Below are 56,437 nucleotides of genomic sequence, written 5' to 3'. Positions count from 1 at the left end.
CACCGTCAAGTTCAGCCCCACCTCGCCCCCCGAATACAACTCCGCGCTGAACGCCCGCCTGACCGCTGGCACCGCAGGCGACCTGGTGACCTGCCGTCCGTTCGACGTCTCGCTGGACCTCTACAAGAAGGGCCACCTGGACAAGCTCAACGGCAATGCCGCACTGAAGAACTTCCCCGAGTCCGCCCAGGTTGCCTGGCAGACCGATGACGGCAAGGACACCTACTGCGTGCCCATGGCCTCCGTGATCCACGGCTTCTTCTACAACAAGAAGGTGTTCTCCGAGCTGGGCCTGACCGTGCCGGTAACCGAAGCCGACTTCTTTGCCGCGTTGGACAAGATCAAGACGGCTGGCAAGGTGGCCCCCATTGCGATGGGTACTGCCGACCAGTGGGAAACCCACCAGATCGTCTACACCGGCATCGGCCCGAACTACTGGAAGGGCGAGGAAGGCCGCAAGGCGCTGATCGCCGGCAAGAAGAAGTTCACCGACCCCGAATTCGTGAAGACTTGGGACGTGATGGCCAAGTGGGCCAACTACCTGCCCAAGGGCTACCAGGCCCAGACCTATGGCGACTCGCAGAACCTGTTTGGCAGCGGCCGCGCAGCGATCTATCCCGCCGGCTCCTGGGACATCTCGTACTTTGAAGGCAACAGCAAAGTGGAATTCGGCGCCTTCAAGCCCCCCGTGGCCAAGGCGGGCGACCCCTGCTACATCTCGGACCACACCGACATTGCCATGGGTATCAACAGCAAGAGCAAGAACAAGGCGGACGCCCAGGTCTTCCTGAACTGGTTGGCCAGCAAGGAGTTCGCCGATCTTTACACCAACAAGGTGACCGGCTTCTTCTCGCTGTCCAACCACGCCATCGACGTGAAGAACCCCGTGGCCAAGGAAATGATCGGCTGGCGCAACCAGTGCAAGAGCACCATCCGCCTGAACGCCCAGATCATGAGCCGTGGCACGCCGAGTATGGAAAACGAGTTCTGGAACGTGAACTCGCAAGTCATGAACGGAAAGATGGCACCCAAGGACGCCGCTGCGCAAATCCAGACCGGTTTTTCCAAGTGGTACACGCCTGGCAAGTAGTGCCTGAGCGTTGCTGACAAGGGTGTGGGCCACGGGCCTGCACCCTTGTGCCGCATTGCATCGTTTTGTTCTTCCGGTTTCCGTTTCCGACCAACAAGGTCTCCCATGAAATTAGGCTTCTCCTGGCGGGTGATGGTGTTCATTGCACCAGCCCTGCTGATCTACGCCACCTTCAGCGCGCTGCCGCTGATCGATACCCTGCGTCTGGGGCTGTACAGCGCCGACGACACCGGCGCCCGCAGCTTTGCCGGGCTGGCCAACTACATCACCATCCTGAGCGATCCGCAGTGGTCGGCCAGCTTCTGGAATGCGATGTGGAACAACCTCAAGTTTTTCTGCATCCACATGGCGGTACAGAACCCCGTGGGCCTGCTGCTGGCTGCCTTGCTGTCGTTGCGCAATGTGCGCTTCGCTGCCACCTACCGCACCGTCTTCTTCCTGCCCACGTTGCTGTCGGTGGTGATCATCGGTTTTGTCTGGCAGCTCATCCTCTCTCCGCTGTGGGGCGTGTCCGAACGCCTGCTGTCCTTCGTGGGACTGGGCGACTGGTTTGCGCCCTGGCTGGGGCTGGAGACCACTGCGCTTACCACCGTATCCCTGATGTCGGTGTGGCAGTACATCGGCGTGCCCATGATGCTGATCTACGCCGCGCTGATCGCCATTCCCGAAGACATCATCGAAGCCGCCGTGGTGGAAGGCGCCTCGCCCTGGCGCATCTTCTGGCAGATCCGTTTGCCGCTGATCTTGCCCACGCTGGGCCTGGTGACCATCCTCACTTTCGTGGCCAACTTCAATGCCTTTGACCTGATCTACACCGTCAAGGGCGCCGTGGCCGGGCCCAACTACAGCACCGACATCCTGGGCACGCTGTTCTACCGCACCTTCTTTGGCTACCAGTCGCAGGTGGCCAGCCCGACCATGGGGGCGGCCGTGGCCACCATCATGTTCCTGGTGATTCTGGTGGGCGTGGCCATTTACTTCCTCGCGGTGCAGCGCAAGCTGCACCGCTTTGCCATGTGAGGTTGCCGATGGCAAACACATCCCGCTCCAAACCTCTGCCTTTCGCGCCTAGCCGCGTGTTTGTGCATTTCACGCTCATCACCTATCTGCTGCTGGCGCTCCTGCCCATCCTGCTGGTGTTCATGAACTCCTTCAAGAGCCGTGACGCCATCTTCAACGACCCGCTGGCCTGGCCCACGTCCGAGACCTTCTCGCTGATCGGCTACACCAAGGTGCTGGGCCGCTCCGATGTGCTCATGTACTTCGGCAACAGCTTCATCGTCACCATCGCCTCGCTGTTTTTCATCCTGCTGTTCGGGGCCATGGCAGCCTGGGGCCTGTCGGAGTACCGGTTCAAGGGCAACCGCTGGCTCAAGTTTTTCTTTGCCTTCGGCATCATGGTGCCCATCCGCCTGGGTACGGTGTCCATCCTGCAGCTCATGGTGGAGCTGAACCTCGTCAACACGCTGACTGCGCTGGTGCTGGTCTACGTGGCCCAAGGCCTGCCGCTGGCCATCATGATCCTGTCCGAATTCATGGGCCAGGTGCCCAGCGAGCTCAAGGACGCAGCGCGTTGCGATGGCATCGACGAGTTCCGCATCTTCTTCCAGGTCGTGGTGCCGCTGATCCGCCCGGCGATTGCCACGGTGGCCGTGTTCACCATGGTGCCGATCTGGAACGACCTGTGGTTCCCGCTGATCCTCGCGCCGTCCGACAAGACGCAGACCATCACGCTGGGCATCCAGCAGTTTGTGGGCCAGTACGCCACCGACTGGAATGCCGTGCTGGCCTCGCTCTCGCTGGCCATCGTGCCCGTGGTCACCCTTTATGCCCTGTTCTCCCGTCAACTGATTCGCGGCATCACCGCGGGCGCCGTCAAGTAAAAAGTACACCACCATGGCAAGCGTTTCCCTTAAAAACTTTTCCAAGAGCTACGGCAGCAACGACCCGGTGCTGCACAACATCAACCTGGAGATCGAGCACGGCGAACTGGTCGTGCTGGTCGGCCCCAGCGGCTGCGGCAAGTCCACGCTCTTGCGTGTGCTCTGCGGCCTGGAAGACATCAGCAGCGGCGAGCTGCGCATTGGCGACGACCTGGTCAACGACCTGCCACCCGCCGAGCGCGGCATTGCGATGGTGTTCCAGAGCTATGCGCTGTACCCGCACATGACGGTGTACCGCAACATGTCCTTTGGTCTGAAGATCCACGGCGCCAGCAAGGCCGACATCGACAAAAAAGTGCGCGACGCCGCCAAAGTACTGCACATCGACCACCTGCTGGAACGCCTGCCGCGCGAGTTGTCAGGCGGGCAGCGCCAGCGTGTGGCGATTGGCCGCGCCATCGTGCGCGAGCCGCGCCTGTTTTTGTTCGACGAACCTCTCTCCAACCTGGACGCCGCGTTGCGCGCCAAGACGCGCATCGAACTGGCGCGCCTGCATCGTGACCTGGGTGCCACCATGGTCTACGTGACGCACGACCAGGTGGAAGCCATGACCCTGGGCGACAAGATCGTGGTGCTCAGCGAAGGCCATGTGCAGCAGGCCGGCACGCCGCTGGCGCTGTACCAGCAGCCGGCCAACCGCTTTGTGGCCACCTTCATCGGCTCGCCCACCATCAACCTGCTGCCGGCCCGCGTGATCGAGGTGTCCGACGCCGGCGCACGCTTGCAGCTGGGCAATGGCAGCAAGGTGTTGGCCACGGTGGATGCCACGCAGCTGCAGGTGGGCGAAACGGTGGAAGTGGGCTTGCGTCCCGAACACTGCGAAGTGCTGCCCGCAGGCGTGGCTCCCGGACCGGATGACACCGCGCTGGACGCCGAAATCACGCTGGTGGAGCACCTGGGCGAATCCAACCTGCTGTACCTCAAGATGGACGATGGCCAGGAACTCATCGTGCGTGGCGACGGCAATGCCGAGGTGCGTCTGGGCGATTCGGTCATCGTGCGCGCAGCGCCTGCAGCGCTGTACCTCTTCAAGGCCGATGGCACCGCCTGCACACGCCTAAACCCGGGCAATATGCGCTCGGCCCACGCCCGATGAACGTCCGCTGGAATTTCGACACACTGCCCGCCCACATCCACTACGCCATTGGTGTGGACGGTGGTGGCACCAGCACGCGGGCGCGTGTGGTGCACCGCAGTGGTGTACTGGTGGGTGAAGGCAAGGCGGGCGCCTCGGGGCTGATGCAAGGCATTCCGCAGGCCTGGCGCCATATTGCACAGGCCATTGCCAATGCCGTGGACGGACGCCTGCAAGCCGGCTGGCCTGCGCCTGACACGGCCAACACCGCACTGGGCCTGGGCCTGGCTGGCGCCAACAATGCGGACTGGAACGCCGAGTGCCTCGCAGCGAACCCCGGCTACACGCACCTGGTGCTGGAGTCCGATGCATTGATTGCCCTGCTGGGTGCCCACCGCGGGGCACCCGGCGCGCTGGTCATCATGGGCACGGGAGCTATTGGCCTGGCGCTGCATGCGGATGGCCAGCGCACGACCACCGGTGGCTGGGGCTTCCCATGCGGCGATGAAGGCAGCGGTGCTGATTTGGGGCTGCAGGCCGTTAACCTCACTCAGCGCGCTGTGGACGGGCGCCACCCCCATACGCCGCTCACGCGCGATGTGTACGCGACGCTGGGGGGCACCCCCGAAGCCCTGCTGGCTTGGTGTGGCACGGCGCGCCAGTTTGAGTACGCCACCCTGGCGCCCAAGGTGTTTGCGCATGCCGAGCAGGACGTGGAAGCAGTCCACATGCTGGCGCGCGCCGCGCAAAGCCTGCAGTCTCTTGCCACCGCGCTGGACGCCACGCACGCCCTGCCGCTGGCGGTGGCCGGCAGCATTGCCCAGCGCCTCTTGCCCCGGCTGTCCCACGCCATGGTGCGGCGCGTGGTGCCTGCCCAGGGCGACGCCATGGACGGCGCGCTTGCCCTGTGTTTTCAGTAAAGGATGGATTGTGAGTACTTTGATGTTGGAAGAGGCCCTGGCCTCGTCGCGCCAGGTGGCGCAACAGCTGGCCGCAGACGAAGACCGCTACGCGGCCCTGGGCGCTGCGCTGCGCGCGCTGCCGCCCCAAGGCGCGGTGACGATTGCGCGTGGCAGTTCGGACCACGCGGCCGCCTACTTTGCCTATCTGGTCATGTCGCGCACCGGGCAGTTGGTCACGTCGTTGCCCATGTCCTTGCTGACGCTGTACAAGGCGCCTCTGGCCAAGCAGCGCCTGCTGGCCGTGTCCATTTCTCAGTCGGGCCGCAGCCCGGACCTGATCGAGCCCATGCAGCTATTTGAGTCCGCAGGTGCCACCACGGTGGCGCTGGTGAACGACACCAGCTCGCCCTTGGCCGAGGCGGTGGATTGGGCCATGCCCCTGCACGCCGGTCCCGAGAAGAGCGTGGCCGCGACCAAGAGTTTCATCTGCGGCCTGGTGGCCGGTGCGCGCCTGGCCGCGCACTGGGGCGCCCATGCCGACCTGCTGCTGGGCCTGCAGGCCTTGCCCGCTGCGCTGGACGACGCCTGCAAGCAGGACTGGAGCAGCGCGGTGGAGCCGCTGCGCACCGCCAGCAAGCTCATGGTGATTGGCCGTGGTCCCGGTCTGGCGATTGCGCAGGAGGCCGCACTTAAATTCAAGGAGACCTGTGCCATCCAAGCCGAGGCCTTCAGCGGTGCCGAGGTCAAACACGGCCCGATGGCGCTGGTGGACCAGAACTACCCCATGCTGGTGTTTGCGCTGCGCGGCCCCGCGCAGCAAAGCCTCATCGACTTGGCGGCTGAGATGCGCGGCCGTGGCGCCCAGGTGCTGCTGGCCGCACCCGCCGATGTGCCGGGCCGTGACCTGACGCTGGCCACGGCTCCCCAAGAAGACCTGGACCCCATCACGGCCATCCAGAGCTTTTACCTGCTGGTGGAGGCCGTGGCGCGCGCGCGCGGCGCCAACCCTGACCAGCCCCGCCACCTCTCCAAGGTCACCACCACCCGATAAACTGGGTGGATGAAGGTTCAGACTCTGTTGTTCGAAGGCGCGCCGGCGTTGCGCCTGCAAGGCCCGTCGGGCGATACGGTGACCGTGCTCCTGCGCGGGGCGCAAGTGATTTCCTGGGTCGATGCCCAGGGCGTTGAGCGGCTCTACCGCAGCCCCACCTCGCCCCCCACCGGGCCGCAGGCGGTGCGCGGCGGGGTGCCCGTGATCTTTCCGCAGTTTGCAGCGCGTGGCCCCCTCATGCGCCACGGCTGGGCCCGCATGCGGGAGTGGACGCTACTCCCCGCGGACGCCCAGGAACCGGAGGTCGGTATTTCCCTGCAGTTGCACAACGCGGTGGGCGATGACCCGCAGTGGCCCCATGCCTGCGTCTGCACGCTCACCGTGGGCCTGTTGCCCCAGGGGCTGCGCATGTCACTGGCGGTGGAGAACACCGGCAGCACACCCTTCACCTTCCACGCAGCCTTGCACAGCTACTTTGCGGTGCCGGATGTGACGCAGGCCAGTGTGCACGGCGTATTGCCCGGGGGGGCGATCCTGCCGCTGCGCGAGCCGATCGACCAGCTCTTTGAGGCTGTGGCCGGACCGGTGGAGCTGCACAGCCCCTTGGGGCTGCTGCGGTTGGTGCGGTCCGGGTTTGACGATGTGGTGGTTTGGAATCCGGGCCCGGATGCCGTGCTGGCCGACCTGCCCGCGGGCGGCTACCGCGACTTCGTCTGCGTGGAACCCGCAGCCGTGACCCAGCCGGTGCGGCTGGATGCCCGTGCCCGCTGGGAGGGTGTCATGCGGGTTTCCTACAATCGCGCCCACACTTCCCTGGATCTCTGACTACCATGGCCGCCAACAAGACCCCTTCCTCCGCCAAGCGCTCGCTGCGCCCCCTGCCCAATTTCATCTTCGCCAGCCGCTGGCTGCAGCTGCCGCTGTACCTGGGCCTGATTGCGGCGCAGGGTGTGTACGTTTTCCACTTCTGGGTGGAGCTGGTGCACCTGCTGGAGGCCGCGTTTGGCAGCCAGACCGCGCTGCAGGCGTTGGTGACCAGCATTGGCTATAAGTCCGACATCGCCGTGCCAGCGCTGAACGAGACCATCATCATGCTGGTGGTGCTGGCGCTGATTGACGTGGTGATGATCTCCAACCTGCTGATCATGGTGATCGTGGGCGGTTACGAGACCTTTGTGAGCCGCATGGACCTGGACGGTCACCCCGACCAGCCCGAGTGGCTGAGCCATGTAAACGCCTCGGTGCTCAAGGTCAAGCTGGCAACCGCCATCATCGGCATCAGCTCCATCCACCTGCTCAAGACCTTCATCAACGCGGCCAACTACGACGTCAAGGTGCTGATGTGGCAGACCATCATCCACGTGGTATTCCTGCTCAGCGCATTGGCCATTGCCTACACCGACAAGCTGCTGAGCAGCAGCCACTCCGCAGAGCACTGATCAGTTCAGCGGCAGGTGGTCGGCATCCGGCCGCTGAGCCGGATCGACGTGCGTCATGAGGTTGAGCACGCGGTGGCGCTGCAGCACGGCAGCGCGGGCCGCCACGGCAATGTTATGGCCCTCTTCCACGCTGAGCTTGGCATCCACTTCGATGTGGGCATCGGCCACTACCATGTCGCCCATCTTGCGCGTGCGCACATCGTGCACGCCCGCCACGCCCGGTGTGGCCAGCAGCGTGGCGCGTATGGCCTGCACCTCGGCCTCGTCCAGACCGCGGTCCATCAGGTCGTGCAGCGCGTCCCAGCCAAATTCCCAGCCCATCTTGCCCACCATCAGGCCGACGATGAGCGCGGCGATCGGGTCCAGCAGCGGAAAGCCAAGCAGATTCCCGATAAGACCCAGACCCACGACGAGGGATGAGGCGGCGTCCGAGCGGGCATGCCAGGCGTTAGCCACCAGCATGCTGGATTTGACGGACTTGGCCACGCGCAGCATGTAGCGGAACAGCAGCTCCTTGGACACCAGGGCGGCACCCGCCACCCACAGGGCGATGGGGTGTACCACGGCAATGGAGTCGGGGTCCTGCAGTTTGCCCAGCGCAGACCAGACCATGCCCACGCCCACGGCGAGTAACAGCATGCCCAGCGCCAGCGAGGCAGCGGTTTCGAAGCGCTGGTGGCCGTAGGGGTGGTCTTGGTCCGCCTCTTTTTGGCTCTGGTGGTTGGCCACCAGCACCACGAAGTCCGCCACCAGGTCCGACAGTGAGTGGATGCCATCCGCGATCAGCGCCTGGGACTTGGCGAGTACGCCCACCACGATCTGCAGGGTGCTGAGAACCAGGTTCACCGCCACGCTGACCCAGGTGCTGCGCGTGGCTGCAGCCGCGCGCTTGGCGGCGCTGTGAGGGCTGTGCTCGGTATCTTCGCGCTCGATGAAGTTCATACGTGGTTCGCAGTGAAAATCACGGAGTGTGGCATCGCTGGCTTATGGCGCCCTTAGCTCAGGTGCTTGCCGGCAATGCCGGCCAGCTCGAACATCGTGACCTGCGGCTTGCCGAACACTTCCAGCAGCTTGGCATCGGCGTTGATGCTGCGCTTGTCCTTGGCGTCCTGCAGGCCGTTGGCCTTGATGTAGTCCCACAGCTTCTTCATGACCTGCGGGCGGGCAATCGGCTCGGCGCCAATCACGGCGGCCAGCGCGGCACTGGGTTGTTTGCCGCTGGCGGCGGTGGTCTTGCGCGGGGCTTTGGGCTTGACCTCCTTGGTCGCTGCAGCTTTCTTTGTGGGTGCTTTTTTGGCTGCAGCCCCCGTAGATGCTGCGCGAGCAGCTCCTGTTTTGGTAGCGGCAGTTTTGCCGGCGGCCTTGTAGGCCGTCTTGCGCGGCGGGAACTTGCTGGGTGCGAACTCGAAGTTCACCTTGCCGGCCTCGGCGTCCCAGGCCAGCATGGCCTTGAAGGCGCGGCGCGTGCGCATGGAGACAAACTTGTCCAGCAGGTCGGTCTTGCCGGTGGCCAGCAGCTTTTGCATCTGCTCGCGCTCGATGGGCTGCTGCAGGATGATCTGGCCGCTCTTGAAGTCGCAGCTGGGCGTGGGCTGGGCGTGCGTAGGGACGGACTTTTCGCAGACGTAGTTCTTGCCATGTTCGAACACGCTGCCACCGCACTTGGGGCAGGCGCCCAGCGCCGTCTGCGCGCTGAAGTCCACGATCTCGCCGTCCTCTTCGCCGGCCTTGTCGTCGCCGAAGTCGAATTCGAGCTTGTAATTCTTGGCCTCTTCGTCGAACTTGATGACCATCTCGGCCACAAAAGGCCAGCCCGCCTTGGAGCGGAAGCCGTCCAGCGGACCGATGTGCTTGTCGCGCAAGAATTGCTCCACCTCGGCCGGTTCGAACGTGCGGCCGGCGGGGGACTTGCCGAAGGAGAAGCCACAGCCGTCGTCCGTACCCTGCTGGCCGGTGCAGCCGTAGCGACGGTAGTTTTCCTTGACGATGCCGCCGCAGTTGGGGCAGCGCGCGGTGAGCGTGGCGTAGTCGCCAGGGATGGTGTCGCGGTCGTATTCCTTGGCCTTCTTGACCATGCGCTCGGTCATGGCGGCAATCTCGGCCATGAAGGCATCGCGGCCCAGCTTGCCTTGCTCCATTTGCGCCAACTTGTATTCCCATTCGCCGGTCAGCTCGGCCTTGGAGAGCTCTTCCACGCCCAGGCCACGCAACAGCGTCATGAGCTGGAAGGCCTTGGCCGTGGGGATCAGCTCGCGGCCTTCGCGCAGCATGTATTTTTCGGCAATCAGGCCTTCGATGATGCTGGAGCGGGTGGCGGGCGTGCCCAGGCCTTTTTCCTGCATGGCTTCGCGCAGTTCGTCGTCTTCCACGGTCTTGCCGGCGCCTTCCATGGCGCCCAGCAGCGTGGCTTCTGAGTAGCGCGCCGGTGGCTTGGTCTTGAGGCCCTTGGGCTCCACGGGGTCGCCCTTGACTTTTTCGCCGGGGGCCACGGGCACCAGGTTCTGGCCCTTGTCACCGTCCTTGGCATCTTCCACTTCGGCGGCGGCTTCCTTGCCGTAGATGGCCAGCCAGCCCGGCTTGACCAGCACCTTGCCTTCGGTCTTGAAGCTATGGTTTGCAGCTGTGGTGATCCGCGTCGTGACCTGGTATTCGGCACTGGGGAAGAAGATGGCCATGAAGCGGCGCACCACCAGGTCATAGATCTTCTGCTCGGCCTCGCTCAGGCCGCTGGGTGCCTGCAGCGTGGGGATGATGGCAAAGTGGTCCGAGACCTTGGCGTTGTCGAAGACGCGCTTGGTCGGCTTCACATAGTTTCCCTTGACGGCCTGGGCGGCAAAGGGCGCCAGGTGCTTCATGCCGCTGTCGGCCAGCATCTCCAGTGTCTGCTTGACCACGGGCACATAGTCTTCGGGCAGGTTGCGCGAATCGGTACGCGGGTAGGTCAGGGCCTTGTGGCGCTCGTACAGGCTTTGGGCAATGGACAGCGTGGTCTTGGCGCTGAAGCCGAACTTGCCGTTGGCCTCGCGCTGCAGGCTGGTCAGGTCGAACAGCAGGGGGCTGGCCTGCGTGGTGGGTTTGCTCTCTTCCGTCACCGTGGCGGCTTGGCCACGCACGGCGCTGGCAATGGCCTGGGCCTGGTCCAGGCTCCAGACGCGGTCGGCTTTCTTCTCGGCGTCGTCCGCGTCTTTTTTGTGCGTGGGGTTGAACCACTTGGCGGGGTATTCACCGGCCTCAGCTTGGAAGGTGGCATGCACTTCCCAGTAGTCGCGGCTCACGAACTTGCGAATCAGCTCTTCGCGCTCCACCACCACGGACAGGGTGGGCGTCTGCACCCGGCCCACGGTGGTGAGGAAGAAGCCGCCGTCGCGGCTGTTGAAGGCCGTCATGGCGCGCGTGCCATTGATGCCCACCAGCCAGTCGGCTTCGGAGCGGCAGCGGGCAGCGTCGGCCAGCGGCTGCATCTGCGCATTGGTGCGCAGGTTGTCAAAGCCGTCGCGGATGGCCTGGGGTGTCATGGACTGCAGCCACAGGCGGCTCACGGGTTTGCCCAGCGGCTTGGTGCCACCGGCGTACTGCTCGATCAGGCGGAAGATCAGCTCCCCTTCTCGCCCCGCGTCACAGGCGTTGACGAGGGCGCCCACGTCCTTGCGCTTGGCCAGCTTCACCACGGCGTTCAGGCGCGTCTTGGTCTTGTCCACGGGCTTGAGGTCAAAGTGGGGCGGGATCACCGGCAGGTGGGCGAAGCTCCACTTTCCGCGCTTGACGTCGTACTGCTCGGGCGCCTGGATTTCCACCAGATGGCCCACTGCGCTGGAGACGACGTAGTGGTCGCTCTCGAAGTATTCGTCATGCTTTTCGAACTTGCCCGCCGTGGGCGTGAGCGCCCGCACGATGTCCTGGGCGACCGACGGCTTCTCCGCAATAACTAGTGTTTTGGTGACAGCTTCGTTTTTCATCTGACTACAATCCAAATCTCGCGTGCGCGCAGGCGCGCACTTGCACACGCAGGCACGCACACGTGCGCGCCCATACGATTCACCATACCAAATTTTCGATCCGTGGCAAAAAACCCAGTGAATTCCTCCCTCTCCACAGGGAATCGCCGCATTCAGGCCCGGCGCTCGGGTGTGCACGGCAAAGGCGTGTTTGCAGTGCAGGACATTGCCGAAGGTGAAACCATCATTGAATACGTGGGCGAGGTCATCAGCTGGCAGGAGGCGCAGGACCGCCATCCGCACGACCCCAAGGACCCCAACCACACCTTCTACTTCTCGCTGGAAAACGGCGATGTGATCGACGCCCTCTATGGCGGCAACTCCTCACGCTGGATCAACCATTCCTGCGATGGCAACTGCGAGGCCGACGAGGTGGACGGCCGTGTCTTTATCAAGGCCTTGCGCAATATCAAAGCCGGCGAAGAGCTGAACTACGACTATGGCCTCATCATCGACGAGCGCTACACCAAAAAGCTCAAGGCCGAGTACCCCTGTTGGTGCGGCAGCAAGAACTGCCGCGGCACGCTTCTGTCCCCGAAACGATGACAGTGCGCTGGCAGGCGGAGGCCATCTGGGAGGCCGTGAGCCCCCTGTGGCCGACTTTCTCGGTCGAGGTCCTGCCGGAGATTGATTCCACCAACACCGAGCTCATGCGCCGTGCGCGCGCTGGGCAACTGGACCCTATCCTGCTGGTGGCCGAGCGCCAGACCGCCGGCCGGGGCCGGCTGGGGCGGGACTGGAAGAGCGATACCCAGGGCCAGGGCGGCACACTGACTTTCTCGCTGGGCGTTCCCCTGGCGCCCGCCGACTGGTCTGGCCTCTCGCTGGCCGTGGGGCTGGCCGTGGTGCACAGCCTGCACCCGGCCTTGCGCCTCAAATGGCCCAACGACGTCTGGCTGGACGGTCGCAAGTTGGCCGGCATCCTCATCGAGACCGCGGGCGTGGGCGATACGCGCTATGCCGTGATCGGCGTGGGCATCAACCTCAGCCCGCGCGAGGCGACCGATCTGCGTACCCCGCCTGCGGCCTTGCAGGAGCTGCTGCCGGGCGTGCAGGCGCCTGATGTGCTGGGCCAGGTGGTGCCCGTGCTGGTGCGCATGGTGCAGCGGTTTGCCGCGCAGGGGTTCGCGCCGCTGCGCGATGACTTTCACGCGCGTGATCTGCTCAACGGCCAGGAGGTGGTATGCAGCGACGGCACCACCGGAACGGCCCGCGGCGTGGATGCCAGTGGCGCACTGCTGGTGCATACTGCCCGGGGATTGATCACAATTAACAGTGCGGAGGTCAGTGTGCGGCCTGCGCCTGCCGCCTGACCCGACTATGTTGCGTTTGCTTGTCCTGATCTTGCTGTTGGCCAACGGCCTCTTCTTCGCCTGGAGCCAGGGCCTGTTGCGAGCCTATGGCTTTGCGCCGGTGGCCGTGAGCGAGCCGCAGCGCGTGGAGCAGCAGATCAAGCCCGAGGCCATCCAGTTGCTCAACGCCAATGAAATCAAGCGCGTGGAAGCCCAGGTCCAGGCCGACCTTGCTCCCAAGGAATGCCTGCAGGCCGGCCCCTTTGACGACGAGCAGACTGCCGTGCTGCGCAAGGCGCTGGAATCGGGCCTGCCCTCGGGCTCCTGGCAGCTGGAGCAGGGCAAGGTGCCTGCGCACTGGATCATCTACATGGGCAAGTACGCCAGCACCGAGCTGCAGGCCAAGAAGCGCGTCGAGCTGACTGGCATGGGCATCAAGTCCGAGGTGGTGACGGCGCCGGCGCTGGAGATCGGCCTCTCGCTGGGCGGCTTCGAGACCGAGGCGGAGGCCAAGGCCGAGCTGGCCCGCCTGGTGCCCAAGGGCATCCGCACGGCGAAGGTGGTGCAGGAGCGCGAAGAAGGCAGTGCCAGCACACTCAAACTGCCGGCCGTGACCGAGATGCTGCGCAGCAAGATGGGCGAACTCAAGCCCGCGCTGGCCGGCAAGTCCCTCAAGACCTGCACCTGAACCTGGCGCTCAGGCGCTGTCGGGTCGTTGGTGAAAGCGTAGGGTGAAGCTCGCACCCGGCATGGCGGCGCCGGGCTTGGCGTCCTCCACCGAAATGCTGGCGTGGTGCTGGCGCGCAATCTCCAGCACGATGGGCAGGCCCAGGCCTGAGCCGTCGGCTTCATTGCCCAGCGCGCGGTAAAAGGGTTGGAATACCAGCTCGCGCTCGGCCACCGGGATGCCGGGGCCCGAGTCTTCCACCTGCAGCACCAGCGCCTTGCTGAAGGGATCCACCAGCACGCGCGCGGTGATGACGCCGGGCTTCTCGGGGCTGCTGGGGGTGTAGTTGATGGCGTTGTCCACCAGATTGCGCACCATTTCCTTGAGCAGGGTCGGGTTGCCGGGGATGGTGGCGCCGTCGGTGCCGGGCTGCACGCCTTCAAAGCCCAGGTCGATGTGCTTGTCCATGGCGCGCGGCACGCAGTCGCGCACCACGTCCATGGTCAGGCGTGCCAGGTCGCATGGCTGGTGGCTGAGCACGGCGCCGCTGCTCTCGGCGCGTGCCAGCGCCAGCAGCTGGTTCACGGTGTGCGTGGCGCGGATGCTGGAACGGCCAATCTGGCGCAGCGACTGTTTCAGGTCTTCGGCATTGGCGCCTTCGCGCTGGGCCAGGTCGGCCTGCATGCGCAGTCCCGCCAGAGGGGTCTTGAGCTGGTGGGCGGCGTCGGCCAGAAAGCGCTTCTGCGTGGCGATGGAGTCCTTCAGGCGCATCAGCAGGTCGTTCACCGAGGACACCAAGGGCACCACCTCCAGCGGCACGGCTTCCACGTCCAGCGGGCTCAGGTCGTCGGGGCTGCGCGCGCGGATGCGCTCCTCCAGACTGTTGAGTGGCTTGATGGCCTGTACCAGCGCCAGCCAGACCAACAGCACCGCCAGCGGCAGGATGACGAACTGCGGCAGCATCACGCCCTTGACGATCTCGGTGGCCAGTACCGAGCGCTTGTCCATGGTTTCGGCCACCTGCACCAGCGCGGGTCGTCCTTCGGCCAGGTCCAGCCGCACCCAGGTGTAGGCGACCTTGAGGTCGGTACCGCGGTACTCGATGTCGCGCATGCGCACCTCGCCGGGCGTCTGGCGCTCGTCATCGGGCGGCTGGGGCAGGTCTTTCTCGCCGCTCAGGTATTCGCCCTGGCTGCCCAGCACCTGGTAGTACACGGTGTCCACATCGTTCGCGCGCAGCAGTTCGCGCGCGGGCAGGGGCAGGGTGAACTGGGCGCGGTTCTTCTGTACCGTGACGAGCTGGGCCAGCGCGCCCACGTTGTACTCCAGCGCCCGGTCGAAGGGCTTGCCGGCAATGCTCTGCGCCACCAGCCAAGTCAGCACCAGACTAACGGGCCACAGCAGCAGTAGCGGCGTGAGCATCCAGTCCAGGATTTCCCCGAACAAGCTGCGTTGCTCGCGCTGGAAGAGTTTCACGCCAATGTCAGGGCAATTTGCCGCCAGGCCGCCCCAAGGCAAATTAGCCCCCCTGGGGGGCAGCGACCCGCGCAGCGGTGGAGCGTGGGGGTCATACTGTCAAGGGGCAATCTTTTCCAGGCAATAGCCCAGACCGCGCACGGTTGCGATGCGGATGGGGCCCTTCTCGATCTTTTTGCGCAGGCGGTGGATGTAGACCTCGATCGCGTTGTTGCTGACCTCTTCGCCCCATTCGCACAGGCGCTCCACGAGCTGGTCCTTGCTGACCAGGCGTCCTGCGCGTTGCAGCAGCACCTCCAGCAGGCCCAGCTCGCGCGCCGACAGCTCCACCATCTTGCCGTCGATGGTGGCCACGCGGCCGGCCTGGTCGTAGGTCAAGGGGCCGTGCTTGATGCTGGCGGAGGTGGCGCCCATGCCGCGGCGCACCAGGGCGCGCACACGGGCTTCCAGTTCCTGCAGGCTGAAGGGTTTGGCCATGTAGTCGTCGGCGCCATAGTCCAGACCCTTGACGCGCTCGTCCACGCTGTCGGCCGCGGTGAGGATGAGCACGGGCAGCGAGGAGCCGCGCGCGCGCAGCTTCTTCAGCACCTCCAGCCCATGGAGCTTGGGCAGGCCCAGGTCCAGGATCAGCAGGTCGAACTCGGTGTTGGTCATCAGGGCCGCGTCGGCCTCGGTGCCACTGGCCACATGGTCTACCGCCGCGCCGGCGCTGCGCAGGGCGCGCAGCAGGCCATCGGCCAGTACCTGGTCATCTTCGGCAATCAGTATTCGCATGGCGGTCTCCGTGTGGTGTTATTGGCTGCGCCTTTGGTCCATTCTAGGCCGCCACCTTGTCGGCGGACTTACTGGCCGCCCGCCGTCTATTGCCCGCCATAGGCCTCCAGCCCCAGTGTGATGACGGTGGCCACTTCCGGGCTGACGGCCTCATGCAACTCTGCCTCGGCCTGCTGGACGGCATCCTGGTAGGCCGCGAGCCAGGCAAGGCCGGTGGTGGTGAACTGCACGCGCCGGGCGCGTGCGTCGCCAGGGTCTTCGGCCCGCTCCACCATGCCCCAGGCCTCGCACTGGGTCACCAGCGTGCCCATGGCCTGCTTGGTCATGCCGGCGCGCTGTGCCAGGTCGGTCAGACGCGAGCCTTCCACCGCCAGATGCCGCGTGATGTGAATGTGCGCCGCGCCCACCTGCCCGCGTCCGGCCAGGTTGGAGAGGCCCAGCGGCACACCGGGGTGGCGCGCCATGAGCGCCAGCACGCGTGCATCAAAGCGCTCCAGCGCCAGGCGCAGCCAATGCCCCAGGTGGTTCTGGCGCCAGGTGTCGGCGGCGTGCAGGGGGAGATCGGGCATGGCGCAAATAGTAAAGCAAACTGACTAAAAAATGTATTTACGCCACGCAAGAAGCGCGCTTAAACTACTGTTCAAGTATCCAGCCTGTTGTTAAATCCAGATGGCATGCGTCATACCAACCTATTGATTTTCAAGGAGATTTCTCATGGATGCACCCGTCAAGAACCCGAACAACACGAACGGCGCCAACAGCGAAAAAGCCAAGGCCTTGCAGGCCGCGCTGGCCCAGATCGAAAAGCAGTTCGGCAAGGGCACCATCATGCGTCTGGGCGAAGGCGAGGCCATCGAGGACATCCAGGTTGTCTCCACCGGTTCCCTGGGCTTGGACATCGCGCTGGGCGTAGGCGGTCTGCCACGCGGCCGTGTGGTCGAAATCTACGGCCCGGAATCCTCCGGCAAGACCACGCTGACGCTGCAGGTCATCGCCCAGATGCAAAAGCTCGGCGGCACCTGCGCCTTTGTCGACGCCGAACACGCGCTGGACGTGCAGTACGCCCAAAAGCTGGGTGTGAACCTTCCCGACCTGCTGATCTCCCAGCCCGACACCGGTGAACAGGCCCTCGAAATCGTCGACAGCCTGGTGCGCTCCGGCGCGGTCGACCTGATCATCGTGGACTCGGTGGCTGCTTTGACCCCCAAGGCTGAACTGGAAGGCGAAATGGGCGACAGCCTGCCCGGGCTGCAGGCCCGCCTGATGAGTCAGGCGCTGCGCAAACTCACCGCCCACATCAAGAAGACCAACTGCATGGTCATCTTCATCAACCAGATCCGCATGAAGATCGGTGTGATGTTCGGCAGCCCCGAAACCACCACTGGCGGCAACGCGCTGAAGTTCTACGCCTCCGTCCGCCTGGACATCCGCCGCACCGGCACCATCAAGAAGGGCGAAGACGCGATCGGCAACGAAACCAAGGTCAAGGTGGTCAAGAACAAGGTCAGCCCCCCGTTCAAGACGGCGGAGTTCGACATCCTGTTCGGCGAAGGCATCAGCCGCCACGGTGAAATCATCGACATGGGCGTCAATGCCGGTATCCTGGAGAAGTCTGGCGCCTGGTACGCCTACAACGGCGAGAAGATCGGGCAGGGCCGTGACAACGCCCGCGAATTCCTGCGCGAGAACCCCGACCTGTCGGTCGAGATCGAGAACAAGGTGCGTGCCGGTTTGGGCATCCCGCTGCTGCCCGTGGCCGAACCCGAGGCGAAAGCCAAGGGCAAGAAGGCTGACAAGGCCGACAAGAGCGAATAATGCAGAAAATGCCCGCAGAGGCCATGGACAGTGCGCAAACAGCTCCTGAAAAAAGAGCAAAGCCGGCACTCTCCCTGACCGGTCGGGCGCTGCGTCTGCTGAGTTCCCGCGAGCATTCGCGCGCCGAATTGGAGCGCAAGCTGGCCCCCCATGCGGAAGAGCCCGGGGCCCTGGACAAGGTGCTGGACAGCTTGCAGGCCAAGGGCTTCATCAACGAGACGCGGGTGCTGGAGTCGCTGGTACACCGCCGTGCGGGCAAGCTGGGGGCGTCCCGCATCAAGCAGGAGCTGCAAGCCAAGGGCCTGGCGCCCGAGGCGGTGGCCGATGCAGTGGACGCCCTGCGCGCCACCGAGCTGGAGCGCGCCAGCGAGATCTGGCGCAAGAAGTTTGGCCGCCAGCCTGCCGATGCGGCCGAGCGCGGCAAGCAGATGCGCTTTCTGGCCAGCCGCGGCTTCGGCGGCGACACCATCCGCAAGGTGGTGTCGAGTAGTGAAGACGACTAAAGCCTACAGACCCAGCATCAACTGCAAGTTCTGCACGGCCGCGCCGCTCGCACCCTTGCCCAGGTTGTCCAGGCGGGCCACCAGCACTGCATGGGCAAAGCCATCCTTGGCGGCATCATTCGCAAACACGCGCAGTTCCAGCTTGTTGGTGTCGGCCAGCGCGGCCGCATCCAGCTTGAGGTCGGGCGTGACAGGCTCCACAGTCACCCAGGTGCTGCCCGCGTAGTGCTTGGCCAGCGCATCGTGCAGGGCCTGGGCCGTGGGGTGGCCGGGCAGGGTGTCCAGATGCAGGGGCAACTGCACCAGCATGCCCTGCTTGAAGTTGCCCACCGAGGGTACGAACAGCGGGCGGCGAGTCAGGCTCGTGTACTTCATGATTTCTGGGATGTGCTTGTGCTTGAGGCCCAGGGCATAGAGCTCGTAGGGCGCTGCCGAGCCTTGCTCATAGGCTTCGATCATGGTGCGCCCGCCGCCGGAATAGCCGCTGACAGATGGCAAGGCGACGGGGAAGTCCGCCGGTAACAGGCCCGCATCGACCAGCGGGCGGATCAGCGCAATCGCGCCGGTGGCGTAGCAGCCAGGGTTGCTGACGCGGCGGGCGTTGATCACCGCGTCGCGCTGGCCGGCGGCCAGTTCGGGGAAGCCGTAGACCCAGCCGGCGGCCGTACGGTGCGCCGTGGAGGCGTCGATGATGCGCGGGCCGGGGCGGCCGGTTTCCTTTTCCAGTCCGTCGACCATGGCCACGGTTTCCAGCGCAGCGTCGTCATGCAGGCACAGCACCACCAGATCGGCCTGCGCCACCAAGGCGCGCTTGGCCTGCGGGTCCTTGCGCAGGGCGGGGTCAATGCTGATGAGTTCGATGCCGGCCATGCCCTGCAGGCGCTCGCGGATCTGCAGTCCGGTGGTGCCGGCTTCGCCATCAATAAAGATCTTTTTCATGGGGTGTGTCATTCGTCAACAGGGCTGAAAACAGGTGCATTTACCACAGTGGCCTACCCGCGGGCCCGCATGGGCTGCAAGCCACGCACAAGTATTGTGCATTGCACCATGATACAGTTCGAGGTTGATGTGTCCAGTGCCATGCGCCTCGCACTGTCGTTGTGCGGCATGGTGAAAATTGTCCAGTCCAGAGAGAGACGTCATGAAGATTCACGAATACCAAGGCAAGGAAATCTTGCGCCAATTCGGTGTGCCGGTGCCCCGCGGCATCCCCGCTTTCACCGTTCAAGAAGCGGTGGAAGCCGCCCAGAAGCTGGGCGGCCCCGTGTGGGTCGTCAAGGCCCAGATCCACGCCGGTGGCCGTGGCAAGGGCGGCGGCGTGAAGGTGGCCAAGTCCATTGACGACGTGAAGGCTCGCGCCTCTGAAATCCTGGGCATGCAGCTCAAGACGCACCAGACCGGCCCCGAAGGCCAGAAGGTCCGCCGCCTCTACATCGAAGACGGCGCCGACATCAAGAACGAACTGTACGTGTCCCTGGTGACCGACCGTGCCACCCAGAAAGTGGCCTTCATCGCTTCCAGCGAAGGCGGCATGGACATCGAGGAAGTGGCCCACTCCACGCCCGAGAAGATCATCACCGAGTACATCGATCCGCTGACCGGCATCACCGCCGAGCAGTCCAAGAAGATTGCTGCGGCCATCGGCCTGAGCGGCGGTTCCGTGGACCAGGCCGTGGACCTGTTTGCCAAGCTGTACAAGTGCTACATGGACACCGACGCGTCCCTGGTGGAAATCAACCCCCTGAACTGCGATTCCAAGGGCAACCTGATCGCCCTGGACGCCAAGTTCAACTTTGACTCCAACGCCCTGTTCCGCCACCCCGAAATCGTGGCCTACCGCGATCTGGACGAAGAAGATGCGGCCGAAGTGGAGGCTTCCAAGTTCGACCTGGCGTACATCTCCCTGGACGGCAACATCGGCTGCCTGGTGAACGGTGCCGGTCTGGCCATGGCCACCATGGACACCATCAAGCTGTTCGGCGCCGAACCCGCCAACTTCCTGGACGTGGGTGGCGGTGCCACCCCCGAGAAGGTGACCGAAGCCTTCAAGATCATGCTGAAGAACGAGAAGGTCAAGGCCATTCTGGTCAACATCTTCGGCGGCATCATGAAGTGCGACACCATTGCCACCGGCGTGATCACTGCTTGCAAGGCCGTGAACCTGTCCGTGCCGCTGGTGGTGCGCATGAAGGGCACCAACGAAGAGCTGGGCAAGAAGATGCTGGCCGAGTCCGGTCTGCCCATCATCAGCGCCGACACCATGGCCGAAGCCGCCCAAGCCGTCGTCGCAGCCGTCAAGTAAGCCCCGGAGTACACCCCATGTCTATCTTCATCAACAAAGACACCAAAGTCATCACCCAGGGCATTACCGGCAAGACCGGCCAGTTCCACACGGAAAAGTGCCAGGAATACGCAAACGGCAAGAACTGCTTCGTGGCGGGCGTGAACCCCAAGAAGGCCGGCGAGTCCATCTTCAACATCCCGATCTACTCGTCCGTCAAGGAAGCTGCTGGCCAGACCGGCGCGACCGTGTCGGTGATCTATGTACCGCCCGCAGGCGCTGCTGCTGCGATCTGGGAAGCTGTGGAAGCCGATCTGGACCTGGCCATCTGCATTACCGAAGGCATTCCGGTCAAGGACATGCTGGAAGTGCGCAACAAGATGAAGGCCAAGGAAGCTGCCGGCGGCAAGAAGACGCTGCTGCTGGGCCCCAATTGCCCCGGCCTGATCACGCCTGACGAAATCAAAATCGGCATCATGCCCGGTCACATCCACCGCAAGGGTCGTATTGGCGTGGTGTCCCGTTCCGGTACGCTGACCTACGAAGCCGTGGCGCAACTGACCGAAATTGGTCTGGGCCAGTCGTCTGCCGTGGGCATTGGTGGCGATCCCATCAATGGTCTGAAGCATATCGACGTGATGAAGGCCTTCAACGATGATCCCGATACCGACGCGGTCATCATGATTGGCGAAATCGGTGGACCTGATGAAGCCGAAGCTGCCCGTTGGTGCAAGCTCAACATGAAGAAGCCTATCGTGGGGTTCATCGCTGGTGTCACTGCCCCTCCCGGAAAGCGCATGGGCCATGCCGGCGCGCTGATCTCCGGCGGTGCTGACACTGCGGATGCCAAGCTGGCTGTGATGGAAGAGTGCGGCTTCAAGGTCACGCGCAATCCGTCCGAAATGGCCAAGCTGCTCAAGGCCATGCTGTAAAGCTGGAGAGGGGGTCAGCGTTTGACCTACTTACAAGCCGGATGTCCTGCGGGACAATCCGGCTTTCGCATTTCGGGGTGAAGCACCCGTACAAGGATTACCGTGGAAGAATTTCTCACAGCACATTTCTGGATTGCCGTCGGTCAGATCATCATGATCGACATCCTGTTGGGGGGCGACAACGCCGTCGTGATCGCGCTGGCATGTCGCAAGCTGCCCGCAAACCAGCGCCTCAAGGGCATTTTGTGGGGCACGGTCGGTGCCATCGTGCTGCGCGTGGTGCTGATCGCCTTTGCGCTGACGCTGTTGCAGGTGCCCTTCCTCAAGCTGGTGGGCGCTGCCCTGCTGCTGTGGATTGGCGTGAAGCTGCTGGCCCCTGGTGACGAGGACGAGCACTCCAACATCGAAGGCAGCGACAAGCTGTGGGCGGCCGTGAAGACGGTCATCGTGGCCGATCTGGTGATGAGCGTGGACAACGTGATCGCGATTGCCGGTGCCGCCACGGGCGCGGGCAGCAACCACCAGTTGCCCCTGGTCATCTTTGGCCTGCTGGTGAGCATCCCCATCATCATCTGGGGTAGCCAGCTGGTGCTCAAGCTCATGGACCGTTTCCCCATCATCATCACCGTCGGTGGCATGCTGCTGGGCTGGATTGCCGGCACCATGGCACTGAGTGATCCGGCCGTGACTGACTACCTGCCCCAGACACAGGTCTGGAAATACGCAATGGGCGTCGCGGGAGCCCTGTTTGTTTACGGCGTCGGTTTCCTCAGCCGCAAGCGCGCCCTTGCTGCGGAATAAATAGCAGCTCCGCTTATCGCCCAAGCCCTCCGCTCATCAAAAAAGCGGAAGCGGCAAGCGCATACCGCCTTGTGAAGGGGGGTACTGTCTGATACTGTTACAACTTTACAATCCCCTGGGGTCAGGGGATTGTTGTTTGTATGTGGTCAGTGCGCACTGGCCATTCTCTGGGCAAGGGGTGGCGAGTGGCGAAACGTTCTTCAAAAGCACAGAACTTCTGGCGTGCTGACTGGTTTGCAGGCATTGCCGTTGTGCTGGCTGCCGTGTTGCTGCACTTGGGCACGGACTTTGTGGGCACGCTGGAGCGTCGCTTTTACGATTTCGCCAGCACCACCACTTCGCGCCAACCCTCGGACCGTATTGCCGTCATCGCCATCGATGACCAGAGTATCGCTAATATTGGTCGTTGGCCCTGGCCGCGCGATGTGCATGCCAAGCTGATTGACCAACTGGCGGCGGCCAAGGCCAAAACCATCGCCCACACGGCCTTCTTCTTCGAGCCCCAGGTGGACCCCGGCCTGCAGTTCATCCGCAAGATGAAGACGGCGGTCGAAACCCAGGGCGAAGGCGGCGCCAACCCGCAACTGGCCCAGCTGATTGCCGAAGCCGAACAGGCGCTGGACACCGACGCCAAGCTCGCCAGCAGCCTGCAGGCGGCCGGCAATGTGCTGCTGCCTTCGGTGTATTTACTGGGCGAGCCGCAGGGGCGCCCTGACGAGCCACTGCCGGCCTATGCAGCAAAGAGCGCCGTCGACGAAAACGGAAGTTTCTCCATCCTGGCGCAGCGCGGCCAGCAGCCGCTGGAAGCCTTGGGTAAATCGGCCGCCGGTGTGGGCCATCTGAACCAGTTCCCCGATGTGGACGGTGCGGTGCGCCAGGAGCCGCTGCTGGTGAATTACTATGGCAAGGCGATTCCCTCCATGGCCTTGCTCGCGGCAGTGAACAGCCTGAACCTGGGCCCGGCCGATATCCGCCTGAACCCGGGCGAGTCGGTGCAGATCGGCCGCCTCAAGGTCAAAACCGATGAGGTGGCGCTGATGCTGCCCCAGTTCTACAAGGGCCGCGACGGCAAGCCGGCGTTTGCGGTGGATTCCTTCTACGACGTACTGTCGGGCAAGATTCCCGCTAGCAAGTACGCCGACAAGATCGTCATCATCGGCGCCACGGCCGCCGGTGTGGGTGTGCAGTTCCCGGTGCCGGGTTATGCCTCGCTGTCCCCGGCCGAGACGATTGCCCACATCACCTCCAGCATCCTCAGCGAGCACTTCATCGTGCAGCCGACCTGGGGAATCTGGGCCAGTCTGGCGGCGTTTTTGCTGGTGGCGGCCTATATCGTCTGGGCGCTGCCACGCCTGAGCGCGGGCTCGGCAGCCGCGGTGACGCTGGGCGCCTTTGTAGTCCTGCTGGTGCTGGAGTTTGGTTTGCTGGCCGGTGGCGCGACCTGGATCAAGCTGGTGTTCCCCGCGGCGGTGCTGGTGCTGGGCCATCTGGCGCTGACGACCAAGCGCTTCCTCATGACCGAGGCCGGTAAGGTGAAGGCCGACGAGGAGTCGGCCGAGACCAACCGCATGATGGGCCTGGCGCTGCAGGGCCAGGGCCAGCTGGATATGGCGTTCGACCGCTTCCGCCGCGTGCCGCTTAACGACGCCGTGATGGGCAATCTCTACAACCTGGCGCTGGACTTCGAGCGCAAGCGCCAGTTCAACAAGGCCGAGGCCGTCTACGAGCATATGGCGGCTTTCGACCCTGGCTACAAGGACATCAAGACCAAGCTGAGCCGGGCCAAGAACCTGTCGGAGACGGTGATTCTGGGCAGCGGTGGCCACCCCGGCGGCACCATGCTGCTGGATGGTGGCGCTGTCGAGAAGCCCATGTTGGGTCGCTACCAGGTGGAGAAAGAGTTGGGCAAGGGCGCCATGGGCGTGGTCTACCTGGGCAAGGATCCCAAGATTGGCCGTGTGGTGGCGATCAAGACCATGGCTTTGAGTCAGGAGTTTGCCGGCGAAGAGCTGACCGATGCGCGCGAGCGCTTCTTCCGCGAGGCGGAGACGGCCGGGCGCCTGCAGCACCAGAACATTGTGACCATCTTCGACGCAGGCGAGGAGCATGACTTGGCCTATATCGCCATGGAATTTCTCAAGGGCCGCGACCTGGTCGAGTTCTGCAAGGGCGACAACCTGCTGCCGGTGCCCTTGGTGGCCAGCATCGTGGCGCGTGTGGCCGAGGCACTGGCCTATGCGCACAAGCAGATGGTGGTGCACCGTGACATCAAGCCGGCCAACATCATGTACGAGCGCGAGAGTGACACCGTCAAGGTGACCGACTTTGGTATCGCGCGTATCACTGATTCGAGCAAGACCAAGACCGGCCTGGTGCTGGGAACGCCCAGCTTCATGTCGCCCGAGCAACTGGCTGGCAAGAAGGTCGATGGCCGCTCCGACCTGTACTCGCTGGGCGTGATGCTGTTCCAGCTCGTGACCGGCGTGCTGCCCTTCCGTGGGGACTCCATGGCCGAGCTGATGTACAAGATTGCCAACGAGGAGGCGCCGGATATCCGCGTGATTCGCCCCGAGCTGTCCGAGGAGCTGGCGCGTATCGTGGCGCTGATGCTGCACAAGCGCCCCGAGCTGCGTTACCAGGATGGCACCCAGGTGGCACAGGACTTGCGCGCCACATTGGCGGACGGTGCGGAGTTAACCCAGGCCAGCAAGCCCGTGGCTGCGGCCCAGGATTTCACAGCGACCAACCCCAGTGCCGCTGTCTATGAACGTACCCAGGCGCAGAGCGCCCAGCCAGCCGCACCGTCGGCTGCTGCGGATTCCACTGATATCGAAATTTGACCGTGTCCATGATGTACCAGTTTTTTGCGCAAACCGATCCGGGCCGGGCCAGGGACAACAACGAGGATTCGGTGGCGTTTGAGGAAAGCGCCAGATTGGCCGTGCTGGCCGATGGCATGGGTGGTTACAACGCCGGCGAGATTGCCAGTGGCATGGCCACGGCCTTCATCAAGTCCGAACTGAGTCGCTGGTTGCTGGAGGCCGGCTCGGCCGCCCAGGCGAAAGAGGTGCGGCGCGCCATGGAGATTTGCGTGGACAACGCCAATCTGGCGATCTACAACTCGGCCAATTCCAATACGGCCTATGCTGGCATGGGTACGACTCTGGTGGTGGGGGTGTTCCGCGAGGACCGCCTGTTGCTGGGCCATATTGGTGATTCGCGCTGCTACCGCCTGCGTGCCGGGGTGCTGAGCCAGATCACCAAGGACCATTCCTTGCTGCAGGAGCAAATGGACGCCGGCCTTATTTCACCCGAACAGGCTGCCAATTCCTCCATCAAGAACTTGGTGACGCGCGCGCTGGGCGTTGAAGAGACGGTAGCGCTGGATGTCAATGAGCATATTGTCGAGGCCGGTGATCTGTATCTTATGTGCTCAGATGGGCTGTCCGATATGGTTGCTGACGAAGTAATCGCTAGAATCGCAAGCGAGGACGCGGAGCTGGACCAGAAAGCCCAGGCCTTGGTGGCTGAGGCCAATGACAATGGCGGGCGCGACAATATATCGGTGCTGATGGTCTCGGTGAGCGAGGCGGCTGAGCGCAGAGGCTTGTTTGCCAGGCTGCTAGGGAAGTAGAGTACTTAGATTTTCCACAAACCAAATACAGGAAAAGGAGTCGATCATGCCGAAGATGATCGTTTCGATCGATGAGGTCGTGATCAAGGAAGTTCAGCTGACCAAGGACCGCACCACCTTGGGTCGCCGTCCCTATAACGATATCGTGATTGACAACTTGGCCGTGAGCGGCGAGCACGCCGTTTTGCTCATGACCGGTGGCGAGGTGTTTCTGGAAGACCTCAACAGCACCAACGGCACCTATATCAATGGCAAGGCCGTCAAGAAGCAGCAGCTGCAGAATGGCGACGGCATCGAGATCGGCAAGTACAAGATCAAGTTTGTCGGCGACGGCGTGGCCGACAACTTCGACAAGACGATGGTGGTCAAGGCCCGTCCCACCGCGGCGCCGCAAAGTGCCCCCCCTTCGGGTTACCCCACGTCCGCTGGCGACTCCATGGGGCTGGGCGCCTTCCATGCCGCCATCAAGGTGTTGTCGGGCGCCGCTTCGGGCCGTGAAGTACCCCTGACCAAGGTAGTGACCACGATTGGCAAGCCCGGTGTGGCCGTGGCAGCCATCACGCGCCGCCAGCATGGCTATGTGGTGCACCACGTCGAAGGCGCCGGCAACCCGACGCTGAATGGATCACCCATCGGTTCGGAACCTATCTCTCTGAAGAACGGAGATCTGGTGGAGCTTGCTGGAACGCAGATGCAGTTTGTGCAGACCTGAGCGTCTGTTCCGGCAGTCCTGACTGTCATCCTCCACTGCCGCGAGAAGCGGGGCGTCCATGAAATCCATTGTTAAACACTGGCGTCGTATTGCGGTCACGCTGATACCGGTGGTGCTTGCACTGCTGCATGCGGTGGGCGTTGTGCGTATCGGCGTGCTGCAGCGCCTCGATGACATCATTTATGACGCGCGTCTGCAGGCAACTATGCCCAAGACCATGGATGACCGCGTCGTCATCATCGACATTGACGAAAAAAGCTTGGCCGATCTTGGCCGCTGGCCTTGGGGGCGCAACAAGCTGGCTGATTTGGTCAATACCCTGTTTCAGGACCAGCAGATCGCGATCCTGGGCTTTGACGTGGTGTTTGCCGAGGCCGATGAGAGCTCAGGCCTGACCCGGTTGGGCCAGCTTGCTCGCAACGAGCTCAAGGACTACCCGGCCTTTTCCGAACGCCTTAAGCAGCTGCAGCCTGAACTGGATTTCGATGCGATCTTTGCTGCCGCACTGGCGAACCGCCCCGTGGTCATGGGCTATTACCTCAGCAGTGACAAGGATGGCCGCTCCAACGGCGTGCTCCCTGCGCCCGTGCTGCGTCCAGAGGCCCTGCAGGGTCGGCAGATACGTGCCACTTCCTGGACCGGCTATGGCTCCAACATCGAGCAGTTGGCCAAGGCTGCTCCCATGGCCGGCTTCTTCAACTCCATCACCGACGGCGACGGCGTGGTGCGCTCGCTGCCACTGCTGGCGGAGTACAAGGGGGAGTACTACGAATCTATTGCACTCTCCATGTTCCGTGTGATTGCTGGCATGCCCAGCGTGGCGCCAGGCTTCTCCAACGAGCGTTTTCTGGCCAAGAACTACCAGGGCATGGATCGGGTCCTGCTCAAACAGGGCGACAAGGCGCTGGCGATTCCGGTGGACGAGCGCGTCGCTACCCTGGTGCCTTACCGCGGCAAGGGCGGAGTCAATGGCGGTTCCTTCCGTTATATCTCGGCCTCCGATATCGTGAAAAAGAAGCTGCCTGCAGGAAGTCTGAAAGGCAAAGTGGTGCTGCTGGGCACTACAGCGCCAGGCCTGCTGGACTTGCGCGTGACGCCCGTGGGCGAGACCTATCCCGGGGTGGAGACGCACGCCAACATCATCTCGGCATTGTTGGACGGCAATATGCTGGTGCGGCCAGACTATGCGGTGGGCTATGAGGTGGTGATCGTGCTGCTGGCCGGTCTGGTGCTGGCGTTTGGTTTACCCCTGTTGTCTGCGCCGCGCGCGGTGCTGCTCAGTGTGCTGGCGCTGGCCGTCTTGCTGGGCATGAACCTCTGGCTCTATCTGGGCTATGGTCTGGTGCTGCCGCTGGCCTCGGTGCTGGCCATGGTGGTTGCAGCCTTTGGCCTGAACATGAGCTATGGCTATTTCGTTGAAAGCCGCTCTAAGCGCGAGTTGGCCAATCTGTTCGGCACTTACGTGCCGCCCGAATTGGTCGATGAAATGCTCAAAGACCCCGATAGCTACAACATGCAGGCGACCAACCGGGAGCTGACCGTCATGTTCTGCGATATGCGGGGCTTCACCAAGATGTCGGAACAGATGGAACCGACCCAACTGCAGGCGCTGCTGACCGGTGTGTTCAGCCGTCTGACCACCCTAATTCGGGCCAACCGAGGGACCATCGACAAGTATATGGGTGACTGCGTGATGGCTTTCTGGGGTGCGCCCGTGGAGACCTCGGATCACGCGCATCTGGCCGTGAAATCGGCCATGGAAATGGCCAACGCCGTGCGCGAGATCAACGCCGAGCACCGCGCCCAGGGGCTACCGGAAATCGGCATCGGCATCGGCCTGAACACCGGCACTATGTGCGTAGGCGACATGGGTTCCAACATTCGGCGCAGCTACACCGTGATCGGTGACGCCGTGAACCTGGGCTCGCGCCTGGAGGGGCTGTCCAAGGTCTATGGCATAGATATCGTGGTCAGCGAGACTACGCGCAAGCTGGCGCCGGATTTCGCCTGGCAGGAGCTCGACAAGGTGCGCGTCAAGGGCAAGGAGCAGGCCGTCTCCATCCATTGGCCCATGGCGCCGGCCGGGCGCATCAGCAGCGAAGTGGCAGAGGAGGTCAAGACTTGGGCCGCCTTCCTGCGCGTCTATCGGGCGCAGAACTGGGACCAGGCGGATGTGTTCCTGCTCAATTTAATGCGCATGAATGCCAAAAAATACCTTTACCAGCTGTATTCTGAAAGAGTAGCCTCCATGCGCTTGCTCCCCTTCGATCCTGAATGGGACGGCGCCACCAATTTCGAGACCAAATAAGGCCACACGTGAAAGTCCGAGTCCTGGGGTGTTCCGGCGCAATCGCCCGCGATTGCCGGACCACCTCCTTTCTGATCGATGGAGAGGTGCTGATTGACGCCGGTACAGGCGTGGGCGACCTTACCCTTCAGGAAATGGCTCGGATCGACTCCGTCTTTCTGACCCACTCGCATTTGGACCATGTGGCGGCCCTGCCCCTGATGGTGGATGCCGTGGCCTCGCAGCGCAGCCGCCCACTGGACATCTATGCGCTGCACGGCACGATTGCCGCGCTCAAGGCGCATATCTTCAACGACGTTATCTGGCCCGACTTCTCGCGCATCCCCAGTCTGCATTCCCCCTTCGTCCGCTTTATCGAGGTGACGCTGGGGCAGCAGGTGCAACTGGCAGGCAAGACCATTGAAGTGCTTCCTGCCACGCACACGGTGCCCGCAGCCGGGTATGCAGTGCATGCGGGTGGCGGCAACTGGGTGTTCACCGGCGACACCGAGCGCAATCCGGCGCTGTGGCGGCGCATCAATCAGATGCGCGTATCCATGCTCGTAATCGAGACGGCCTTTAGCAACCGGGAAAAGGAATTGGCGCGCAAAAGCTTGCATCTTTCGCCGCAGTCCCTCTCGGAAGAGCTCGACTGTATTCCCAAGGGTGTGCGTTTCCCCATTTTTATCACCCATACCAAGCCCGCCGAAACCGAACTCATCATGGCCGAGATACAACGCTTCGACCAAACGCAGCCCTTCGGCCCGGACGTCACCCATGACATACGCTGGCTGCGCGCGGGACAGGAGTTCGAGATATGAGTACCGTCATTCCGCCAGTTGGCGCGGAACAGGCTTTCTTTGAATCGCAGAAACTGCCCTCGCGCAAGCGTGGCATGACCTTTGAGGCTTTGTTTTACCGGCAGCTGCATCAGGTCACAGCGCGCATCCACGAGACCGAAAACCTCGAGCAGATCATGCTGGAGACCAGCCAAGAAATCTGCAAGTTGCTCAATGCGGACCGTCTGACCTTGTACGCGGTTAGCGAAGACCAAGGCTCGATTGTTTCAAAGATCAAAACTGGTCTCAACAGCAGCCGTGACCTCAAACTACCGATCTCCCCGCAAAGCCTGGCCGGTTATGCCGCCTACAGCAAGGCGCCGCTGAATCTGCCCGATGTATATGACGAGGAGGCACTAAAGCGTATTCATCCCTCGCTCTCCTTCCTTAAGGAGGTGGACAAACGTTCGGGCTACCGCACCAAGCAAATGCTGGTTGCGCCCATCCTGGATGGCAACATCCTGCATGGCGTCTTGCAGGTCATCAACAATAAGAACGACGAACCGTTTGGCGACCTCGAAGTCGATGGCGTGACTGAGCTGTGCAAGACGCTGGCCACGGCGATCCGGCAACGCCTTAAGAAAACCGACGTTGCTGCAAGCGTGAAGAAGGCCAGCAAGTTTGACAGCCTGGTGGCGGATGGTTTGTTGACGGAGCAGGAGCTGCGTACCTGCATTGAAGAGGCGCGTGCCGAAGGGCATTCCATCGAGTCGGCATTGACGTCATCCTTTGGCATCAGCGCCGCCTTGATCGGAGCTGCTTTGGGTAAGTTTTTTGGCGTGGCCTACGAGCCTTTCAACGCGGGCCGCATACGCTCCGAGATGCTGCATGGCGCGCTCAAGAAAGAGTTCATCGCAGAGCAGGGCTGGATTCCGCTGGAAGAGTCCCCCGAAGGGCTGGTCATCATGTGCCTGGATCCGGAGGCGGTCCGTGGGTCACGCGTGGTTCCGCAGGTGTTCCCGCGTGCTAACAAGTTTTCCTACCGTGTCACCACCCAGGCCGAATTCAAGGAAACCGCGACGCAGCTGTTTGGCGCCACGGCCGATGGAAGCACCATCGACCAACTGCTGGCCGATATGGATGGTGCTCCCATAGACGACGGCACCAACGACGAGTCTCTTGAGTCCGCTGCGGCGGACAACGAACTCGTCAAGTTTGTTAACAAGGTCATCATCGACGCCTATAACCAGAAGGTCTCCGACATTCACATCGAGCCCATGCCCGGTAAGCTCAAGACCGGCATCCGCTTTCGCATTGACGGCAGCCTGGTGCCCTATGTGGAAGTCCCGGCGCACTTCCGCCAGGCCATGGTCACGCGCCTTAAGATCATGTGTGACCTTGACATCTCCGAGCGCCGCAAGCCGCAGGACGGAAAAATCAAGTTCAAGAAGTACGGGCCGCTCGATATCGAATTGCGCGTCGCCACCATCCCCTCAGCGGGCGGGGTGGAAGATGTAGTCATGCGGATTTTGGCCGCTGGCGAACCCATACCGCTGGAAAAGCTGGGTCTGACGCCGCACAACAAGGCGCGGTTGGAGTCCACGGTCAGCAAACCCTATGGTCTCTTCTATGTCTGCGGCCCCACCGGCTCCGGTAAGACCACCACGCTGCACTCGATCCTCAAATTCCTTAATACGCCGGACACCAAGATCTGGACTGCCGAGGACCCGGTGGAAATTACCCAGAAGGGATTGCGGCAAGTTCAGATCAACAAAAAGGCCGGGATTGACTTCGCACTGGTCATGCGGGCTTTTCTGCGTGCAGACCCCGACATCATCATGGTGGGTGAATCGCGCGATAAGGAAACCGTGTCTATGGGCGTTGAGGCCTCGCTGACCGGCCACATGGTGTTCTCCACCCTACATACCAACTCCGCGCCTGAGTCCATTACGCGGTTGCTTGACATGGGCATGGATCCTTTCAACTTCGCGGACGCCCTGCTGGGCATCCTCGCCCAGCGTCTCGCCAAGAAGCTCTGCGATTGCAAGCAATCCTATACCCCAGACGCCGAAGAGTTGCGACTATTTGCCGCTGAGTACGCAGAAGAATTGCGTCACTCCCAGGCGTGGAAGGCCGACTACGCCGGTGAGTCTCAGAAAATGGTCGCCCAATGGCAGAAAACCTACGGCGACGGCGGTCAGCTCAAACTCTACAAGGCCGTGGGCTGCGACAAATGCAATGGCTCTGGCTACAAGGGTCGAGTCGGTCTGCATGAACTTATGGTTGCCGATGATGGCGTCAAGAAGCTGATCCAGGAGCGTGCTCGCGTTGCCGAACTGTTCTCAGCCGCAGTAGAAGGTGGCATGCGCACCCTCAAGATGGATGGGATGGAGAAGGTGATGATGGGGCTGACCGACCTCAAGATGGTCAGACAGGTTTGTATTAAGTGACAAAAATGTTCGTTTGACGCTTTTCTGGGTGTGTCAGCCGTACAAAAAGGGCTATGTTCAAGCTTTGCAGCTCTGTTTCTAGCTGGCACGAAGCCTGCTGTATTTGAACCCTCTTATTTTCTGGAGGTTTTATGAAGCGTTCTATTCAAAAGGGTTTTACCCTCATCGAACTGATGATCGTGGTTGCTATCATCGGTATCTTGGCTGCCGTGGCTCTGCCTGCATACCAAGACTACACTGTGCGTGCTCGCGTTTCTGAAGTTATGCTCGCTGCGTCGTCGGGCCGTACTGCCGTTGCTGAAGTGGCTCAAGTTAATGGCTCTATGCCTTTGACGGGTAGCTTCACAATTCAGTCTCAAAACTCTACTTATGTATCAAGCGTTGTTTATGCTCAAACAGACGCTTCCACCGCTACAGTGACTGCGACTGCCAAGGGTGATGCCAAGATTAGCAACTCTACGATTGTTTTGACTGGTGCCTTGTCTAGCAATGGACAGGTTACTTGGACTTGTGCTGGGACTATCGACGCAAAGTATCGTCCAGCAAGCTGCAAATAACTTACCGATTTTAAATGAAGGGCCCTGCGGGGCCCTTTTGTTATTCTGGTAAATCATATATGAAGTCAGACCCGATTGTTCTACCAACGCTATCGTTGGTTTGTTGGGCAGTTTTATTGTCATTGGGTTGGCTCATTCCAAATCATTATTTGCCGTGGACAACATTTCACACCGATGCTTGGGTAGCCGTGAGCCTGTGGATAGGGATGGCCGCGATCCTGTATCGTGCACGTAACTTGGTGCAATGGAACATGCTCGGCATAGTGTCATTCGCTACCGTATTGTTGCCATGGATACAGTGGGTTGCGGGTCAAATATTTTTTTTTGGGCAGGCGTGGATATCTTCGACTTATCTGTTGGGTTTTCTGCTTGCAATGCAACTGGGTCAGCGTTGGGAGGCGATGGTCTCGGGACAATTGCTTCATGTTTTGTTTGGAGCATTTGTAATTGCATCGCTTGCTTCCTTTGGTCTTCAGCTTTACACATGGTTTGACTTATATGGCAAGGAAGTTACCGATCTAGTTTCAATGGGATTGGTTGGCAATCGGTTGTATGCGAACCTTGGACAACCAAACCTACTGGCATCACTATTTTTATGGGGCCTTTTGGGTGCTCTGCTCTTTTATCAAGATCAATTAATACGCGGGTGGGTGGCCATCGCATTGGCGGTCTGTCTGGTCGTTGGATTGACTTTTACGCAATCTCGCACAGGCATGCTTTCACTAACTGTTTTAGTCGTTTTAATATGGTGGTGGCGATCTCGATGGAGATCATCCAATGTCGCGATAGTTGTCATATGCCTCTATGTCGCGTATTTAATGCTGCCAAGATGGTTGAATGAACTCCATCAATTACTCTTTATGGATGGTGGGGCGGCCTATGCGAGGCCAATTCAAGCAACAGATTTGCGTCTGAAGGCTTGGAAAATCTTTGCTGTAGCTATATTGGATCACCCTTGGTTTGGATATGGCTTGAGCGAGATTGCAACGGCGCAGGTAAATGTTTCAACGCAATTTTCCTCCTTGGGCGTAATATTTGGTCAGGCTCATAACCTGTTTCTCGATATATTGCTTTGGATGGGGCTGCCGCTTGGAATTGTCTTGATCGGGGTTGTGATCGGTTGGTTCAAAAATGCTTTGCGCAAAATAACTAACCCCCAAGGATTAATTTGCCTAATGGCCATTATGACAATTGGGATGCACGCCATGCTTGAATTCCCGTTGCATCACGCTTTCTTTTTGCTGCCAACTGGAATCTTAATTGGCGCGGTTAATAATTGCTTAGATAACAAAGGATTGGTGCAAACCAAACCGTGGACATTGGTGGTGCTATGGGTTATTGCGGGATTGGCTTTGATCGTGACGATCGTGGACTATTTACGAAGCGAAGAAAGTTATTACGCATTGAGATTTGAGAAGGCGCGCATTGGTGTTTCCGGCGCGAAACTTGGTGAGCCACCGGATCTGATGGTCTTGACGCAGTTGCGAGCCTGGATTTGGGCTGAGCGTGTGGTGTTGAGCCGCAACATGCCGAAGAAAGATTTGCAGACGTTGGATGCAGTTGCGCAACGCTTTCCTACGGGGTGGACGATCTTCCGAGTCGCAAAGGCATCCGCGATATCGGCTGAGCCGGAAAGGGCGCAGTATTGGATAGATCGCTTGTGCGTCTTTACCGTTGATGGTGAATGTGCTGTATGGCACAAGGTCTGGATGAGCGATCAGCTTACTTTTCCAGAGTTGGCACGGGTAACCTGGCGTCAAGAATCGGATAAGTAAAAAATCTCATCTTCATGCAGATGCGTTTACATTTCGAGTCGGACGGTCTATCTCCAAGAAAGGAGCAAACAAATTTCTCCAAAGTCCTGGTGTTATTGCATTTTTTGTTTGGCGATATCAGTACCAACAGCCTTCAATACTTCAATTGTTGCGGCTCAGAGTGCTCCATTGTTTCCTAGCACCCTCCCCAGCCTCGGCGACGGCGTTACCATCACCCCCGCCGCCGAACGCCGCCTCGGCGACCGCATTGCCCGCGAGCTCTACCGTGACCCTGACTATCTCGACGACGCCATCATTGGCGACTATGTGCAGGGCATCTGGCTGCCACTGATGGCAGCAGCGCGGGCACGCGGGGAGTTGCCGCCAGAGTTGGACACGCAGTACGCGTGGCGCTTGTTGCTGGGGCGGGATCGATCTGTCAATGCCTTTGCGCTGCCAGGGGCCTACTTTGGCGTGCATCTGGGCTTGGTGGGTATCGTTAGTACTCGTGACGAACTCGCGGCGGTGCTGGCGCATGAATTGAGTCACGTGACCCAGCGCCACATTGCCCGGCTGATTACGCGCCAGAGCGAGCAAGCGCCTTGGCTCGTGGGCGCAATGATTCTTGGCGCGCTGGCCGCCAGCAAGAACCCGGGCGGCGCCAACGCGGTGATGATCGGTTCGCAGGCCGTGGCGGCGCAAACGCAGCTCAATTTTTCGCGTGACATGGAGCGGGAAGCCGACCGCGTGGGGTTTGGCATCGCCGGTCAGGCGGGGTTTGCTCCGCAGGGCTTTGTCACCATGTTCGACAAGCTGCAGCAGTCCACCCGGCTCAGTGACTCCGGCGGGTTTCCCTACCTGCGCAGCCATCCCCTGAGTACCGAGCGCATGGCCGATATGCAGGCGCGCATTCCCGCAGGGCAGGCGGCAGCGGCTGTGCCCGCCTCTGCCGAACACAGCCTGATTGCGGCCCGCGCTCGTGTGCTGGCCAACTCTGGGGCCGATTCCCTGCGCCACTGGCAACAGGAGGCCGAGCCCAGCCGTCTGGCGCGGCAGCCAGCGGCCATGCAAGCCGGGGTGCTGTACGCCGCGACACTGGCGTCCACGCGATTGCGTGACTTCGAGCAGTTGGATGGCTTGGCCGCCCGTTTGCGGGATGCGGTGAAGGGTGATGCTGCAGCCCAGCGTCAGGTTCGTTTGCTGTTATCGGAGAGCGCACAGGTGCGCGGCAACGCGGCGCAGGCCTTGGCAGAGCTGGGCCCGCTTGGGGGTAGCCCCAGCCGGGCGGAACTCTTTCTGGCGGTGCAGGCGCAACTGGCTTTGGGGCGGGCTGATGCTGCTGCCTCCAGCCTGCAGGTCTGGGTGGCGGACAACGCCAGTGATGCGCAGGCCTGGCAGCTGCTGGCGCGGGCCGCGGCAGCGCAGGGGCGCACCGTTGCATCCATCCGTGCCGAGGCCGAGGCCAATGTGGCCCAGCTCGATTATCAGGCGGCGCTAAGCAGGCTCAAGGCGGCACAGGACATGGCCCGCACCAATCCGCAGGCGGGAGACCACTTCGAGGCGTCCATTGTGGACACCCGTGTTCGCCAAGTGGAGCAGTTACTTCGGGAACAGGCGCTCGAGCGCTGATTCAATCACCAGGCCCAGCACGGTGTAGATCAGCGAGCCGATCAACGCGGCCGCAAAGCCCTGCACATGGAAGCCGTCCAGCACGCTGGCGGCGGCCCAGAACATCAGGGCGTTGATGACGAAGAGAAACAAACCCAACGTGAGGACCGTGATGGGCAAGGTCAGCACCACGAGCAGCGGACGCACAATGGTGTTGAGCAGCCCGATCACAAACGCAGCGATCAGGGCGGCGATGAAGCTTTTCACTTCCACGCCGCTGTACAGGTGGGCCACAGCCAGCAAGGCTGCAGCACTCAAAAGCCATTTGACGAGTAGTTTCATGCGGCACAGCATAGCACCGGCCTGCTGCAAGCCCCTGAAAAACAAGGGTTGAACGCGGGTGCAGCTTGCCCGAACGCGGGCGGCCTGCGACACTGCGGCTTCCTCAAAAGGGGAGTAGCGACCTTGGGCCCCCACCGGCGTCAAGCGCACGTGTTTCGTCAGTACGTTGCCGCGTGAGCGGCAGCCGGAGCACGTAGAGAAGCCTACGGCTCTCTCCCGCAAGACCTTTTGAAACGTGTACACCCGTTTTGAAAAGGTCTTTTCCATGCAAACCATTGCACCGCTGTGGCTATGGGCCGCGTTTGTCGGCATCGTTCTCGTATCACTCTTTGTGGATTTTGTCGTGCTCAAGAAGCAGGGCGCCCATGAGATTGGTGTTAAGGAAGCGCTGAACTGGTCGCTGGTCTGGATCGCGCTGAGCTTTCTGTTCAACGCCCTGTTCTGGTGGGCCGTCAAGGACGGCACCGGCTCGGCAGAGCTGGCCAACACCAAATCGCTGGAGTTCCTCACCGGCTACCTCATCGAAAAATCGCTGGCGGTGGACAACATCTTTGTCTTCCTGCTGGTGTTTACCTACTTTGCGGTCCCCACGGCGTACCAGAAGCGGGTGCTGATGATCGGCATCATTGGCGCCATTGTGTTGCGCACGGTGATGATCCTGGTGGGCGGCTGGTTGCTGGCCGAATTCCACTGGATTCTCTATGTGTTCGGCGCCTTCCTGGTGCTGACGGGCGTGAAGATGTGGTGGGCCGCGGGTCAGGAGCCCAGCCTGGACGACAACCCCGCGCTGAAGCTGCTGCGCCGCGTGTTGCCTGTGAGCCGGCAGTATGACGGCGAGAGGTTCTGGACCGTGGAAGACGGCAAGCGCATTGCCACGCCGCTGTTCATGGTGATCTGCCTAGTGGCGCTGACCGACGTGATCTTTGCGGTGGACTCCATCCCTGCGATCTTCGCCATCACCACCGACCCCTTCATCGTGTTGACCAGCAATGTGTTCGCCATTCTGGGTCTGCGCGCCATGTACTTCCTGCTCGCGGCCGTGGCCAACAAGTTCCACCTGCTCAACTACGGCCTGGCGGTGATTCTGGTGTTCATCGGCACCAAGATGTGCCTGATCGACATCTACAAGATCCCGGTGGGCGTGTCGCTGGGCGTGGTGGTGGGGATTCTGGCCGCCACCATGCTGCTGAGTCTGCGCACGGCCAGCCCTGATACCCAGCGCTGAACAGGGTGGGGCGCCGCGGTATATGATGCGCCTCCCCCAATTCCACCTGCGCGCCCGCGTGCGTTTTCTTCTTGGCCGGCATCCACATCACCGACATCGAGTCCGCCATCAACTACTGGCGTGCCCGCGAGCCCTCGCCCGACGGCGTGGCGCTACCTGCGCCCACCCGGGCGCTGGCGGAGGTGTATGCCTTGCTGGTGTACTACCACGAGACCGAGGCGGACGAGGCCTCCATGCCACCCAAGGCGCGGGCCGCCTGGCTGGCCTGGTACGAAACAACGCCGGATACACCCTGCATCGCCATCTGCTCCACGAGCCAGGGGGATGCGCTGTGCAAGGGCTGCGGGCGTACGTTTGAAGAAGTACAGCTGTGGCCCGAAATGGGCCCGGCAGCCAAGCGTGCGACATGGCGCCGCATCACGCTGGAAGCCAGCGCCTGGCGCTTTAACCGCTACTCTGAGCGGGCGGCCGAAGGGCGCGCCGCGCCGGATACTGATTTGCTACCAAAAAAGTAGCTGCTCGCGCACTATTGAAGTGGGCTAGCCCACGTTTTCATGCAAATCCAGTGCAGTGTCTGTGCGCTTATTTCCAGCGCACCGGCTCCACATCCACCGTCCCGTTGCCATCGCTGAGCATCAGTGCTCCTTCCTGAAGGGTGGCCTGTAGCTGCATGCTGCGTTGGGCCAGTGCAGCCAGCGCTTGCGAGGTGGCTGAGGGAATGCGCCAGACCTGCAGCTTGTCCAGTCGTGTGAGCTTGGTTTCGATGCCTTTCCACCAGACATCTGCCGAATGCGCAAACGGATACAGCAGCACGGAGTCTGCCTTGTTGCAGGCCTTGCTGATGGGCTTGTCCTCGGGTTGACCCACTTCAATCCACAGGCGCTTCTGGCCGGTGAAGTCGGTGAGCGACACGTCTGGGTCCTCGGGGTCAGACAGGCCGGCACCGAAGGCCAGCGTGCCGTCGCCGTTGCACACGGTCTGCAGCTGGTGCGCGTTGAAGGCCAGCGCCACCAGCCGCACCATCATGCGCTCGTCGGTCTCGCTGGGGTGGCGGGCCAGTGTCAGCGCGTGGTCGGCGTAGTAGGCGTGGTCAATGTCGGCAATCGACAGGTTGGCCTTGTAGATGGTGGATTTAAGTGCCATCAGACGCGTTTCGCGAGCTCGGCGGCTTTGCCGGTGTAGCTGCCGGGCGTCATGGTCAGCAAACGGTCTTTCTCTTCCTGCGGAATTTCCAGCCCGGCGATGAAGCCCTGCATCAGCTCGCGTGTCATGGCGGCACCGCGGGTGAACTTCTTGAGCTGCTCGTAGGGCTGGGGCAGGCCAAAGCGGCGCATTACAGTCTGGATGGGCTCGGCCAGGACTTCCCAGGACGCGTCCAGGTCCTCGGCGATGGCGGCTTCGTTGATTTCCAGCTTGTTCAGGCCGGTCATCAGCGAGCTATAGGCCAGCACGGCGTAGCCCAGGGCCACACCCATGTTGCGCAGCACGGTGCTATCGGTCAGGTCACGCTGCCAGCGGCTGATGGGCAGCTTTTCGCTCAGGTGGCGCAGCACGGCGTTGGCCAGGCCCAGGTTGCCTTCGGCGTTCTCGAAGTCGATGGGGTTGACCTTGTGCGGCATGGTGGACGAGCCCACTTCGCCATCCTTGAGCTTCTGCTTGAAGTAGCCCAGGGACACATAGCCCCAGATGTCGCGGCTCAGGTCGATCAGGATGGTGTTGGTGCGCGCCACGGCGTCAAACAACTCGGCCATGTAGTCGTGCGGCTCGATCTGGATGCTGTAGGGCTGGAAAGTCAAGCCCAGGCCCAGCGGCTCGGGGGTCTCGATGACCTTGCGGCTGAAGGCTTCCCAGTCGAAGTCGGGCCACGCGGAGAGGTGGGCGTTGTAGTTGCCCACGGCGCCGTTCATCTTGGCCAGGATCTTGACGCTGGCAATGCGGTCGCAGGCAGCCTGCAGACGCACCACCACGTTGGCGATTTCCTTTCCCACGGTGGTGGGGCTGGCGGTCTGGCCGTGGGTGCGGCTCAACATGGGCACTTCGGCGTAGGCGTGGGCCATGTCGCGCAGCTTGAGCACGATCTTGTCCAGCGCTGGCAGTACCACCACGTCGCGGGCCGAGCGCAGCTGCAGGCCGTGGCTGGTGTTGTTGATGTCTTCGCTGGTGCAGGCAAAGTGCACAAACTCGCCGGCCTTTTCCAGTTCGGGGCGCGCCTCGAACTTGGACTTGATCCAGTACTCCACCGCCTTTACATCATGGTTGGTGGTCTTTTCAATAGTCTTAATGGCCTCGCCATCGGCTTCCGAAAAGTTTTTCACCAGGCCCAGCAGGTAGGTGCGGGCACCGGGGGTGAGCGGCTTGAACTCGGCAAAGCCGGCATCACTCAGGGCGATGAACCAGGCCACCTCCACCTGCACGCGGCGGTGCATGTAGCCCAACTCGCTGGTCAGTGGGCGCAGGGTGGCGAGCTTGCCGGCATAACGGCCGTCAAGGGGGGAAAGGGCGGAGATGGCGGAGAAAGTCATCCCCGAATTGTAGGTTGTGCGCCACGTCTGACCCCAAGGCCCATTCGGGCAAACCCTGCTGGATAAAATCAAGGCTCCCGCAACTGCAAAGTCCCCATGAAATTACTCGGATCCACTTCCAGCCCCTATGTTCGCAAAGTCCGCGTCGTGATGGCCGAGAAGAAGCTCGATTACGCCTTCGTCACCGAGGACGTCTGGGGCCCTGACACTACGATTGCCGAGTCGAACCCGCTGGGCAAGGTGCCCTGCCTGATCATGGAAGGCGCAGAAGCCTTGTTTGATTCGCGCGTCATCGTGGAGTACCTGGACACGCTCTCGCCTGTGGGCAAGCTGATTCCGTCGGTGGGCCGCGAGCGCGCCGAAATCAAAACCTGGGAAGCCCTGGCCGATGGCCTGATGGACGCTGCCATCCTCGCGCGCCTGGAAGCGACTTGGACGGGCCGTACCAAGGCGCAGCGCAGCCAGGCTTGGATAGACCGCCAGATGCGCAAGGTGACCGATGTGCTCAAGGCCATGGACCGTGGCCTGGGTGAAAAAGCGTTCTGCGGTGGCATCCACCTGAGTTTGGCCGACATTGCGGTGGGCTGCGCGCTGGGCTACCTGGACTTCCGCTTTCCCCAGATCGACTGGCGCACCGACCACCCCAACCTGGCCAAGCTGTTCGAGAAACTGGCGCAGCGTCCCAGCTTCGCCGACACCATTCCAGTCTAGGCTGGCTGCGGCTTTCCGGCCAAAAAGGGCTGGAAACGCCTGTTTTTACACGGAATTACACAAAAACACTGGCCAAAACCCTTGCCTGTGCTTAAAGTCGCGCCACCATGGCGACTTTCAAAACCGTTTACAAGTGCCGCGAATGCGGTGCCACCAGCTACCAGCCGGTGATTGATCGCGCGGCCAATGGTGCGCTCAAGCCCACGGGGGAGTACAAGTGCACCGGTTGTCGCAATGTGTTTGCTTCCCTGCGCGCTTGGTGGGAACCGCGTCGCCCGGTGGACTTTCACCAGGACTTCCAGGGGAGCAAGTTCGGTAGCCAGCAGGTCAACGCTACCGGGCGCTGATTTCCCTTCTCTCCTCTTCTTGCCTAGCTGTTTGCGCGCTTTTTCAGCCAGCGCATCAGCCCGCCCACCAGGGGCAATTTCTCGTACAGCTCTTCCGCCGCGTCCCAGTAGTCGCGGTGCAGCGTGACCCGGCCCGCCGCGTCCAGCACCAGATGCGAGCCTCCCACAATCACCTGTTCTTCCCCCCGCTGGAAACGCCGGAAGCGAAAGCGGAATTCCCAGGCCAGAAAACACTGCTGGCCCTGCACGATACGTTCGCGCACCACAAAACGCGGCGCCTCCAGCGTCTCAAACATATGGGCAAAGATGCGGGTGATGGCCTCGTGTCCGCGCACCGCGTTGAAGGGGTCCTTGAACTGGGCGTCCGGGGTGTAAACCTGCGGGATGTCGGCCAGCGATGCAGGCGTGAGCGTTTCAAAGAAGCCAATTACGCGGGTCACGGCGGCTTCGGTGGCGGGTGAGGTGTTCATAGGGTGGCGCGGCGTACCAGATGGAAGTAGGCCCGGTAGGGCAGCAGGCGCAGGAGGTTCAGGCCCAGCGTAAACCGTTTGGGGAAATGGATCTCAAACCGGCCCCGCGCCCAGCCCGCCAGAATGGCCTGCGCGGCCTGCACCGGTGTGAGCAGTGCGGGCATGTCGAAATCGTTCTGCGCCGTCAGCGGGGTTTGCACAAAGCCGGGGTTGATGAGCGACACGCCAATGCCCTTGCCGTGCAGGTCCAGGTAGAGCGTCTCGGCCAGGTGGATGAGCGCGGCCTTGGTCGGGCCATAGGCCAGACTCTGCGGCAGACCGCGGTAGCCCGCCACGCTGCCCACCAGCGCAATGTGGCCTGCGCCGCGCGCCAGCAGGGCGGGCAACACGGCGTCCAGCAAGTACAGGGCACCGGTGTAGTTCACCGCTGTGTGGCGCTGCATGTCGGCCAGGTCCAGCGCCGTGGCGCGCATGGCGGCGTAGTGGCCCGCGCAGTACATCACGCAGTCCAGCGGACCGCGCGCCAGCAGCTGCCCGGCCGCGGCGCGCACAGCCTCCGCATCTGTCACGTCCATGGGCAGGGCCGTGCTGCCGGGGTGGGCGGCGACAAAGTTTTCCAGCGCCGCCGCCTTGCGCGCCGACACCACCACCTGCGCGCCCTGCGCGTGCAGGGCCTGCGCAGTGGCCAGCCCGATGCCGCTGGAGGCGCCGACGATCCAGACCGTCTTGCCATGCCAGTCGCGCAGGGGTGGGTTCAGGGGTGAAATTAGGGGCATGGTGGTCTGCTGCTTGCTCTGGTTTTGATAGCTGCTTGCGCAATATCTATGAGGGTTAAGTGCCAATAAAGCTTCAATCTACGGGCGCTTGGTGAAGGACAGCGTCACCTCGCCCAGCCGCACGCCGAACTTGGACATCGTTGCCTTGTTGAGCATCACGGTGTCGGTCATGAGGTACATCCAGTCGTCAAACGTGACGTCGTAGACTGCGTCGTCGACCGGTAGCCGCAAGGTGTATGTCCAGTAGAAGGCGTTGCCGCGTGCCTGGCCTTGGGCGGTGCCAACCACATCGCCGGCGGTGCCGGTGTAGCGGCCATCGGGCAGCTTTTTGAGGCGCCAGATGCGCTTTTGCGTTGTGCCATCGGAGTAGCTGAAGTCTTCATCCAGTACGCCGTCGTCACCCTGCCAGCTGCATCGCATCACGACGGTGAAGCGCTTGACCACGGTGCCCGAGCGGTCGGTGAACACGCCATACGCATCGAGTACGCCGTTGAAGTACTGCTGCAGGTCCAGGACCGGCTTTTCGCTGGTGTACTGGTCAATGCCTTGGCTGGCGCAACCAGCCAGAGCCAGGGTGCCTGCGGCACCCAGAAGCAGGCGTCGTTTCATGGGGTTCTCCGAAGGATGAGGGTGTAGAGCAGGCCCGCCGCCAGCACCTTGAGGGTGCAGGGCAGCAGACAGTAGGCGGTGGTGAGGGCCTGCAGCGCAGCGGGGTCGCGGGTGCCGGGCGTATAGCCCCACTGGCCCAGCAGCGGCAGGGCCACGCCGGCAGCCAGCGCCAGGTTGAGCTTGGTGGCGAAGTTCCACCAGCCAAAGTAGGCGCCCTCAGTGCGGCCCTGGTCGCCCGATGCGGCGATGGTGCCGACCAGCAGGGCGCCGGGCAAGGCCAGGTCGGTGCCCAGGGCCACGCCTGCCAGCGCGCAGACCACGCCAAAGGCCAGGTGGTCACCGGGGCCCAGTTGTGTGGCCCAGACGAACACGGCGATGGACAACAGCATGCCCACCAGCCAGGTGCGCGCCAACCCCAGGCGAGTCACAAGGCGCAGCCACAGGGGCAGGGCCAGGGCGGCACAGACAAAGTAGCTGCCCAGGAACAGCGGCTCCAGGCGGGCGGGGGCCTGCAGGCGATCCTGCACGAAGAAGAGCATTAGCGTGGCGGGCACGGCGCTGGCAATGCCGTTGACCACAAACACTGCCAGCAACGCACGAAAGGCCGGACGCGTGAAGGGCAGCCAGACCGAGAGCGGGCGACCGGCCGAGAAGCCCGCAGCGCCCAGGCTGGGGCGCCAGGCCGCGGTCCAGGCCCACCAGCCTGCGCCAAGCGCTATTAAAAAGAGAGCTGCTGTCGCAGGTAAACCAAGGGCTAGGGGCGTAATCGATGCCAAAACCACGCCCAGCAGCCCCAGGCCTTCGCGCCAAGCCACCACGCGACTGCGCTGCTGTGCGTCACCGCCCAGCCGCGCGCCCCAGGCTTGGTGCAACAGGCTCAGGGCGCTGTAGGCCGTGTAAGTCAGGACCAGGCAGCTAGCTGCCCAGGCCAACAGTGCGCCCTGCTCCCGCAGCGGTGGGAAGAAGAGCAGCGCAAAGCCCAGGCCCAATAGCCCGCAGGCCACAGCGCCCGCCAGCAGCACGGCGCGCAGGGAGCGGGCAAACAGTGCATCGCCCCAGCGACCTAGCAGCGGGTCGATGAAGGCATCCAGCAAACGCGCACCCAGCAGCACGGCGCCCAAGGTGGCCAGCGGCATGCCGAATTCGCGCGCGTAGTGGTTGGGCAGCGTGACGTAAAGCGGTAGCGCCACAAAGGCCAGCGGCAAGCCCATGAGGCCGTAGCGCCAGCCGGCCTGCCAGCCAAAGCGGGGGGGGTGGCTCATGGCGTCAGGCCCGCCAGCAGTTCGCCGCGCAGCCGGGGTTCGCTGGTCCAGGGCGCGAGCCAGATGCCGAAGAAGCGTTCGCTGAACGCGGGGTCAGCCACGGTGCCGCGCAACTGGCCGTTGAAGTAGAAGCGTGCCCCGCCTTCGGGTTGGTGCAGGCCGGTGATGCGGTCACCCTCTCTCACGTCGGGAAAAGCGGCCTGCATCTCGGCCAGCCAGCGCTGTGCCGTGTCGTTCCCGATGGCGCCGCCGCGCCGCATTTCCTGCAGCGAGCGGCTGGCAATGGCTGTGCCGTCCAGCGCGCGCAGATAGCGCAGCTCAAGCGCGAGGGGCTGCGCCGCATAGCGCGCGGGCTCAAAGCCCGGCGCCACCCACAGGCGCGCGTCGTAGATGGACAGACCGAAGAAGCGCATGCGCGTGCTGCCAGCGGGCTTGGCCTGTGGCAGCTGGGCTTGCACTTCGGGGGGCGTGGCGGCTTGCGCCATTCCCACGCTCATTACGCGCACGGCCCCCAAGCCCGCGCTCCAGCGCAGCAGGGTCCGGCGGGTGGGTGGGGCGTTGCGCATGGTCGGGGTTGGTGGGGTTTGACGCGATCAGGCCGCGCGCTTTTGCAGCGTGTACTGCACCACGTCGATGTTGCGTTCGTCAAAGGCCGCCTCGCAGTAGGCCAGGTAGAACTCCCAGATCAATATGAAGCGCGCATCGAACCCAGCCGCCATCACGCGCTCGCGCTCGGCCAGGAAGGCATCGCGCCAGCGGCGCAGGGTCTCGGCGTAGTCGTGGCCAAAGGCGTATTCGTCCACCACCTCCAGGCCCGCAGCGCGCGCCTGGGTGCGGAATTCGCGCGGGCAGGGCAGGCAGCCGCCGGGGAAGATGTACTGCTGGATGAAATCGGTGGAGCGGATGTAGCGCTCAAACAGCGCGTCGTCGATGACGATGCTTTGCACGCAGGCGCGCCCGCCGGGCTTGAGCAGCTTGGCCACGCTGGCAAAGTAGGTGGGCCAGTACTCGCGGCCCACGGCTTCCACCATTTCGATAGAACAGATGGCGTCGAAGGGTGCGTCGGTAATGTCGCGGTAGTCCTGCAGGCGCAAATCTGCGCGGTCCTGGACGCCAAAGCGTTGCATGCGTTCGCGTGCGAAGGCGAGTTGCTCGGTGCTCAGCGTCACGCCAGTCAGGGAGGCGTTGAATTCGGTAGTGGCCATTTCAGCCAGCGCGCCCCAGCCGCAGCCAATCTCCAGTACGCGGTCGCCCGCCTGCACGCCAGCCATGGAGAGGGCGCGCCGTACCTTGGCCTTTTGCGCCTCGGCCATGGGCTGGTCGGTGTTGCCCGCAAAAATGGCGGACGAGTAGTTCATGGTCTCGTCCAGCCACAGTGTGTAGAAGGCGTTGCCCAGGTCGTAGTGGGCATGGATGTTTTTCTGGCTGTTGGCCTTGGTGTTGCGGTTGAGCAGGTGCTTGATGCGGTAGAGCAGGCGCCCGGCCCAGGTGCCGTAGATCACGCCTTCCACCTCGGCGCGGTTTTTCACCAGCACGCGCAGCAATTCGGTCAGGTTGGGCGTGCTCCAGTCGCCGGCAATAAAGCTCTCGGCAAAGCCAATGTCGCCCGACTTCAACGCTGCGCTGCAGACATTCCAGTTGTGCAACTGGATGCTGGCGTGCGGCAAGGCCTCGCCACCAAAGCGCTGCATGCTGCCGTCGGGCAGCTGCACGGTCAGGCTGCCGTGGCGCAGGTGTTGCAAGAGCTTGAGCACGGTGCGCGCGGCGGTGGGTGTGCCGGGCGGCAGCGCGAAGGTGGGGGAGGAAATGGTGCGGGTGGTCATGGGCGTCTCACACGTCAGTCAAATGTCGGTCAAAGGGGGCTGGCGGCTGGTCAGGTGGGCAGGCGGCGCGGGCTTGCGGAAAAACGGCACATGCTTGAGCCAGAGCCGCAACGCCTGCCAGTGGATGCGCGCGACCACGCCCAGCGTCATGGCGGGGTAGGTCCACAGCGCGCGGCGCACGCTGTGGGCGTTCAGAGGCTCCAGTACACCGCTCACGCTCGTTTCAATCAGCGGGCCCTGTGCATCGTCGTAGTCAATGCGGGCCACGGTGCGCAGCAGATTGGTGGTCAAGAGGAAGCGGAAGCGGTAGCCGCCTTCCACGGGGCAGAAGGGCGACACGTGGAAGACCTTGTCCGCGCGCAGCTCGGCGCCATAGCGGGGCTGGTCCAGCAGGTAGCAATGGCGCTCGCCAAAGGTGTTGTTCACCTCTACCACGATGGCGCGCAGGCTGCCGTCGGCGCGGTGGCAGTACCAGAAGCTCACGGGCTTGAAGGTATGGCCCAGCACGCGAGGGTAGCAATGCAGCCAGGCTTCGCCCTCGGCATCGTGGATGCCTTGGGCGTGTAGCAGTGCATCCAGCCAGCCCAAGGCGCCGCCTTGTTCAGGGCCTCTGCCGTCGCCATGGTCGCTGTCGTAAAAGCTCAGCGGCGCCCAGCGGTTGCGCGCGAGCACGCCGGGGCCCTGCGCCTGCAGGCTGCGCATGGGCAGCATGAGGAAGTAGGTGCCATACGCGAACGCATTGCGCACCGGGCGCAGGCGGGTATGGCGCACCTGCCCAAACCCCAGCAGGGCGTGCGGTGCTGCATCTGTGGCTTGCATCAGATGCCCGCCGCCAGAAGGGCCTGCAGGCGCTGGGCCACGTGCAGACCGGACTTGAGCCCGTCTTCGTGGAAGCCATAGCCGGTCCAGGCGCCGCAGAAATAGGTGTGCCGCTGGCCCTGCAGCGCGTCCACTTCGCCTTGGGCGCGGATGGCGGCGAGGTCGAACACCGGGTGGGCGTAGTCAAAGCGGCCGTGCACATGCGCGGAGGCAATCTCGCGCACCGGATTCAGCGACACGATGACCTCCTGCGCAAAGGGCAAGGGCTGCAACATGTTGAGCAGGTAGTGCAGGCAGACACGGGAGCCATCCTGGGTGCCGTCGGCGCTGCGTTCGTAGTTCCAGGCGGCCCAGGCGCGGCGGGTGCGTGGCAGCACGCTGGTGTCGGTATGCAGCACCGCGTGGTTCGCCTGGTAGCGGATGGCGCCCAGTGTGGCGCGCTCCTGCGCCGTGGCATCGGCCAGCAGTGCCAGCGACTGGTCGGAGTGGCTGGCGAGCACTACCTTGTCAAAGCGCTCGGTCTGCCCCCGGCTGGTGATGTGCACGCCGTGGATGTCCCGCTCCACGCGCTCCACCGGGCAGTTCAGGCGCTTGTCGGGAATGTGGGCGATGATTTTCTGCACGTAGTGGCGGGCACCACCCGTGACGGTCCACCATTGCGGACGGTGGTTCACCTGAATGAGGCCGTGGTTGTGGCAGAAGCGCACCATGGTGGCCACCGGGAACTGCAGCATCTGGTCGGTCGGGCAGCTCCAGATGCAGCCCAGCATGGGCAGCAGGTACCAGTCACGGAATTCGTGGGAGAAGCGGTGTTGCGCCAGGAAATCGGACAGGGGCTGGACCAGCTCCGTCTCGGCATTGCGCACGGCAATGCCGGTGGCCAGTTCGTTAAAGCGCAGCACCTCGCGCAGCATGCGCACAAAGCGCGGGTTCCACAGATTGCTGCGCTGGGCGAACACAGTGTTGAGCGTGGCGCCATTCCATTCCAGCGGTCCGCCGGATTTGGCGCCCGGTACCTGCACCGAGAAGGACATGTCGGACTTGGCAGTCTCCACGCCCAGTTCGGCAAACAGCGCGATCAGATGCGGGTAGGTGCGTTCGTTGAACACGAGGAAGCCTGTGTCCACGCCATGCGTGACCGGGCTATTCGGGCCAGGCAGCGTCACATCGACCGTATGCGTGTGGCCACCAAAGTAGTTGCCAGCTTCGAACAGCGTGATCTCGGCTTGGCCCCGCAAGGCATGGGCCGTTGCCAGGCCAGAGATACCGGAACCAACGATGGCGACTTTCATGGGGGCAGTGCTGCAAGCGCTTGTGAAGTGAATGGTTTAAACTATAAAGTAATTTTGTGACTGAGTGGTATTTTTTTATCGCAATGAGTTTTCAAGGCAGTTTGATGCTGCATTGCAATAAAGACCCTAATGCCGTCACGGCTCTGTCAAGGCCCTGACACATAGCGCGTCTAGAATTCGCGCGAACTGGAACTGAAAGGTCCCCATGCTTTACCCTGAACTCTTCAAACAGCTGGAGTCCGTCCGTTGGGACATGGACAAGGACATTCCTTGGGCGTCTTTCGATGCCGGACGCCTCTCCGACGAGCAGGCCCAGACCATCAAGATGAACGCGATCACCGAGTGGTCGGCCCTGCCGGCCACCGAGATGTTCTTGCGTGACAACAAGGACGACAGCGACTTCTCCGCCTTCATGTCGATCTGGTTCTTCGAGGAACAGAAGCATTCGCTGGTGCTGATGGAGTACCTCAAGCGCTTCCGCCCCGACCTGGCGCCGACCGAGAAGGAGCTGCACGAGGTGCGTTTCGAGTTCGAACCCGCCCCCGCGCTGGAAACACTGATGCTGCACTTCTGCGGCGAAATTCGCCTCAACCACTGGTACCGCCGTGCCAGCGAGTGGCATACCGAACCAGTGATCAAGCACATCTACACCACGCTGAGCCAGGACGAAGCCCGCCATGGCGGTGCCTACCTGCGCTACATGAAGCGTGCGATTACCAAGTTCGGCGACGAGGCCAAGGGCGCGTTTGCCAAGGTGGGTGTGTTGATGGCATCGGCCCGCCGCACGGCCCAGGCCTTGCACCCGACCAACCTGCATGTGAACAAGGCCCTGTTCCCGCGCGACACCATCCAGAGCCGCCTGCCTAACCCCGAGTGGCTGGAGCACTGGCTGGACACGCAGATCAAGTTCGACTCCGTGTGGGAGACCAGGGTGGTCGAGCGCATCCTGCACAACATGAGCCTGCTTATGGACCGCAGCTTCAAGAGCGTGCAGGAACTCAACAAATTCCGCAAGGAACTGGCGCGCGACCTCAGCGCCAGCCTGGAAGGCGTGTCACCACGGCCGGTCTGAGGCCGGGGCAGCGGTGAGCGGCAGCAGCCGCTCCAGATTGAGCTGCACCTTCACATCGCGGTGGGCCACACTGGCCACGACGCGGTGGTCTTTGAGTCCGGTGTCCCGGATGGTGGGTTCTACGGTGGCCAGACCTGCCCGGTTAAGCAGCACGGCCACCCGCGGGGTAGTGGTGTTGGCACCCCGCTTGATCACTACCGCAATTTCATTGGTTGCCAGCCGCACGAAGGAGCCGGGCTGGTAAATGCCCACGGCCTTGATCAGTGCCGCGCCCGCTTCGTCAATTGCCTTGTTCTCGTCGAAATAGCAGGCCTGCATGGCGGCGGCGGGTGCCAGCGGTGCGCGTGCCGCACGCGGAGCCAGCCGGGCGGCAAACATGTCGGCGCGCTGGATCAGCCGGGCCACACGTTGTGCGCGGCTGCGTCCGCCAAGAGGACCTGCAGGCTGCGTGTGGTGGCCGGTGACGGCCTCCAGCCAGTCATGGTCGCCCACGCCCAGGCCGCGCAGCAGGTCGGCTGAGCGGTGCGCATGGGTGTCGATGGCCGCGCGTTGCGCCGGGTTCAGGGGCTCGGCCTGCAGGGCCAGGCGGTCCTGCAGATCGGTCATGGCCACGTTCATGGTCAGCGCGGCGCGCATCACCAAGGCTTGGTCGTCGGCGGACCAGTTCAGCACGTCCTTGGCCGCCAGGCTGCACATGACGCCCACCAGCATGGCGTGGGTGGCGCTGTACATCCGGGTGTCGGTGGCGGAGAGGTAAATCAGTGCGAACAGCGTGCCGTCGGGGTTGCGCTGGCTGTGGCGTTCCAGCTGGCGCAGCAGGCGTGTGATGCGGTCAGCAAAGGAAGCGGGCTGGCTGTCGCGCAACAGGGAGTTGGCAATCTCCTGCAGGTCCAGCCAGTCCATGCGGTCGTCCTGCTCGGCCTGGCGAGCGCTCGCGGTATCGTTCGAAATCTGCGTACCGGCAATCTCGCCCAGCGATTTGTCTTCGCGCACGAGGTCATAGAGGTGTTCCACATAGGCGCGATGCCGGGCCTCCGAATCGGCCACGTCGATGTAAAGCCCGCCGCCGCGCAGAGAGATTTCATCGAGCTCGCGGCGCGAGCCAATCACGAAGGATTTGCGCGCGAGCAGGACTCCGTCCTTGTCCATCAGGGGGAAGGGCAAGGGCTGGCCCAGGCGGATCGAATCGATGTTAATGGGAACGAGGTGCATACAGGTCGGCGGATTATGCAATGGCGCCCCACGGGCGCAGGCGCCATGCTGCTAGCATTGCCCGCATGTCCTCTATCGACCAAGCTCCCGCATTTCTTCAGAAAATTGTGGATGCCTCTGCGCCGGAGCGGCTGGAGGCCGCGCTGGCCCGGCTGCCGCGCCCCTGGGTGTTCACCAATGGCGTCTTTGACGTGCTGCACCGCGGCCATGTGATGTACCTGGCCCAGGCCCGCGCCCTGGGCGGCAGCCTCATCGTGGCGCTCAATACAGACGCTTCCGTCAAACGATTGGGCAAAGGCGATGACCGTCCGCTCAATGCCGATGCGGACCGCGCCATCGTTATGGCCAGCCAGGAGGCGGTGAGTCTGGTGACCTGGTTTGGTGAAGACACGCCGGTTGAGATCATCGCGCGCATCCGGCCCGACATTTTGGTCAAGGGCGGTGATTACGACATGGCCAAGCTGCCTGAAACGCGTTTGGTTGAATCCTGGGGCGGCCATGCGCTGGCGCTCCCCTTTGTGGCCGGCTACTCGACCACCAAGCTGGTACAGCGCATCCGCGCGGGCTGATTCGCGACGTTCAGTCCACCGGCTTGGGGCGGGGCTGGTAGAGGTTAGCCAGGTTGCCCACCAGCATCAGGGCGGCCCCGGCCAGCAGCAGCGGCTTGAAGGCTTCGGCGTACAGCAGCATGCCCACCACGCCGATGAGCGGCAGGCGCAGGAAGTCCAGCGTCACCACCACACTCACCTCAGCGGTTTTCATCGCGTGCGTCATGCAGAAATGGGCGCTGAGCGCGGTCAGGCCGACCAGCGTGAGCCAGACCCATTGGCCCGGCGTCGGCAGCACCAGGCTGGAGGCACCGAGCACCAACCCCAGCGGTAGCTGCACGAGACACATGTAGAACAGCACGGTGAGCGGGTCTTCCGTGGTGGAGAGAGCCTTGGTCGACACATGGGCCAGCGCGTAGAACACGGCGGCCGCCAGAACGTACAGCGAGGCAGCACTGACCATCTCGCCACCGGGATTCAGGATCACGACCACGCCCAGTAAGCCCAGCGCAATGGCCACTACCTTGCGCGCGGTCAGGGCCTCTTTCAGCAGCACGGCGGCAATCAGCAGCGTCCACAGCGGGGTTGTGAACTCCAGCGCAAACACCTGCGCCAGCGGCAGCAGGCCCAGGCCCAGAAACCAGCCGTACTGCCCGGCGAAGTGGCACAGGTTGCGCCCTACATGCAGCCGGGTGCGTCGGGTGCGGAAGCGTTCGAGTTGGCCGCTCTTCAGGATGATGGCGCTCACCACCAGCAGACCGATGACGCTGCGCGTCAGCAGGATCTGGAAGGTGTTCACGCTGCCGGCCAGCTCCCGCCCTGCAATCGCCATCAGGCAGAACGAGACCAGGGCACCGGTCATCCAGAGAAATGCGCGCATGATTTGCTATTGAATCAGTAGCTACTTGCGCACATCTGATGCGGGCTGCGGCTCAATTGCCTACGTTTTCTTGAAGACCGCGGACCACAGGGCCAGACCGGCGGCGCGTTCGGACTGTACGGCTTCGGCGTCCACCTGGGTCGGCTCCTCGTTGAGCCGGGCCCGGTGCTGGATCTGGCGCAACACGCGGTAGGCGCCAGCCGCGTCCTCGCCCACCGGGGCGGGCAACAGGCCGCAGGCCTGGGCGCGCTGCAGCAGGGCGATGTTGCCCACGTTGTCCAGCAGCTCCGGGTGCTTGCGGCCTTCGGCCAGCACCAAGTACTGCACCGCAAACTCGATGTCCACCATGGCGCCGCGGCTGTGTTTCACGTCGTAGTGGCCGTCCCTGTCCGGGTGGCCGCTGCGCACCTTGCCACGCATGGCTTCAATCTCGGTGCGCAGGGCGTCCGCATCGCGCGGCGTACGGATCACGTTCTCGCGCACCGTATCAAAGCGCTGGCGCAGGCCGGGGCTGCCCAGCACGCAGCGTGCGCGCGTCATGGCCTGGTGTTCCCAGGTCCAGGCCGTGTTGCTGCCACGCTGTTCCTGGTAGTTGGCATAGGCGGTAAAGCTGGTGACCAGCAGGCCGGAATTCCCGTTGGGGCGCAGCGCGGTGTCGATCTCGTAGAGGTCGCCCTCGCCGGTTTTGACGGTCAGCCAGTTGATGAGCTTGCGCACCAGCGCGGCGTAGATCTCGCTGGCACGCTCGTCCTCGTCGTCGTAGAGGAAGACGATGTCCAGGTCGCTGCCGTAGCCCAGTTCCTTGCCGCCCAGCTTGCCGTAGGCAATGATGCCGAACTGCGGTTCCTCGCGGTGCCGGGCCTTGAGCCGTGCCCAGCACCAGCGCGTGGTGGTGCGCAGCACGGCCTCGGCCAGCGCGCTCAGGTCGTCGGCGACCTGTTCCACGGTGAGGCGGCCTTCCACGTCGCGCGTCAGGATGCGAAACACCTCCGCATGGTGGGCGCGGCGCAGCAGGTTGAGCAGCGCCTCGTCATCGTCTTCGGCACTGCCCTGCAGCGCGCGCAGGCGGCGCTCTAGGTCCTCTTCAAAGGCCGCCGCGTCAAAGCGCTCTTCCAGGATGGCGTTGCTGGCGAGTTCGTCGATCACGCCGGGGTGCTTGAGCAGGTAGTGGGCTGGCCAGCGCGCCGTGCCCAGCATGCGCAGCAGGCGTTCGTGCACCTTGGGGCGCTCCAGCAGCATGGCCAGGTAGCTCTCGCGGCGCAGCAGCGGCTCCATCCAGTCGGCCAGGCGCACGCAGGCTTCCTCGCTGACCCGGCCTTCGCGTAGCCACAGCGCGCTGCGCTGCACCAGACGCAGCAGGCGTGCGCGCGATTCTTCCTTCAAGCCTTGCACGCGCGGGTGCTCGCGCCAGAGCGCAATGCGCGCCTGGAAGCGGCCTTCCAGATGGCCCAGCAGGCTTTCTAGTTCGGGCGCTGTGGCACCACCGCCCTTGTTGCAATTGCCTTTGCATTCCCCAGGCGGGCCGCCCAAGAGCGCGTCAAACTCCTGCGCCACCAACTCGCGGTGCTGGTCCAGTGCCTGCAGCAGGGCCGTGCTGTTGCTCAGGCCCAGGGTCTGGGCAATCCAGTCCAGATCGGCCTCGTCGGTAGGCAGCACATGGGTCTGCTGGTCGTCCAGGTACTGGATGCGGTGCTCCACCTGGCGCAGAAAGACATAGGCCTCGGACAGCGCATCGGCCGTGCCCTGGGGCATGAGCCCGGCGCGGACCAGGCGCTGCAGCGCGCTCACCGTGGGTCGGGTGCGCAGCTCGGGGTACTGGCCGCCGCGCACCACCTGCAGCAGCTGCACGGTGAATTCGATTTCGCGAATGCCGCCGCGCGAGAGCTTTACGTCGTTGCTGCGTTCGGGGCGTCCCGCGCTGCGCTTGGCGGCGTGGTCGCGGATCTGGCGGTGCAGGCCGCGCAGCGAGTCAAACACGTTGTAGTCCAGGTAGCGGCGGAACACAAAGGGCACTACCACACCGCGCAGCTGCTGCGCGCAGGACGATCCGATGGCATGGGCCGGTGCCACCACCCGGCTCTTGAGCCAGGCAAAGCGCTCCCACTCCCGACCCTGTACATGGAAATACTCCTCCAGCGCGCCCAAGGACACGGCCGGTGGACCGGAGTTGCCATTGGGGCGCAGCGCCAGGTCCACGCGGAAAACCAGGCCGTGCTCCGTGGTGTCGCCCACTTGGGCATAGATGGCTTTGACCATCCGGGCAAAGAATTCCTGGTTGGAGATACGGCCGCGTCCGTCCGCCGTTCCGCTGGTCTCGCCATCCTGGTCGTAGACGTAGATCAGGTCGATATCACTGGAGACATTGAGTTCGCGCGCCCCCAGCTTGCCCATGCCGATGATGCAGAGCTGGCAGGGCTCGCCCTGCGGGGTGCGGGGTGTGCCGAATTGCTGTTCCAGCGCCGCGTAGCTGTCGCAGTACGCCTGGTCCAGCGCCAGCTCGGCCAGCTCGGTCATTACACGGGTGACTTCGCCCAGGCCGGCCCGCTCGTCGCAGTCCATGCGCAGCAGGCGTTCCATGGCCAATTGCCGGGTGACCCGCAGCGCCGCGCCGGCGTCCAGGCCTTCGCTGCGCAGGGTGGTCAGCAGATGGCGCAGGTCTTCACGTTGCAGGGCGCTGTTTTCGCAGAGATGCAAATAGGCTTCGTAACGGCGGCGAATCCGCTGCCCGAAGCGGGAGCCCTCAGAGCGGGCCAGTTGCCCATTGCGGGTCATAATTCCTGACATAGTCCCGATTGCACGATGAATGAATTGACTCCTGCCCCAACGCCTTGGCTCAAGGCCTCAGCCGTGGCCGCAAAATGGGCGCTGCGCCTGCTGTTGGCGGGGTGGCTGGCTTTGGGTTTGACTTGGGCGGGACTGCATTTTGGGATTGTGCCCCGAATCGGCGAACTTCGCCCGTGGCTGGAGCAGCGGGTCTCCGACACGCTGGGAACCCGCGTCCAGATTGGTGCAATCTCCGCTGTGTCCAACGGGCTGATCCCCTCGATTGAGCTGAGCCAGGTGCGCCTGCTCGACCCCATGGGCCGTGAGGCTTTGTTGCTGCCCTCGGTGAAAGCGGCGCTTTCGCCCCACTCCTTGCTGCGCATGGGCGTAGAGCAGCTTTATATCTCCGCGCCAGTGCTTGACATCCGCCGCGCTGCCGACGGCCGCTTCTGGATTGCCGGCATGCCCTTGCCCGAAAGCAGTGGCGAGGACAGCCCGGCGCTGGATTGGGTGCTGTCCCAGCCCGAGCTGGCCATTGTGGGCGGCACCGTGCAGTGGACGGATGAGCTGCGTGGCGCTCCGGCGCTGACCCTGCAGGAAGTGAACCTGGTGCTGCGCAAGCGCCTGCTGACCCATTCCATGCGCCTGGACGCACAGGCTCCCACAGCCTGGGGTGACCGCTTCACCCTGAGCGGCATCTTCCGGGAGCCCCTGCTGTCGCGCGGGGGCGGCCATTGGCAGGACTGGGACGGACAGGTCCATGCCAGCTTCCCGCAAGTGGATCTGGCGCATCTGCGCCGCTACGTGGATTTCGGGGTGGACTTGGCCCAGGGCCGGGGCGCCCTGCGCGCGTGGGTGGACGTCAAGCACGGGGGGCTGACGGGCGCCACGGCCGATGTGCAGATGGCGGATGTGCGCGTCACCACCGATGCCAGCCTGCCGGTGTTGGCACTGCGCACGGTGTCGGGCCGGGTGGGGGCGCAGCGATTGCCGGGCGGCTCCGAGATCTTCACGCAGGCCCTGCAGTTTGAAACCGAGGACGGCTTGCGCTGGCCCGGCGGCAATGTGCTGCTGCGCCGCTTCGATGCCGAGGGCCGCAACCCGGCCCATGGCGAAGTCGTGGCGGACCGGCTGGACCTGGCAGCCATGGGCGAAATCGCGCAGCGTCTGCCCTTGGGCGACGCGGTGCATGAGGCCCTGGAACGCACGGCAGCGCGTGGCCTGGTGGAGCAGGTGCAAGGGCAGTGGCGTGGTCCGCTGGAGCAGCCTGAAACCTATGCAGTCAAGGGCCGGTTGAGCCAGTTGACCGTTCCGGCGCAAACGGATGGCAAGGCCTTGCGCCCCGGTGTGCAGGGGCTGGACGTGGACTTTGACTTCAACCAGGCTGGTGGCAAGGCCCAGCTCAGCCTGGACAAGGGCGTGTTCGACGCCCATGGCATTCTGGAAGATGGCCCGGTGTTCTTTGAGCAACTGCGGGCCGATCTGCAGTGGCAGCGCGAGGGCGCCTCGGGCCTGACGGTATCGGGCAGCAATGTGCGTTTTGCCAATGCCGATGCCCAGGGTGATCTGCAGTTCAAATGGCAGTCCGCGCCGCACGGGCCGGGTGTGCTGGACCTGCAGGGCAATATGGCCCGGGCCGAGGGAACGCGGGTGCACCGCTACATGCCGTTGGAGATGGACAAGGAAGTGCGCGACTATGTGCGCGCAGCCGTGGTGGCGGGCACGGCCACCGGGGTCAAGTTCAAGCTCAAGGGCGATCTGGCGCGCTTCCCGTTCGAAGACGCCCGTCAGGGCGATTTCCGCATCTCGGGCAATGTGCAGAACGCGACCTTCGCCTTTGTCCCGCCCCACCTGTTGCCCAAGGACAGCCTGCCCTGGCCGGCCCTGCAGCAGCTGTATGGCGAGCTGGTCATTGACCATGCCACCCTGCAGGCCAAGGTCGAGCGG

At 63.0% G+C, this 56,437-nt stretch carries 51 protein-coding genes and 1 pseudogene (2 of these 52 cut by a window edge); 32 read left to right on the top strand and 20 right to left on the bottom strand.

The genetic code is table 11. The features are described from left to right. The 8 genes from AC1RNN_RS09515 to AC1RNN_RS09480 all read left to right on the top strand — a co-directional run. Positions 1-1,090, top strand: the 3' portion of a protein-coding gene (locus AC1RNN_RS09515) for an ABC transporter substrate-binding protein (RefSeq protein ID WP_493088486.1). 158 nt of this gene lie to the left of the window's left edge; 1,090 of the gene's 1,248 nt are visible here — the last part of the coding sequence; its start codon lies beyond the left edge, outside the window; it ends in the stop codon at positions 1,088-1,090. Between the two features lie 105 nt (positions 1,091-1,195). Next, positions 1,196-2,110, top strand: coding sequence for a carbohydrate ABC transporter permease (locus AC1RNN_RS09510; protein ID WP_493088483.1), 915 nt, complete (start codon positions 1,196-1,198; stop codon positions 2,108-2,110). Between the two features lie 8 nt (positions 2,111-2,118). Further along, complete coding sequence (locus AC1RNN_RS09505) at positions 2,119-2,973, top strand: carbohydrate ABC transporter permease (RefSeq protein WP_493088481.1); 855 nt, start codon at positions 2,119-2,121, stop codon at positions 2,971-2,973. Between the two features lie 13 nt (positions 2,974-2,986). Then, entirely contained in the window at positions 2,987-4,129 is a 1,143-nt protein-coding gene (locus AC1RNN_RS09500; RefSeq protein WP_493088479.1) for an ABC transporter ATP-binding protein, read from the top strand. Continuing rightward, positions 4,126-5,028, top strand: a complete 903-nt coding sequence (locus tag AC1RNN_RS09495) for a glucosamine kinase nucleotide-binding domain-containing protein (RefSeq protein ID WP_493088477.1) — start codon at positions 4,126-4,128, stop codon at positions 5,026-5,028. The genes AC1RNN_RS09500 and AC1RNN_RS09495 overlap by 4 nt, the downstream gene beginning before the upstream one ends. 10 nt (positions 5,029-5,038) lie before the next feature. After that, complete coding sequence (locus AC1RNN_RS09490) at positions 5,039-6,061, top strand: SIS domain-containing protein (protein WP_493088475.1); 1,023 nt, start codon at positions 5,039-5,041, stop codon at positions 6,059-6,061. 9 nt (positions 6,062-6,070) lie between these two features. Beyond that, positions 6,071-6,886, top strand: a complete 816-nt coding sequence (locus tag AC1RNN_RS09485; protein WP_493088473.1) for an aldose epimerase family protein — start codon at positions 6,071-6,073, stop codon at positions 6,884-6,886. A gap of 5 nt (positions 6,887-6,891) precedes the next feature. After that, positions 6,892-7,500 (top strand): TIGR00645 family protein, encoded by a 609-nt coding sequence (locus AC1RNN_RS09480; RefSeq protein ID WP_493088471.1) that lies wholly within the window; start codon positions 6,892-6,894, stop codon positions 7,498-7,500. Here AC1RNN_RS09480 and AC1RNN_RS09475 read toward each other — a convergent pair whose 3' ends face one another. Then, positions 7,501-8,442 (bottom strand): cation diffusion facilitator family transporter, encoded by a 942-nt coding sequence (locus tag AC1RNN_RS09475; protein ID WP_493088469.1) that lies wholly within the window; start codon positions 8,440-8,442, stop codon positions 7,501-7,503. A 53-nt stretch (positions 8,443-8,495) separates the two neighbouring features. Further along, positions 8,496-11,456 (bottom strand): DNA topoisomerase III, encoded by a 2,961-nt coding sequence (locus tag AC1RNN_RS09470; RefSeq protein WP_493088467.1) that lies wholly within the window; start codon positions 11,454-11,456, stop codon positions 8,496-8,498. Between the two features lie 102 nt (positions 11,457-11,558). Here AC1RNN_RS09470 and AC1RNN_RS09465 point away from each other — a divergent pair. The 3 genes and pseudogenes from AC1RNN_RS09465 to AC1RNN_RS09455 all read left to right on the top strand — a co-directional run. Next, positions 11,559-12,038: pseudogene (locus AC1RNN_RS09465) on the top strand (SET domain-containing protein); the annotation flags it as partial. Continuing rightward, positions 12,038-12,808, top strand: a complete 771-nt coding sequence (locus AC1RNN_RS09460; RefSeq protein WP_493088465.1) for a biotin--[acetyl-CoA-carboxylase] ligase — start codon at positions 12,038-12,040, stop codon at positions 12,806-12,808. The pseudogene AC1RNN_RS09465 and the gene AC1RNN_RS09460, both read left to right, overlap by 1 nt. Before the next feature lie 7 nt (positions 12,809-12,815). Continuing rightward, on the top strand, positions 12,816-13,475 hold the full coding sequence (locus tag AC1RNN_RS09455) for an SPOR domain-containing protein (protein WP_493088463.1): 660 nt from the start codon (positions 12,816-12,818) through the stop codon (positions 13,473-13,475). Between the two features lie 9 nt (positions 13,476-13,484). On the opposite strand, the gene AC1RNN_RS09450 is transcribed toward AC1RNN_RS09455, so the two are convergent. From AC1RNN_RS09450 to AC1RNN_RS09440, 3 genes are all read right to left on the bottom strand, one after another. Next, positions 13,485-14,930: a sensor histidine kinase gene (locus AC1RNN_RS09450; protein ID WP_493088461.1), complete on the bottom strand. Its 1,446-nt coding sequence runs from the start codon at positions 14,928-14,930 to the stop codon at positions 13,485-13,487. Between the two features lie 99 nt (positions 14,931-15,029). Further along, entirely contained in the window at positions 15,030-15,704 is a 675-nt protein-coding gene (locus AC1RNN_RS09445) for a response regulator (protein WP_294769623.1), read from the bottom strand. An 86-nt stretch (positions 15,705-15,790) separates the two neighbouring features. Beyond that, positions 15,791-16,273 (bottom strand): MarR family winged helix-turn-helix transcriptional regulator, encoded by a 483-nt coding sequence (locus tag AC1RNN_RS09440; RefSeq protein WP_493088459.1) that lies wholly within the window; start codon positions 16,271-16,273, stop codon positions 15,791-15,793. Between the two features lie 145 nt (positions 16,274-16,418). On the opposite strand from AC1RNN_RS09440, the gene recA reads away from it, so the two are divergent. Together recA and recX are read left to right on the top strand one after the other, a co-directional pair. After that, a complete protein-coding gene (gene recA / locus AC1RNN_RS09435) occupies positions 16,419-17,519 on the top strand; it encodes a recombinase RecA (RefSeq protein ID WP_493088458.1) in 1,101 nt (366 codons plus the stop codon). Positions 17,520-17,527: 8 nt separating this feature from the next. Beyond that, positions 17,528-18,022 (top strand): recombination regulator RecX, encoded by a 495-nt coding sequence (gene recX, locus AC1RNN_RS09430; protein WP_493088878.1) that lies wholly within the window; start codon positions 17,528-17,530, stop codon positions 18,020-18,022. A gap of 3 nt (positions 18,023-18,025) precedes the next feature. Here the strand turns inward: recX and argC are convergent, their stop codons facing one another. Next, positions 18,026-18,961: an N-acetyl-gamma-glutamyl-phosphate reductase gene (gene argC, locus AC1RNN_RS09425; RefSeq protein WP_493088456.1), complete on the bottom strand. Its 936-nt coding sequence runs from the start codon at positions 18,959-18,961 to the stop codon at positions 18,026-18,028. A 202-nt stretch (positions 18,962-19,163) separates the two neighbouring features. On the opposite strand from argC, the gene sucC reads away from it, so the two are divergent. From sucC to AC1RNN_RS09365, 12 genes are all read left to right on the top strand, one after another. Then, positions 19,164-20,324: an ADP-forming succinate--CoA ligase subunit beta gene (gene sucC, locus AC1RNN_RS09420; RefSeq protein WP_493088455.1), complete on the top strand. Its 1,161-nt coding sequence runs from the start codon at positions 19,164-19,166 to the stop codon at positions 20,322-20,324. A gap of 17 nt (positions 20,325-20,341) precedes the next feature. Next, the gene (sucD, locus tag AC1RNN_RS09415; protein ID WP_493088453.1) at positions 20,342-21,235 is read left to right on the top strand and encodes a succinate--CoA ligase subunit alpha; all 894 of its coding nucleotides are present in this window, start codon (positions 20,342-20,344) and stop codon (positions 21,233-21,235) included. 102 nt (positions 21,236-21,337) lie between these two features. Next, the gene (locus AC1RNN_RS09410; RefSeq protein WP_493088451.1) at positions 21,338-22,036 is read left to right on the top strand and encodes a TerC family protein; all 699 of its coding nucleotides are present in this window, start codon (positions 21,338-21,340) and stop codon (positions 22,034-22,036) included. Positions 22,037-22,221: 185 nt separating this feature from the next. Beyond that, the gene (locus AC1RNN_RS09405) at positions 22,222-24,876 is read left to right on the top strand and encodes a CHASE2 domain-containing serine/threonine-protein kinase (RefSeq protein WP_493088449.1); all 2,655 of its coding nucleotides are present in this window, start codon (positions 22,222-22,224) and stop codon (positions 24,874-24,876) included. A gap of 8 nt (positions 24,877-24,884) precedes the next feature. Then, on the top strand, positions 24,885-25,670 hold the full coding sequence (locus tag AC1RNN_RS09400; RefSeq protein WP_493088447.1) for a Stp1/IreP family PP2C-type Ser/Thr phosphatase: 786 nt from the start codon (positions 24,885-24,887) through the stop codon (positions 25,668-25,670). A 46-nt stretch (positions 25,671-25,716) separates the two neighbouring features. Beyond that, a complete protein-coding gene (locus tag AC1RNN_RS09395; protein WP_493088445.1) occupies positions 25,717-26,382 on the top strand; it encodes an FHA domain-containing protein in 666 nt (221 codons plus the stop codon). A gap of 58 nt (positions 26,383-26,440) precedes the next feature. Next, positions 26,441-28,690 (top strand): CHASE2 domain-containing protein, encoded by a 2,250-nt coding sequence (locus AC1RNN_RS09390; protein WP_493088443.1) that lies wholly within the window; start codon positions 26,441-26,443, stop codon positions 28,688-28,690. Between the two features lie 8 nt (positions 28,691-28,698). Continuing rightward, positions 28,699-29,490: a 3',5'-cyclic-nucleotide phosphodiesterase gene (locus AC1RNN_RS09385; protein ID WP_493088441.1), complete on the top strand. Its 792-nt coding sequence runs from the start codon at positions 28,699-28,701 to the stop codon at positions 29,488-29,490. Then, positions 29,487-31,898, top strand: coding sequence for a GspE/PulE family protein (locus tag AC1RNN_RS09380; RefSeq protein ID WP_493088439.1), 2,412 nt, complete (start codon positions 29,487-29,489; stop codon positions 31,896-31,898). The genes AC1RNN_RS09385 and AC1RNN_RS09380 overlap by 4 nt, the downstream gene beginning before the upstream one ends. Before the next feature lie 131 nt (positions 31,899-32,029). Then, positions 32,030-32,455 carry a pilin gene (locus AC1RNN_RS09375; protein WP_493088437.1) on the top strand — a complete coding sequence of 142 codons (426 nt, stop codon included), beginning with the start codon at positions 32,030-32,032 and terminating at the stop codon, positions 32,453-32,455. Between the two features lie 59 nt (positions 32,456-32,514). Further along, the gene (locus tag AC1RNN_RS09370; RefSeq protein ID WP_493088435.1) at positions 32,515-34,230 is read left to right on the top strand and encodes a PglL family O-oligosaccharyltransferase; all 1,716 of its coding nucleotides are present in this window, start codon (positions 32,515-32,517) and stop codon (positions 34,228-34,230) included. A 168-nt stretch (positions 34,231-34,398) separates the two neighbouring features. Continuing rightward, positions 34,399-35,838, top strand: a complete 1,440-nt coding sequence (locus AC1RNN_RS09365) for a M48 family metalloprotease (protein ID WP_493088433.1) — start codon at positions 34,399-34,401, stop codon at positions 35,836-35,838. Here the strand turns inward: AC1RNN_RS09365 and AC1RNN_RS09360 are convergent. Beyond that, positions 35,809-36,159 carry a phage holin family protein gene (locus tag AC1RNN_RS09360; RefSeq protein WP_493088431.1) on the bottom strand — a complete coding sequence of 117 codons (351 nt, stop codon included), beginning with the start codon at positions 36,157-36,159 and terminating at the stop codon, positions 35,809-35,811. The genes AC1RNN_RS09365 and AC1RNN_RS09360 overlap by 30 nt on opposite strands. 265 nt (positions 36,160-36,424) lie before the next feature. Between AC1RNN_RS09360 and AC1RNN_RS09355 the strand changes: the two genes are divergently transcribed. Beyond that, positions 36,425-37,384, top strand: a complete 960-nt coding sequence (locus AC1RNN_RS09355; protein ID WP_493088429.1) for a TerC family protein — start codon at positions 36,425-36,427, stop codon at positions 37,382-37,384. 71 nt (positions 37,385-37,455) lie between these two features. After that, positions 37,456-37,899 (top strand): DUF3717 domain-containing protein, encoded by a 444-nt coding sequence (locus AC1RNN_RS09350; protein WP_493088427.1) that lies wholly within the window; start codon positions 37,456-37,458, stop codon positions 37,897-37,899. Positions 37,900-37,966: 67 nt separating this feature from the next. Here the strand turns inward: AC1RNN_RS09350 and AC1RNN_RS09345 are convergent, their stop codons facing one another. After that, on the bottom strand, positions 37,967-38,527 hold the full coding sequence (locus AC1RNN_RS09345) for a YaeQ family protein (protein ID WP_493088425.1): 561 nt from the start codon (positions 38,525-38,527) through the stop codon (positions 37,967-37,969). Then, positions 38,527-39,906, bottom strand: a complete 1,380-nt coding sequence (gene purB, locus AC1RNN_RS09340) for an adenylosuccinate lyase (protein ID WP_493088423.1) — start codon at positions 39,904-39,906, stop codon at positions 38,527-38,529. Before purB ends, AC1RNN_RS09345 begins: the two co-directional genes overlap by 1 nt. Before the next feature lie 96 nt (positions 39,907-40,002). Between purB and AC1RNN_RS09335 the strand changes: the two genes are divergently transcribed. Both AC1RNN_RS09335 and AC1RNN_RS09330 read left to right on the top strand, forming a co-directional pair. Beyond that, positions 40,003-40,617, top strand: a complete 615-nt coding sequence (locus tag AC1RNN_RS09335) for a glutathione S-transferase C-terminal domain-containing protein (protein WP_493088421.1) — start codon at positions 40,003-40,005, stop codon at positions 40,615-40,617. Between the two features lie 107 nt (positions 40,618-40,724). Beyond that, a complete protein-coding gene (locus tag AC1RNN_RS09330; protein ID WP_493088419.1) occupies positions 40,725-40,964 on the top strand; it encodes a hypothetical protein in 240 nt (79 codons plus the stop codon). Between the two features lie 23 nt (positions 40,965-40,987). Here AC1RNN_RS09330 and AC1RNN_RS09325 read toward each other — a convergent pair whose 3' ends face one another. The 8 genes from AC1RNN_RS09325 to AC1RNN_RS09290 form a co-directional block, all read right to left on the bottom strand. Continuing rightward, positions 40,988-41,434 (bottom strand): nuclear transport factor 2 family protein, encoded by a 447-nt coding sequence (locus AC1RNN_RS09325; protein ID WP_493088417.1) that lies wholly within the window; start codon positions 41,432-41,434, stop codon positions 40,988-40,990. Then, positions 41,431-42,210: an SDR family NAD(P)-dependent oxidoreductase gene (locus tag AC1RNN_RS09320; protein ID WP_493088415.1), complete on the bottom strand. Its 780-nt coding sequence runs from the start codon at positions 42,208-42,210 to the stop codon at positions 41,431-41,433. Before AC1RNN_RS09320 ends, AC1RNN_RS09325 begins: the two co-directional genes overlap by 4 nt. 78 nt (positions 42,211-42,288) lie before the next feature. After that, a complete protein-coding gene (locus AC1RNN_RS09315) occupies positions 42,289-42,819 on the bottom strand; it encodes a DUF3833 domain-containing protein (RefSeq protein ID WP_493088413.1) in 531 nt (176 codons plus the stop codon). After that, positions 42,816-44,081: an MFS transporter gene (locus AC1RNN_RS09310; RefSeq protein WP_493088411.1), complete on the bottom strand. Its 1,266-nt coding sequence runs from the start codon at positions 44,079-44,081 to the stop codon at positions 42,816-42,818. The genes AC1RNN_RS09315 and AC1RNN_RS09310 overlap by 4 nt, the downstream gene beginning before the upstream one ends. Then, positions 44,078-44,647 (bottom strand): chalcone isomerase family protein, encoded by a 570-nt coding sequence (locus AC1RNN_RS09305; RefSeq protein WP_493088409.1) that lies wholly within the window; start codon positions 44,645-44,647, stop codon positions 44,078-44,080. The genes AC1RNN_RS09310 and AC1RNN_RS09305 overlap by 4 nt, the downstream gene beginning before the upstream one ends. A gap of 27 nt (positions 44,648-44,674) precedes the next feature. Then, positions 44,675-45,904, bottom strand: a complete 1,230-nt coding sequence (locus AC1RNN_RS09300) for a class I SAM-dependent methyltransferase (protein WP_493088407.1) — start codon at positions 45,902-45,904, stop codon at positions 44,675-44,677. Positions 45,905-45,922: 18 nt separating this feature from the next. Further along, complete coding sequence (locus tag AC1RNN_RS09295; RefSeq protein ID WP_493088406.1) at positions 45,923-46,723, bottom strand: DUF1365 domain-containing protein; 801 nt, start codon at positions 46,721-46,723, stop codon at positions 45,923-45,925. After that, positions 46,723-48,015 carry an NAD(P)/FAD-dependent oxidoreductase gene (locus AC1RNN_RS09290; protein ID WP_493088404.1) on the bottom strand — a complete coding sequence of 431 codons (1,293 nt, stop codon included), beginning with the start codon at positions 48,013-48,015 and terminating at the stop codon, positions 46,723-46,725. The genes AC1RNN_RS09295 and AC1RNN_RS09290 overlap by 1 nt, the downstream gene beginning before the upstream one ends. Before the next feature lie 205 nt (positions 48,016-48,220). Between AC1RNN_RS09290 and AC1RNN_RS09285 the strand changes: the two genes are divergently transcribed. Then, entirely contained in the window at positions 48,221-49,087 is an 867-nt protein-coding gene (locus tag AC1RNN_RS09285; RefSeq protein WP_493088402.1) for a ferritin family protein, read from the top strand. Here the strand turns inward: AC1RNN_RS09285 and AC1RNN_RS09280 are convergent. Continuing rightward, positions 49,070-50,299 (bottom strand): HD-GYP domain-containing protein, encoded by a 1,230-nt coding sequence (locus AC1RNN_RS09280; protein ID WP_493088400.1) that lies wholly within the window; start codon positions 50,297-50,299, stop codon positions 49,070-49,072. The genes AC1RNN_RS09285 and AC1RNN_RS09280 overlap by 18 nt on opposite strands. A gap of 65 nt (positions 50,300-50,364) precedes the next feature. Between AC1RNN_RS09280 and AC1RNN_RS09275 the strand changes: the two genes are divergently transcribed. Then, positions 50,365-50,868: an adenylyltransferase/cytidyltransferase family protein gene (locus tag AC1RNN_RS09275; protein WP_493088399.1), complete on the top strand. Its 504-nt coding sequence runs from the start codon at positions 50,365-50,367 to the stop codon at positions 50,866-50,868. A 10-nt stretch (positions 50,869-50,878) separates the two neighbouring features. Here the strand turns inward: AC1RNN_RS09275 and AC1RNN_RS09270 are convergent, their stop codons facing one another. Continuing rightward, on the bottom strand, positions 50,879-51,727 hold the full coding sequence (locus AC1RNN_RS09270; protein ID WP_493088397.1) for a DMT family transporter: 849 nt from the start codon (positions 51,725-51,727) through the stop codon (positions 50,879-50,881). A gap of 60 nt (positions 51,728-51,787) precedes the next feature. Continuing rightward, complete coding sequence (gene glnE / locus AC1RNN_RS09265) at positions 51,788-54,511, bottom strand: bifunctional [glutamate--ammonia ligase]-adenylyl-L-tyrosine phosphorylase/[glutamate--ammonia-ligase] adenylyltransferase (RefSeq protein ID WP_493088395.1); 2,724 nt, start codon at positions 54,509-54,511, stop codon at positions 51,788-51,790. Positions 54,512-54,574: 63 nt separating this feature from the next. Between glnE and AC1RNN_RS09260 the strand changes: the two genes are divergently transcribed. After that, positions 54,575-56,437, top strand: partial view of a YhdP family protein gene (locus AC1RNN_RS09260; RefSeq protein ID WP_493088393.1) — the start only. The gene runs 2,124 nt beyond the window's last position; the window shows 1,863 of its 3,987 coding nt (coding positions 1-1,863); it begins with the start codon at positions 54,575-54,577; the stop codon falls past the right edge of the window.

Source organism: Rhodoferax sp. GW822-FHT02D07 (genome assembly GCF_058802405.1).
Note: the sequence above shows the minus strand (reverse complement) of the source record. Positions and strands in the feature narration are given on the sequence as shown.

Excerpts from the sequence above, each read along its gene's own strand:
- AC1RNN_RS09510 (WP_493088483.1), top strand. The coding sequence starts at position 1,196 with ATGAAATTAGGCTTCTCCTGGCGGGTGATGGTGTTCATTGCACCAGCC.
- AC1RNN_RS09505 (WP_493088481.1), top strand. The coding sequence starts at position 2,119 with ATGGCAAACACATCCCGCTCCAAACCTCTGCCTTTCGCGCCTAGCCGC.
- AC1RNN_RS09500 (WP_493088479.1), top strand. The coding sequence starts at position 2,987 with ATGGCAAGCGTTTCCCTTAAAAACTTTTCCAAGAGCTACGGCAGCAAC.
- AC1RNN_RS09495 (WP_493088477.1), top strand. The coding sequence starts at position 4,126 with ATGAACGTCCGCTGGAATTTCGACACACTGCCCGCCCACATCCACTAC.
- AC1RNN_RS09485 (WP_493088473.1), top strand. The coding sequence starts at position 6,071 with ATGAAGGTTCAGACTCTGTTGTTCGAAGGCGCGCCGGCGTTGCGCCTG.
- AC1RNN_RS09480 (WP_493088471.1), top strand. The coding sequence starts at position 6,892 with ATGGCCGCCAACAAGACCCCTTCCTCCGCCAAGCGCTCGCTGCGCCCC.
- AC1RNN_RS09475 (WP_493088469.1), bottom strand. The coding sequence starts at position 8,442 with ATGAACTTCATCGAGCGCGAAGATACCGAGCACAGCCCTCACAGCGCC.
- AC1RNN_RS09470 (WP_493088467.1), bottom strand. The coding sequence starts at position 11,456 with ATGAAAAACGAAGCTGTCACCAAAACACTAGTTATTGCGGAGAAGCCG.
- AC1RNN_RS09460 (WP_493088465.1), top strand. The coding sequence starts at position 12,038 with ATGACAGTGCGCTGGCAGGCGGAGGCCATCTGGGAGGCCGTGAGCCCC.
- AC1RNN_RS09455 (WP_493088463.1), top strand. The coding sequence starts at position 12,816 with ATGTTGCGTTTGCTTGTCCTGATCTTGCTGTTGGCCAACGGCCTCTTC.
- AC1RNN_RS09445 (WP_294769623.1), bottom strand. The coding sequence starts at position 15,704 with ATGCGAATACTGATTGCCGAAGATGACCAGGTACTGGCCGATGGCCTG.
- AC1RNN_RS09440 (WP_493088459.1), bottom strand. The coding sequence starts at position 16,273 with ATGCCCGATCTCCCCCTGCACGCCGCCGACACCTGGCGCCAGAACCAC.
- recA (WP_493088458.1), top strand. The coding sequence starts at position 16,419 with ATGGATGCACCCGTCAAGAACCCGAACAACACGAACGGCGCCAACAGC.
- recX (WP_493088878.1), top strand. The coding sequence starts at position 17,528 with ATGCCCGCAGAGGCCATGGACAGTGCGCAAACAGCTCCTGAAAAAAGA.
- argC (WP_493088456.1), bottom strand. The coding sequence starts at position 18,961 with ATGAAAAAGATCTTTATTGATGGCGAAGCCGGCACCACCGGACTGCAG.
- sucC (WP_493088455.1), top strand. The coding sequence starts at position 19,164 with ATGAAGATTCACGAATACCAAGGCAAGGAAATCTTGCGCCAATTCGGT.
- sucD (WP_493088453.1), top strand. The coding sequence starts at position 20,342 with ATGTCTATCTTCATCAACAAAGACACCAAAGTCATCACCCAGGGCATT.
- AC1RNN_RS09400 (WP_493088447.1), top strand. The coding sequence starts at position 24,885 with ATGATGTACCAGTTTTTTGCGCAAACCGATCCGGGCCGGGCCAGGGAC.
- AC1RNN_RS09395 (WP_493088445.1), top strand. The coding sequence starts at position 25,717 with ATGCCGAAGATGATCGTTTCGATCGATGAGGTCGTGATCAAGGAAGTT.
- AC1RNN_RS09390 (WP_493088443.1), top strand. The coding sequence starts at position 26,441 with ATGAAATCCATTGTTAAACACTGGCGTCGTATTGCGGTCACGCTGATA.
- AC1RNN_RS09380 (WP_493088439.1), top strand. The coding sequence starts at position 29,487 with ATGAGTACCGTCATTCCGCCAGTTGGCGCGGAACAGGCTTTCTTTGAA.
- AC1RNN_RS09375 (WP_493088437.1), top strand. The coding sequence starts at position 32,030 with ATGAAGCGTTCTATTCAAAAGGGTTTTACCCTCATCGAACTGATGATC.
- AC1RNN_RS09370 (WP_493088435.1), top strand. The coding sequence starts at position 32,515 with ATGAAGTCAGACCCGATTGTTCTACCAACGCTATCGTTGGTTTGTTGG.
- AC1RNN_RS09360 (WP_493088431.1), bottom strand. The coding sequence starts at position 36,159 with ATGAAACTACTCGTCAAATGGCTTTTGAGTGCTGCAGCCTTGCTGGCT.
- AC1RNN_RS09355 (WP_493088429.1), top strand. The coding sequence starts at position 36,425 with ATGCAAACCATTGCACCGCTGTGGCTATGGGCCGCGTTTGTCGGCATC.
- AC1RNN_RS09345 (WP_493088425.1), bottom strand. The coding sequence starts at position 38,527 with ATGGCACTTAAATCCACCATCTACAAGGCCAACCTGTCGATTGCCGAC.
- purB (WP_493088423.1), bottom strand. The coding sequence starts at position 39,906 with ATGACTTTCTCCGCCATCTCCGCCCTTTCCCCCCTTGACGGCCGTTAT.
- AC1RNN_RS09335 (WP_493088421.1), top strand. The coding sequence starts at position 40,003 with ATGAAATTACTCGGATCCACTTCCAGCCCCTATGTTCGCAAAGTCCGC.
- AC1RNN_RS09330 (WP_493088419.1), top strand. The coding sequence starts at position 40,725 with ATGGCGACTTTCAAAACCGTTTACAAGTGCCGCGAATGCGGTGCCACC.
- AC1RNN_RS09325 (WP_493088417.1), bottom strand. The coding sequence starts at position 41,434 with ATGAACACCTCACCCGCCACCGAAGCCGCCGTGACCCGCGTAATTGGC.
- AC1RNN_RS09320 (WP_493088415.1), bottom strand. The coding sequence starts at position 42,210 with ATGCCCCTAATTTCACCCCTGAACCCACCCCTGCGCGACTGGCATGGC.
- AC1RNN_RS09315 (WP_493088413.1), bottom strand. The coding sequence starts at position 42,819 with ATGAAACGACGCCTGCTTCTGGGTGCCGCAGGCACCCTGGCTCTGGCT.
- AC1RNN_RS09310 (WP_493088411.1), bottom strand. The coding sequence starts at position 44,081 with ATGAGCCACCCCCCCCGCTTTGGCTGGCAGGCCGGCTGGCGCTACGGC.
- AC1RNN_RS09305 (WP_493088409.1), bottom strand. The coding sequence starts at position 44,647 with ATGCGCAACGCCCCACCCACCCGCCGGACCCTGCTGCGCTGGAGCGCG.
- AC1RNN_RS09300 (WP_493088407.1), bottom strand. The coding sequence starts at position 45,904 with ATGACCACCCGCACCATTTCCTCCCCCACCTTCGCGCTGCCGCCCGGC.
- AC1RNN_RS09295 (WP_493088406.1), bottom strand. The coding sequence starts at position 46,723 with ATGCAAGCCACAGATGCAGCACCGCACGCCCTGCTGGGGTTTGGGCAG.
- AC1RNN_RS09290 (WP_493088404.1), bottom strand. The coding sequence starts at position 48,015 with ATGAAAGTCGCCATCGTTGGTTCCGGTATCTCTGGCCTGGCAACGGCC.
- AC1RNN_RS09285 (WP_493088402.1), top strand. The coding sequence starts at position 48,221 with ATGCTTTACCCTGAACTCTTCAAACAGCTGGAGTCCGTCCGTTGGGAC.
- AC1RNN_RS09280 (WP_493088400.1), bottom strand. The coding sequence starts at position 50,299 with ATGCACCTCGTTCCCATTAACATCGATTCGATCCGCCTGGGCCAGCCC.
- AC1RNN_RS09275 (WP_493088399.1), top strand. The coding sequence starts at position 50,365 with ATGTCCTCTATCGACCAAGCTCCCGCATTTCTTCAGAAAATTGTGGAT.
- AC1RNN_RS09270 (WP_493088397.1), bottom strand. The coding sequence starts at position 51,727 with ATGCGCGCATTTCTCTGGATGACCGGTGCCCTGGTCTCGTTCTGCCTG.
- glnE (WP_493088395.1), bottom strand. The coding sequence starts at position 54,511 with ATGTCAGGAATTATGACCCGCAATGGGCAACTGGCCCGCTCTGAGGGC.